A 55,350-nucleotide genomic window follows, 5' to 3' on the forward strand; every position below is an offset into this window, starting at 1 on the left:
CCGCCATTCCCTGGTTCGAATCCAGGTACCCCAGCCATATTTCAGGTTGGCTACGTAGCTCAGTTGGTTAGAGCACATCACTCATAATGATGGGGTCACAGGTTCGAATCCCGTCGTAGCCACCACTAATACTGAAAGTCTTGAGACTTTCGGCCAGATAAGAGACACTACCAAATCTCGGAAAGCGAAGGCTTTCAATCTGGGAAACAAAACAAATGCGATGGTGGCGGAATTGGTAGACGCGCTAGCTTCAGGTGTTAGTGTCCTTACGGACGTGAGAGTTCAAGTCTCTCCCTTCGCACCAAATACCTTGCTCGAAAGAGGGTCAGACAAGGCTAAAAACTGACGACAATTAGGATTGCGATGGTGGCGGAATTGGTAGACGCGCTAGCTTCAGGTGTTAGTGTCCTTACGGACGTGAGAGTTCAAGTCTCTCCCTTCGCACCAATCCTCCTTGCTCGAAAGAGAGTCAGACAAGGTTAAAAACTGGCAGACAATCAGGTTTGCGATGGTGGCGGAATTGGTAGACGCGCTAGCTTCAGGTGTTAGTGTCCTTACGGACGTGAGAGTTCAAGTCTCTCCCTTCGCACCAAACCTTCTTGCTCGAAAGAGAGTCAGACAAGATTAAAAACTGACAAACAATACGGTATGCGATGGTGGCGGAATTGGTAGACGCGCTAGCTTCAGGTGTTAGTGTCCTTACGGACGTGAGAGTTCAAGTCTCTCCCTTCGCACCAAATCTTTGCTGAATAAGCAGAGTACAATTGGGGTATCGCCAAGCGGTAAGGCAGCGGCTTTTGATGCCGCCATTCCCTGGTTCGAATCCAGGTACCCCAGCCATATTTGAAAGCTCGCTTTTTAGCGGGCTTTCCTCGTTTCTGAACCCCATAAATTTCCCACAACGGTTACGTGGTTGAAAGCCGCGCCAATCCCTGTACGCTTGAGTAAAGCCTCTAATGGATTGAGCAGTCATGGCAAACCTTACCTCGCCGATAAAACACCAGATTTATCTTTCTCTCCCCGAAGATATCTATACCCCGCTCGCACCACGTAGGGTCGAAGCCCCGGCAATGTTGGCACTCAATCATGATCTGCTAGATGAGTACGGCCTCAATTCGGATTGGTTTGAAAGCGCAGAAGGTATCCATGCGCTGGCAGGTAACAGTGACTATCCCGATGCCAATCCCATCGCCATGGCCTACGCTGGTCACCAGTTTGGATACTATTCACCGCTTTTAGGTGATGGACGCGCCCATATGCTGGGACAAATTCAAAAACCGGATGGCAAGTATGTCGATGTGCAGCTCAAAGGCTCAGGCAGAACCCCTTATTCTCGTGGCGGTGATGGACGTGCCACTGTGGGAGCCGTGATCCGCGAATACCTTATCAGTGAAGCCATGGCAGGTCTTGGTATTCCAACGACGAGAACGCTTGCGATCCTCGCTACTGGAGAATCAGTGATGCGCGAATACCAGATGGTGCCGGGTGGTATTCAGGTGAGAACTGCAAGCAGTCACATCCGCGTAGGCTCATTTCAGTATGCCTATGCTAAGCTGGGCGAGCATGGTGTCAAAGCCCTTGCCGATCACTTGATTGAACATCACTTCCAGAATCTCACAGCACGTGATGACAAATATCCCGCCCTGCTGGAAGCGATTGCTGTCCGGCAGGCAAACCTTATCGCCCAATGGATGCTGGTCGGCTTTATCCACGGCGTGATGAACACGGACAATATGTCGCTGGTTGGCGAAACCATCGATTTTGGCCCCTGTGCATTTATGGATGAGTTCAAGGCCGGGAAAGTGTTCAGCTCGATTGACCGCGACGGACGCTATGCCTGGGATCAGCAAGCTAATATCGGTTACTGGAACCTCTCACGCTTTGCAGAAACCTTGCTACCACTGTTTGATGCAGACTCAGACAAGGCAGTCGCGTTGGCAGAAGAGAAACTCGGCACTTACATATCAACCTTCCAAATTGCATTTCATCATGGCTTGATGCAAAAGCTGGGGATCATGGCGACCAACAAAGACGCTGACGATCTGGTCAACCAGACCTTGCCGCTTCTGGAATCGGAGAAAATCGACTTCACCCAGTTTTTCGATACGCTGACACGCGTGGCTCAAGGTGACAACGAAACAGAGCTACTTGCACTGTTCACCCATCAGCAAAATGGCGAGGCCTGGCTGGCTAACTGGAAATCAGTCAGGGATGAAAATGAAGAGACAGTGGCGGCGATGCAAAAAGCCAACCCTGCACTCATTGCCCGAAACCACCAGGTAGAAAAAGCGATCGAAGATGCAATGGAAAGGAACGACTTTTCGCTATTCCACCGACTGGCAGAAGCACTGAAAACGCCTTTTACCGTCAGCGCAGAAAACCGGGATTTGCAAACACCACCAGCAACGGAAGAACGTGTGCTAAGAACATTCTGCGGTACTTGACATGTCCCCCCCTTTCCAAGGGGAGGGCTAGGGTGGGGTTTGGCTCTTAGAAAAGCAATATCCCTCTCTCGCATACTTGAAAGAGAAGGAGAAATATCTCAAAGGCCCATGGCGTATTTCAGCACCTGGACTTTGATGGGCCCGCTGCTTTCCGCCAGCTTCAATCCGACATTCCGCAATAACTTAAGCGGCGCAATTTCATTGCTGAATCCACCATAGAACACATCCATCCCGGTTTGCATGATGAGATTATCCGGCTTGCGTTTACGCTCGTAGGCCGCCAGCACATCATCGCTCAGCCATTCAATGCCCGCATCGGCCACAACATCCAGCAATGCATCCACATCTTTAAAGCCGAGGTTTACGCCCTGCCCTGCCAATGGGTTGATGGTGTGGGCTGCGTCCCCCAACACCACGACGCCTTTGTTGAAATATCGCTGGGCATGACGGCGGGTCAGTGGGAATGCTCCCTGGCGGATGACTTCAATATCCCCTAACTCTTTCGGGAAATGCTGCAGGATTTCGCTACGCAGCGCTTGCGGTGACATTGCGCAAAGCTGTTTGATGCGGGACGGACTATCATACCAAACCAAAGATCCCTGGTGACCCGGAAGCGGCAGGAAGGAGCGCGGGCCATCCGGTGTAAACCACTGCCAAGTGATATCCTGCTGTGGCAACTCAGTTTTCACATTCACCAACATACAGTGCTGGCGGTAATCCCAGGCAGTCACACCAATCTTGGCGTAATCGCGCACACGGGAATTTGCGCCATCGGCACCAACCAGCCAGCGGCCGTGCAGTATGGTGCCATCATCAAGCTCCACGATGTGGCCTTGGCTATCAGGTAACATAGCCAGAATGTTGGCAGGGCAAGTTACTTCAAGGTTCTCCTGTGCCTCACAGGCTTGCCACAACGCGAGTTGGAGCACACGGTTTTCGACGATAAACCCTAGCTCAGACAAATCCATGCTGTCTGCGCTGAAGCGGATGCGGCACTCAGGATGCTCCCAGGTCTCCAGGCGACGATACGGGCAAAGGCGCATGCCAAGCACACTGTCCCATACTTTAAGGGATTTCAGCAGGGCGACAGATGCAGGCGAGATCGCGGATACACGCAAATCCATCGGCTGCTCAGGGTCAAAAGGTTTTGGTGCTGCACGCTCAACCATGGCAACACGCTTGCCCTGTTTCGCCAGCCCCAGCGCCGTGGCCGCGCCAACCATGCCTCCGCCGACGACAATAATATCGAATTGTTTCATAACACAATCTCTTACAATGCTGTGGTTATTCTACCGTTAACCCTCTCGATTGCGACTGCTGAAGCCGCGTCTTTCCTCAATTCCTACAAAAAATTTGGGGAGAAGGTGCACTGGTCACAGAATGACTTACGCAGTACAATACGCGGCTAATCGCTGGCCTGACCTAGCGCCGCATGGCGCAGCGCCAAAAAGATCATAGATTTTCGGCTGATTTTTCAATGGGTAACCTTTACATGGTTGCTCTTTTATTTTGCTCAGCCGAAACACGTAAAACGTTAATTATGAGCAATGAGTTACATGGCTAAGAAACTGCTGATCAAAACCTGGGGCTGCCAGATGAACGAATACGATTCATCAAAAATGGCAGATCTGCTCAACGTAGCCGGTGGCTACGAGCTGACCGAGGAGCCGGAAGAGGCGGACGTACTGCTTCTGAATACCTGTTCCATCCGTGAAAAGGCTCAGGAAAAAGTGTTCCACCAGCTGGGTCGCTGGAAAAACCTCAAGGATCAGAAGCCAGGCCTGGTGATTGGTGTTGGCGGCTGTGTTGCCACCCAAGAAGGTGATCACATCCGCGAGCGTGCACCTTACGTTGACGTTATCTTCGGCCCACAAACCCTGCACCGTCTGCCTGAGATGATCAAGCAATCCCAGCAGAACGAAGCACCGGTGATGGACATCTCTTTCCCTGAAATCGAGAAATTCGACAGCCTGCCTGAGCCACGTGCTGAAGGCCCAACGGCGTTCGTTTCTATCATGGAAGGCTGCTCAAAATACTGTACTTACTGCGTGGTACCTTACACCCGCGGTGAAGAAGTGAGCCGTCCGCTGGATGACGTGCTGTACGAAATCGCCCAACTGGCAGAGCAAGGCGTACGTGAAGTAAACCTGCTGGGACAGAACGTTAACGCATACCGTGGTGACACCCACGACGGTGAAATCTGCACATTCGCAGAGCTGCTGCGTTACGTCGCGGCAATCGACGGTATCGACCGTATCCGTTACACCACCAGTCACCCGATTGAATTCACTGACGACATCATCGAAGTGTACAAAGACACCCCAGAAGTGGTGAGCTTCCTACACCTGCCAGTTCAGAGCGGTTCAGATCGTATCCTGACCCTGATGAAGCGTCCACACACGGCGATCGAGTACAAATCGAAGATCCGTAAACTGCGTGAAGCACGTCCTGATATCGCGATCAGCTCTGACTTTATTGTTGGTTTCCCGGGTGAAACCGATGCCGATTTCGAAGCCACCATGAAGCTTATCCGTGACGTGAACTTCGACATGAGCTTCAGCTTTATCTTCTCACCTCGTCCGGGCACGCCAGCGGCAGATTACCCAGACGATACCCCTGAGCAGGTGAAGAAAGAGCGTCTGTACGAACTGCAACAGCAAATCAATGCGCAGGCGATGATTTACTCACGCCAGATGCTGGACAGCGAGCAACGTATTCTGGTTGAAGGCCCGTCGAAGAAAAACCTGATGGAGCTGCGTGGCCGTACCGAAAACAACCGTGTGGTGAACTTCGAAGGCTCTGCAGATTTGATCGGTCAGTTTGTTGATGTAAAAATCACAGAAGTACTGCCAAACTCCCTGCGTGGTAAACTGGTGCGTACCGAGAAGGATATGAATCTGCGTGTGGCGGTATCGCCGGCAGAGATGATGGCAAAAACACGCAAAGAAGATGATCTTGGCGTAGGCGTGTATACTCCGTAGTAGAGATCGGAGGCCATTTTGCCATCCTGAGCTCCGCAGTGGCGGAGGTTAACTCACGTTATCGGCGTCCTATACAGACGCCGATAACCATTGCGAGGAAGCATTGAACAAAGTCATTACTTTAGAAGTATCGCTGGAACCAGCGGATAATTCACGCCTGGCCAGTCTGTGCGGCCCTTTCGATGACAACATCAAACAACTCGAACGCCGTCTGGGTGTGGAAATCAACCACCGTAGCGGTCACTTTGCCGTCGTCGGCAAGCCTCACACAGCCACTGCTGCTGTCGATATTCTCAAACGCCTTTATGTTGAAACTGCCCCGGTAAAAGGCAATTTCATCGATCTCGAACCTGAGCAGGTTCACCTTGCCATTAAGGAAAGCGGTGTTCTGGAACAAAACACCGAGTCGTCGATTCCTTATGGCAAAGAGATCAACATCAAAACCAAAAAAGGTGTGATCAAGCCGCGTACTCCGAACCAGGCGCAATACATTACCAATATGGTGACTCACGACATCACCTTCGGTATTGGCCCTGCCGGTACAGGTAAAACTTACCTTGCAGTAGCCGCTGCGGTTGATGCGCTTGAGCGCCAGGAAATCCGCCGTATCTTGCTGACCCGTCCAGCGGTTGAAGCCGGTGAAAAGCTGGGCTTCCTGCCAGGCGACCTGAGCCAGAAAGTCGACCCTTACCTGCGCCCGCTCTACGATGCCCTGTTTGAAATGCTGGGCTTTGAGCGCGTTGAGAAGCTGATTGAACGCAACGTTATTGAAGTGGCACCGCTGGCTTATATGCGCGGCCGTACCTTAAATGATGCATTCATCATTCTTGATGAGAGCCAGAATACTACTGTGGAACAGATGAAAATGTTCCTCACCCGTATCGGCTTTAACAGCCGTGCGGTTATTACCGGTGACGTCACGCAAATCGACTTGCCACGCAACGCCAAATCCGGCCTTCGCCATGCGATTGAAGTGTTGGCTGACGTGAATGAGATCAGCTTTAACTTCTTCCAGGCAGACGATGTGGTACGTCACCCTGTGGTTGCACGTATCGTTCAGGCTTATGAGGTATGGGAAGCCGAAGACTCCCGAGCCCGTAAACAAGCGGAAGAGCGTCGCCGACAAGAACGTGAAGCGGCATTAAATGTGGCACCTACGCCAGAAGAGAAGCAATCTTAAATGCAATATTTCGTTGATCTTCAAATCGCAACACAAAACACCGATAATCTGCCTACTGAGGAGCAGTTTAATCAGTGGTTTGAACAAGCGGTGAAATCCTTCCGCGAACAGGCAGAAGCGACTATCCGTGTTGTGGACGAATTTGAAAGCCAGTCACTGAACCGTGACTACCGCGGCAAAGACAAGCCAACCAATGTGCTGTCTTTCCCGTTTGAAGCACCTCCGGGTGTGGAGTTAGATCTGCTGGGCGACCTGATTATTTGCCGTCAGGTTGTCGAAAAAGAAGCAGAAGAGCAGAATAAAGACCTCTTTGCCCACTGGGCACACATGGTTGTACACGGCAGTCTCCATCTGCTAGGTTATGACCATATCGATGATGAAGAAGCCGAGGAAATGGAGTCTCTTGAGATTTCAATTATGAACGCGCTGGGATTTGAAAACCCATACGCGGCGGACTTCATCTAAATATCAACGTTGTAAATATTGAGACAATGAACGAAGACAACTCACAAAGCTCTGAAGGTCCGAGTAGAAAGACCTTCTTCGAACGTTTAGGACAGCTCTTTCAGGGTGAGCCGAAAGACCGTCAGGAACTGGTAGATGTATTCCGTGATTCGGAACAGAACGATCTGATCGACCACGATACACGGGATATGCTTGAAGGCGTGATGCAGATTTCTGAAATGCGCATTCGAGACATCATGATTCCGCGTTCGCAGATGGTGACCATCGAACGCTCACAACCTCTGGAACAAATCATTGCCATCATTAATGACGCCCAGCACTCACGCTACCCGGTGATCAGTGATGACAAAGACCACGTAGAAGGCATTCTGCTGGCCAAAGATTTGCTTCGCTACCTGATCCCAGACAGTGAACCCTTCGACATCGACAAAGTGATCCGCCCTGCTGTGGTAGTGCCGGAAAGCAAGCGTGTTGACCGTCTGCTGAAAGAGTTTCAGGAAGAGCGCTACCATATGGCGATTGTTGTCGACGAGTTCGGCGGCGTATCTGGCGTGGTAACCATTGAAGATATTCTTGAGGAGATCGTCGGCGATATCGAAGACGAATACGACGACGAAGAAGAGCAGGAAATCCGCCAGCTCAGCAAACACACGTTCGCCGTGAAAGCGCTGACCACGCTGGAAGACTTCAACGAGAAATTCGGTTCTCAATTCAATGACGATGACATCGACACCATCGGTGGTTTGGTCATGACTAGCTTCGGTCACTTGCCAACCCGTGGCGAAGAAGTGGACATTCAAGCGTTTCATTTCAAGGTCACGGCAGCCGACAGTCGACGCATTATCCAGTTGCAGGTTACTATTCCGGATACGACTGCAGAGGAAACGGCATAAACGTCAAATGCTAACAAACATTACTTCTAAGCGGCCCCAAGCATTCATGCGGATCTTCGGGGCCGCTTTTTCTGGTGCCCTCGCCACGTTGGCTTTTGCACCCTACGGATTCTGGCCGGCGATGCCTGTGGCATTGGTGGCACTTCTTCTTCTTATTTATCAGCAAGCGCCGAAACGCGCTGCCTGGCTGGGTTTCTTCTGGGGGCTGGGACAATTTAGCACCGGTGTCGGCTGGGTTTACGTGGTTATCGACAAATTCGGTGGCATGCCTACCGCAGTCGGCCTTACGCTCATCGCCCTGCTGGTGATGTATCTGGCGTTTTATCCCGCACTCTTCGCCTATATCCTACAGAGAGTAAATCTGACTCCGGCACTGCGCTACCTGTTGCTTGCCCCTTCTCTTTGGCTGGTTATTGACTGGTTCCGTGGCTGGTTCCTGACAGGCTTCCCTTGGCTTTGGCCGGGCTACAGCCAGATTGACGGGCCGCTGGCTTCGTTTGCCCCCATGTTTGGCGTACAGGGTATTACCCTTGCGCTGTTGATAATTTCCGGTTCTATTGCCATCGCCCTGCTGCAACGCAACATCAAGGCGCTTGTGCCAGCTTTGGTCGTGACATTAGTTGCGACGGTTTCGTCCTTTATACCTTGGGTGCAGGAAACCGGCAAAAGCGTGGATGTGGCCATGGTGCAAGGCAATGTACCACAGGAGTTGAAATGGCTACCTAGCCAGCGTTGGCCTACCTTGCTGACCTATCAGGACATGACGCGCCAGAACTGGGATGCCGATATTGTTATCTGGCCGGAAGCTGCGATCCCCGCTTTGGAGCGCGACTTACCAGACTTTCTTTCACGTTTGGACAGTGCTGCCATCAACAATGACACTGCGGTGGTTGCCGGTGTATTGGATCAGAATGAGAAAGGCCAGTTCTACAACAACGTGATTACCCTGGGTGAAAACGGCGAGGCGGGCTACAGCTACCCGTCACCACAAAGCTATAGCAAACATCACCTGCTGGTCTTTGGTGAATTTGTGCCGTTTGAGGATCTGTTAAGACCTTTGGCACCGCTGTTCAACCTGCCAATGTCATCATTCAGCCGCGGTGAGTACACCCAGCCAAATATCGATGCCAAAGGCTACCAGCTGGCACCGGCCATCTGTTATGAAATCGCCTTTAGCGATCAGGTGCGCCAGAGCTTGACGCCGGATTCAGACTTTATCCTGACCTTGTCCAACGATACCTGGTTTGGCCGCTCAATTGGCCCGCACCAGCATCTGGAAATTGCCCGCATGCGCGCACTGGAAAACGGCAAGCCCGTGCTTCGTTCAACCAACACTGGGCTGACCGCAGCGATAGGATACAAAGGCGATATCATTGCTACCGTGCCGCAGTTTGAAACTGTGGTGCTTCGCGCTGATGTACCGACGACAGTAGGCCAAACCCCTTACACCCTGTTTGGCGACTGGCCATTATATGGATGGGTAGTACTGTCAGGGCTGGTATTGATTGTGTTAGGGCGCAGTCAAAAATTGTCGAGTTCGTCGAAGTCGCAATTATAAGAGCGAACAGTGGTGCAAACATTGTGTCTACTTAAGAGGCTGAATTCCCATTTCAGCCTTTTTTTCAAGGAGATTCCTATGCGCGCCTTAACCCGATTATTTGCTATCCCGCTAATCCTTTTTTCATCCGTATTCTCCACGACCGTCGCAGCCGAGCCTGATGCCGAACTGTTTGCTGATGCGCGGGCAGCGCTTGCCAACTTCCACCGCTTCGATCAGGTGAAGCCCTTTTTTGAAAAAGCGTATGGCTACGCCGTATTCCCATCTGTCGGCAAGGGGGGATTTTGGGTTGGCGGTGCTTACGGAAATGGGCTTGTCTACCAGGGCAGCCGGACTGTCGCTCAGGCAGAACTCATCCAGCTTTCAATTGGATTCACCTTCGGCGGCCAGGCATTCAGTGAAATCCTTTTCTTTGAAGACAAAGCAACATTCGACAGCTTTATGTCAGGCAGTTTCGAATTGGGCGCACAAGCTTCAGCCACTGCCCTGACAGAGGGTGCCGCGGCTTATGCGGGCACCACAGGCACGTCAGCCAATGCAGGCAATCACCAATCCAAGGCTTACTACATCAATGGTATCGCCATCTTCACCCAAGCCAAAGGCGGCTTAATGGTGGAAGCGGCTTTAGCCGGTCAGAAGTTCAATATCGAACCGTTAGGGAATTAGGGGAACTGGGTCCTGGGTCCTGGGTCCTGGGTCCCAAAATACCAGTCGCCCCTGGTAAATCTCGTTATGCTGGAAACGGTTTGCGGCTAAATCGCTTGTTTCCGCATTTCACGCAAGACCGGAGCACATCCACATGATTGTGTTCCGTCTGATTGCCGCATTTTTCGCAAATCAAGATTCCGAGCCCGACGACTTCACCGGCGTTGTATACGCCATGATGCTGAATATCCTGCAGTACCTCCCGCCATTCCAGTTGGGTTTTATCGGTAATTTCCGCGAGTTGCTCCCACAGGGAATTGGCAATTAAATCGCGGAACACACCGCCATCGTCAGCACTGCTTTGGGGCTCATCATAACGCTCTCCGAACTCCTGAACATCGCGTTTCAGATAAGCTTCTATCAACGCCAACTCATCTTTGGTCATATCTGACGCTGCTTTTACGTACCGTTCCGACAGGTCAACCCATCGTTGTAGCTCTTCGGGACTGTGCTTTAAGGCTTCGCTGATCCGCTCCACCAGCACTTTGTACTCCGGTTTTTGCTCTGACATAGGCCACCTCTGCATTCAAGTGTTGTTGCGCCTTCTACCTTTAGTTATTCTATGTCGATTATTTTGGTTCATTTTATACCTATCTCACAAATTCCCGGATGTCATCGATGCAAGAACAATACCGTCCACAGGACATTGAACCTAAGGTTCAGGCTGATTGGGACAAGAACAAAACTTTCGTAGTTCAAGAAGATCCAAACAAAGAAAAGTTTTACTGCCTCTCTATGTTCCCGTACCCAAGTGGTCGTCTGCACATGGGTCACGTGCGTAACTACACCATCGGTGACGTAATTTCCCGCTACCAGCGCCTGCAAGGCAAAAACGTGATGCAACCAATCGGTTGGGATGCGTTTGGCCTGCCAGCAGAAAACGCAGCGGTTAAGAACAAGACCGCGCCAGCACCTTGGACTTACGAGAACATTGAATACATGAAGAACCAGCTGAAACTGCTGGGCTTCGGCTACGACTGGGACCGTGAATTCGCGACCTGTACGCCAGAATACTACCGTTGGGAACAAGAGTTCTTTACCAAGCTTTATGAGAAAGGCCTGGTTTACAAGAAGACCTCTTCTGTTAACTGGTGTCCAAACGACCAGACTGTTCTGGCGAACGAGCAGGTTGAAGACGGCTGTTGCTGGCGTTGTGACACACCTGTTGAGCAAAAAGAGATCCCACAGTGGTTCATCAAGATCACCGCTTACGCGCAAGAGCTGCTGGACGACTTGGATAAACTGGATGGCTGGCCAGAAATGGTTAAGACCATGCAGCGTAACTGGATTGGCCGCTCTGAAGGCGTAGAGCTGAAATTCCAGGTGGCTGGCGAGAGCGATCTGGAAGTCTACACCACCCGTCCAGACACCCTGATGGGCGTGACATACGTAGGCATCGCCGCAGGTCACCCACTGGCGACCAAAGCTGCAGAGAACAACCCTGAACTGGCTGCGTTCATCGAAGAATGTAAAAACACCAAGGTTGCTGAAGCTGAGCTGGCGACCATGGAGAAGAAAGGCATGGATACCGGCCTGAAGGCGATCCATCCTCTGAACGGCCGTGAAGTGCCAATCTTCATCGCGAACTTTGTTCTGATGGACTACGGCACAGGCGCAGTGATGGCAGTACCAGGGCACGACCAACGTGACTTCGAGTTCGCGACCAAATACGGTCTGAACATCGAGCCAGTGATTCTGGCAGAAGACGGCAACGCACCTGACATTTCTGAAGCAGCACACACTGAGAAAGGTGTTCTGTTCAACTCGGGTGAGTTCGATGGTCTGAACTTCGAACAAGCATTCGACGCAATTGCAGCCAAACTGGAAGCTGAAGGTAAAGGTCACAAGACCGTGAACTTCCGTCTGCGCGACTGGGGTGTATCCCGTCAGCGTTACTGGGGCGCACCAATCCCGATGGTCACCACCGAAGACGGTGAAGTACATCCGGTACCGGCCAACCAACTGCCAGTGATCCTGCCAGAAGACGTGGTGATGGATGGCGTGACAAGCCCAATCAAAGCGGACAAGGCTTGGGCAGAGACCACCTACAACGGTCAGCCAGCGCTGCGCGAAACTGACACCTTTGATACCTTCATGGAATCAAGCTGGTACTACGCGCGTTACTGTTCACCAAAAGCTGATGAGATGCTGGACTCAGACGCAGCAAACTACTGGCTGCCAGTTGATCAGTACATCGGTGGTATCGAGCACGCATGTATGCACCTGCTCTACTCACGCTTCTTCCACAAACTGCTGCGTGACGCTGGCATGGTGAACAGTGACGAGCCATTCAAACGCCTGCTGTGCCAAGGCATGGTGCTGGCGGATGCGTACTACTACAACAACGACAAAGGCGCGAAGATTTGGGTTTCGCCAACGGAAGTGACCGTTGAGCGTGACGAAAAAGGCCGCATCACAAAAGCTGTCGACACCGAAGGTAACGACGTAGTTCACTCAGGCATGACTAAGATGTCTAAGTCGAAAAACAACGGTATCGACCCACAGGAGATGGTGGACAAATACGGTGCTGACACCGTTCGCCTGTTCATGATGTTTGCCTCACCGGCTGACATGACGCTGGAATGGCAAGAGTCTGGCGTTGAAGGTGCAAACCGCTTCCTGAAGCGTGTCTGGAAACTGGTATTCGAACACACTGCGAAAGGCGACGTTGCCGCATTGGATGCAGCGTCACTGAACGCTGACCAGAAGACACTGCGTCGTGAAGTGCACAAGACTATCGCCAAAGTAAGCGATGACATTGGCCGTCGTCAGACCTTCAACACCGCAATTGCGGCGATTATGGAACTGATGAACCGTCTGGCAAAAGCACCTCAGGACAGCGATGCTGACCGTGCGATTCTTGACGAAGCACTGAAAGCCATCGTTGCGATGCTGTACCCTATCACCCCGCACATCAGTACTGAACTGTGGGCTGCACTGGGTCAAGCTGACATCGACAATGCGCTGTGGCCTGTTGCCGATGCAGAGGCAATGGTTGAAGACGAGAAGCTGATCATCGTTCAGGTGAACGGTAAGCTTCGCGCCAAGATCACTGTTGCGGCTGACGCAGCAAAAGATGCAGTAGAGACGATGGCGCTGAACGACGAACACGTTGTGAAGCACACAGAAGGTAAAACCGTGCGCAAAGTGATTTATGTGCCGGGTAAACTGGTTAACATCGTTGCTAACTAATACAGGGAGAATTCGGTGAAAACGATGTATCGTACTCTCCGAACCCTGCTGGTAGTGGTGGCCGCCCTGGCCACCGCTTCTTGCGGATTCCACCTTCGCGGCAGCTACAACCTGCCGGAAGATATTCAAAAGCTGTCTGTCACCAGTTTTGACAAATACGGCAAACTCACCCGTGAAATGAAGACCCAACTGCGTCTTCACGATATCGATGTAATTTCACCCGCAAAGAGCATTTCCAACCTTCACCTGAAAGGCGAAAGCTATGGTGAAAGTACTCTGTCGCTTTACCAAAATGCGCGCGTGGCAGAAAAACAATTTTCTTACAGTGTCAGCTATTCAGTGACAGTGCCGGAAAAAGGTAGCTACAACTTCTCAACATCCCTAAGCCGCACCTACCTTGATAACCCGCTGACTGCACTTGCAAAATCAGTGGAAGAGGAAATGCTGGCACAGGAAATGCGCGTAGAGGCGACCAAACAGATCATGCGTCAACTGGCGCGTCTGAATGCCCATATTGAAGAGTTCGAACGTAAGCAGGCCGAAGAAAAGGCTCTGCGTGAACTTTATCAAGGCGTAGGTGACGATAAACCTGCTGTCACAATTGAAACCCGTTTCGAAGGCAAAGACGACGAAACGCGTGGAAAGCCATTGTCCAGCTACACCACCGGCAGTGACGCAGCGCAATGAGGATTTACCCAGAACAACTGACGCAGCGCCTGTCGCAGGGGTTGTGTCAGACTTACCTTCTTTTTGGTAATGAGCCTCTGCTTAAGCAAGAGGCTATCCAAAGTATCCTGGCAATATCCACGCAGCAGGGTTTTGATGAAAAGCACCGCTTCACAGTGGACAACCAGCTTAACTGGCAGGATGTGTATGACGCATGTCAGGCGCTAAGCCTGTTTTCCAGCCGTCAGGTGATTATTCTGACACTGCCGGAAAACCCGCTGAACACCACTCAGGCGAATGCCATCAAAGATCTGGACACCATGCTGCACGAGGATATTGTGTTGGTATTGGATGGTCCACGCCTCAACAAAAAGCAGGAAAGCGCCAAGTGGTTTATTTCCCTGCAGCACAAAGGGGTATATGTTCCCTGCAATACGCCGGATGCACGCCAACTGCCCCGTTTTGTTGAGAGCCGATGCCACAGCCTCGGGTTAAAACCTGACAGCGAATCGATTATGCTGCTGGCACAGTGGCATGAAGGCAACCTGCTGGCGTTGTCACAAAGCCTGATGAAACTGCAGTTGTTGTATCCAGACGGTGAATTGACCCTGCCACGGCTTCAGGAAGCACTGTCACGCCACAATCACTACACGCCATTTCAATTGACCGATGCGCTCATTGAAGGCAAAGCCAACCGCGCGGTACGCATTGTGCGACAGCTTGAGGCTGAAGGGGTTGAAATTACTATCTTGCTGCGGGTTATCCAAAAAGAGCTGATTCAACTCTACAAGATGCAGGAATACGGCGCATCTGGCATGGGACTGAGCAAGATTTTTGACCACTTCCGCGTCTGGCAGACCCGACGTCCTTTGCTCACGGCCGCATTGCACCGGCTACCTTTGACCAAGCTCATGCACCTGCTGCAAAGCCTTGCTGAAATAGAAGTGATGGTGAAAACCGACTTTGACAGCAAACCCTGGCCAGCGCTTGCCGCTTTTTGCCTCGACATGAGTGGACACCCAGTTCACCTAGAGCCTGTCAGCTGACGATCAAACCGCGACACCGCTGTGTTTTATTCACAATCGCCAGTGTTATAATTTTGTCTATATCGCCCAGCACCTTGGGTGATCCCGTTTTTAGCGGGAATAAGCACCAAATACCGATAAGGGGAAAACATTGCTTCCGGAACAACTTCAACATTTTGTTGTCGATAAAGCCGATGATATGAAAGCTGCGGATATCGTCACTCTCGACGTTCGCGACAAGAGCAGCATCACCGATTTTATGGTGCTTTGCACCGGCAATTCTAAACGCCATGTTTCATCTATCGCAGAGCACGTCGCCGATGAAGCACGCGCCGCCAATATTCACACTCTGGGTATGGAAGGCGAAAACGAAGGTGAATGGGTGGTGCTGGATCTCGGTGATGTGATGCTTCACATCATGCAAGAGGAACAGCGCCAGTTGTACCAGCTTGAAAAGCTGTGGAATTGAAGCAATGAAGTTACAACTGATCGCAGTCGGCACCAAGATGCCGAAATGGGTTGAGGAAGGCTACAAAGAATACAGTCGCCGCTTCCCGAAAGACATGCCGTTGGAGTTGGTTGAAATCCCTGCGGGTAAACGCGGCAAGAATGCCGACATCCCGCGTATCCTGCAAAAGGAAGGGGAAGCCATGCTGGCGGCCGTGCCGAAAGGAAACCGTATTGTGACCCTCGATATTCCGGGCAAGCGCTGGGATACCGAAGAGCTCGCGCAGCAACTCGAAAGCTGGAAGCTGGACGCACGTGATGTTTCCATCCTTATCGGCGGGCCTGAAGGTTTGTCGCCAGCTTGTAAAGCTGCAGCGGACCAAAGCTGGTCGCTTTCGCCGTTGACGCTTCCCCACCCACTGGTCCGTGTGGTGATGGCGGAGAGTCTGTATCGCGCCTGGAGTATTACTGCGAATCACCCTTATCACCGGGAATAATTCATGAAGCAAAAGCGTAGTCCAATACGCGATCATCAGGCTGAGTCTTCACTGTTTTTCCGCCGGGCTGTAGTGGCTTTCGGCGGAATTGTGCTTTTGGTTTTCGTCCTGCTACTAAACCTTTACCACATTCAGGTCGAAGACCACGACGACTATATCACCCGCTCCAACGATAACCGGATCAAAGTAGTACCTGTCGCCCCCAACCGTGGTCTGATTTACGATCGCAACGGTAAGCTTTTGGCCGAAAACCGCCCAGTCTACGGGCTGGAGATTATCCCGGAGCAGGTCAAAGATATCCCGGGTACTATCGCGCGCCTGCAGGCGTTACTGCCTATCTCGGAAAACGAAATCAAAGCATTCGAGCGTGACAAAAAGCGTACCCGACGCTTCAATGCCGTTACACTGAAAAACCAGCTGACCGAGGAAGAAGTGGCGATTTTCTCCGCCAACCAGCACAAGTTCCCCGGCGTTGAAATCAAAGGCTACCTAAAGCGTTATTACCCGTATGGCGACGCGCTGACCCATGTCATGGGCTACGTGGCAAAAATTAACGACAAGGATCTCAACCGACTCGACCGCGAAGGTGTGCTCAATAACTACAAAGCCACACGTGACATCGGTAAGCTGGGTATTGAGCGTTTCTACGAGAAGGAACTGCACGGCACCGCAGGCTATCAGGAAGTGGAAGTTAATAGCCGTGGAAGGGTGATCCGCACCCTGAAATACGTGCCACCGGAGCCGGGTAAAGATCTGGTTTTGAACCTTGATGTCGACTTACAGCTTTACATCCGCGACATCCTTGGCGATCGCCGCGGTGCAGTGGTAGTGCTGGATCCAAAAGATTCATCCGTGCTGGCGATGGTTTCCACGCCAAGCTATGACCCTAACCTGTTTGTCCACGGCATCTCCGGTAAGGAATACAGCGCACTGCTGAATGACAAGAACCGCCCTCTGGTTAACCGCGCTACGCTGGGTATCTATCCGCCAGCCTCGACAGTCAAACCATTCATTGCTGTCGCCGCATTGCAGGAAAAGATCATTACCACCAAAACCACGCGCAATGACCCGGGTTACTGGCGACTGCCTAATTCAACCTCCCGCCCTTTCCGTGACTGGCTGGCATGGGGTCATGGCCGCGTTAACATCGTGCAGTCGATTGAGGAGTCGGTGGATACTTTCTTCTATCAAATCGCCTATGACATGGGTATCGACACCCTGTCAGACTGGATGAGCCGTTTTGGTTTCGGTGATTACACTGGCATCGACATACACGAAGAAAGCAAAGCCAATATGCCAACCCGTGAATGGAAGATGGGGCGTTACCGCCAGCCTTGGTATAAGGGGGACACCATTCCTGTAGGAATTGGGCAGGGTTACTGGACCGCAACGCCGATGCAAATCGCCAAGGCGACCTCAGTGCTGGTTAACCACGGTCAGGTGAATCCACCTCATCTGTTGCAACGGATGGAACAAGAAGGTGTGCAGGAAACCGCAGATTTCTCACCATATCCACCCATAACCGGCGTAGATGACAAATACTGGAATGTAGCACTGGAAGGAATGCGATTAGTAAACCACGGTAAGAAAGGTACCGCCCGACGTGCGTTTGCTGATGCCAAATACCAGACCGGCGGTAAATCCGGTACAGCGCAGGTGTTTGGACTCGGTGAAGATGAAGAGTACAACGCCGACGAGCTGGCTGAACACCTTCGGGACCATGCACTGTATACCGGTTTTGCACCCTACGATGACCCGCAGATCGTAGTATCAATGGTTCTGGAAAATGCCGGTGGTGGTTCCAGTAACGGTGCCCCTATCGCAAGGCGTATTTTCGATCATATGTTGCTGGGAAAAACCGCCAAGGAGGAGCAGGTGCAATGAGTATTCTTGCCTCGACAGGACAAAAGAAAACCGTGTTTGAACGACTGCACCTTGATTTGCCGTTGTTGCTCGGGATTCTTGCCCTGATGGGGTTTGGCCTGATGGTGATGTGGAGTGCCAGTGGCCAAAGCATCGCCATGATGGAGAGGCAAGTAATACGAATTCTGCTCGCACTGGGCGTGATGTTTGTATTGGCGCAGGTGTCCCCTCGCCATTACGAATTCTGGGCGCCCTACCTTTACGTGACTGGCTTGATTATGCTGGTCGCTGTACTTCTTTTCGGTGAAACTGCCAAAGGCGCCCAACGCTGGCTTGATTTGGGCGTTGTCACCTTCCAACCGTCCGAGCTTATCAAGCTTGCAGTGCCCTTAATGGTGGCTCGGTTTATCGGTAAAGAGCCCCTGCCTCCGCGTTTTCGCAATCTTATCTTTGGGTTGGTGATGGTCTTTGTTCCCACCATACTCATCGCCAAACAACCAGATTTAGGGACTTCAATCCTGATTGCCGCTTCCGGCGTTTTTGTCCTTTTCCTCTCCGGCATCAGTTGGCGCATTATTTTTGCGGCAGGCACCCTTATCGCGGCTTTCATCCCCGTGCTGTGGTTTTTCCTGATGCGCGAATACCAACGCGTAAGGGTTCGAACCCTGTTTAACCCTGAATCTGATCCTTTGGGTGCGGGTTATCATATTATCCAGTCTAAGATTGCGATTGGCTCCGGTGGCCTTGCGGGTAAGGGGTGGCTACATGGCACCCAATCGCAACTTGAATTCCTTCCAGAGCGACATACTGACTTTATCTTTGCCGTCATTGCTGAAGAATGGGGTATTATCGGCGTCACCTGCTTGCTGGCACTCTATCTTTTCATCATCGGCCGGGGGCTGATGCTGGCAAGCCGGGCACAAACCGCATTTGGCCGCATGATGGCCGGCAGTATTGTACTCAGCTTCTTTGTTTATGTTTTCGTGAATATCGGCATGGTCAGCGGGATTTTGCCCGTTGTAGGTGTACCTTTGCCCCTTGTAAGCTATGGCGGCACCTCCATGGTGACTCTGATGGCGGGCTTTGGCATTCTGATGTCGATTCACACTCACAGAAAAATGCTTTCTAAGGCTCTGTAATGAAAAAACTCTTCGTTATCTCTGCAATCATCCTGTCTGGCTGTGCCACACAAGGCGATGACAGATACAGCATCGAGCAGGATAAAGCACCGGAAGCGGTGCCAACACTGGAACATGTTGAAGACGCCCAGCCCCGCTATGAGCCTTACAGCCGTGCAGGCAATAAAGACTATACCGTGCGCGGTCAAAGCTATCAGGTGATTAAAAATCCTGATACCTACGCCGAGGCAGGTATGGCATCCTGGTACGGTAAGAAATTCCATGGACACCAAACATCAAACGGTGAAATTTATGACATGTTTTCCATGTCCGCCGCCCACAAAACCCTGCCACTGCCAAGTTATGTGGAAGTGGAAAACACCGCCAACGGCAAAAAAGCCATTGTCCGGGTGAATGACCGTGGTCCGTTCCATGAAGGACGCATTATCGACTTGAGTTATGCCGCAGCTTCAAAGCTCGACATGCTCAAAACGGGTACAGCACCGGTTAAAGTGACATTGCTCAAGGTTGATAAACCAAAAGATGAAAACGAGTGGCAAGGTGCACGGTTAAACCGTTACTTTGTGCAGTTAGTAGCCATGTCCAGCCATGACAAAGCAAAACAAGCGGCAGATACCTTTAATAAACAGTTTGAGCTGCCTACTGATATCCACCAGTCCGGTGCGGTATACCGTGTCCGTTTGGGGCCGTTTTATGATTACGACCAGACCCAAAAGGCGGCCTTACTTGCACGTGAACAGCAAATAAATGAGGCTTTCGTCGTTGTAGAGCCAATCATTGATGAACCGACGCCTAAATAGAGTGTCATTATGTTAACCCTGTCTGACACAACGCCGGCTATCTGGTATAGTGTCGACAGTTTTTTTGACTGAAGAAATACCAAGTAAGTACCTATATCTATGAAAAAAACTCCCTCTTTGTTGCGCTCTTTAGTCTTGTCGACTGCCGTACTTTCATCAGCCGCAGCCATTGCTGCACCTTCCGTCGTACCAGACGCGCCACAGATTGCGGCAAAAGGGTACGTCCTGATGGACTACAATTCGGGCAAAATTCTGGCTGAAAACAACGCCAATGAAAAACTGAACCCAGCCAGCCTGACCAAAATGATGACCAGTTATGTGATTGGTCAGGAAGTGGCACGCGGCAACATCTCATTGGATGACGATGTCGTTGTCAGCAAAAACGCCTGGGCGAAAAACTTCCCTGGCAGCTCAAAAATGTTCATTGAAGTGGGCGACACCGTTAAGGTGGAAGAGCTGAACCGCGGCATCATCATCCAGTCGGGTAACGATGCCTGTGTGGCCATGGCTGAACACATCGCCGGTTCTGAAGATTCATTCGTTGATCTGATGAATGGCTGGGCAAAAACCCTGGGCATGAACAACACCCACTTTGCCAACTCGCACGGTCTGGATAACAAAGACCTGTACACCACACCATATGACATGGCGCTGCTAGGTCAGGCACTGATCCGCGATGTACCTGAAGAGTACCGTATCTACAGCGAAAAATCTTACACCTACAACGGCATCACCCAATACAATCGTAACGGCCTGCTGTGGGATAAAAGCATGAACGTGGACGGCATCAAAACCGGCCACACAGACAAAGCTGGCTACAGCCTGGTGAGCTCTGCCACCGAAGGTGACATGCGCCTTATTGCGGTTGTCATGGGCACCAACAGCGCTAACGCACGTAAAGCTGAAAGCAAAAAACTGCTGAACTACGGCTTCCGTTTCTTTGAAACCGTTAACCCACACAAAGCAAACGAAACGTTCGTGACCGAAAAAGTGTGGATGGGTGACACCGACCAAGTTGCTCTGGGCGTGTCTGAAGATACTTTCGTGACCCTGCCACGCGGCAAAGCGAAAGACATGGAAGCAAGCTTCGTTCTGGAGAAATCTCTGGAAGCACCTATCGCCAAAGGCGATGTGGTGGGTAAGCTGTACTACCAAGTTGACGGTGAAGACATTGCTGAATACCCACTGGTTGCATTGAATGATGTTCAACAAGGCGGTTTCTTCAGCCGACTGATGGACTACATCATCATGTTCTTCAAGAACTTGTTCTGATAGGCACCAGAATGCGTTTAGGGCAGCCACCGGCTGCCCTTTTTATTTACCCTCAGCGCCCCCATATAGTCAGCATCCGGAGTGAAATCACCTCATCTTGTTTTCTTTTAACAGGACGATTACTATTCCTCCCAATTAAATGCGTGATCATCTGCACATTAATATTGGTTAATGACCCAGGCGTCGTTAGCAATTCTGGAGTATCTAATGCAAGAACAACCAACACTCAGAGACCTGTTGGAATTTCCGTGTACGTTCACTTACAAAGTGATGGGCTACGCCAAACCTGAACTGCCGGATCTGGTACTGGAAGTGATCCAACGCCACGCACCGGGCGATTACAGCCCATCGGTAAAACCGAGCGGCAAAGGTACTTACCACGCGGTATCTGTCACCATTACAGCCACCTCTATTGAACAAGTTGAAACGCTGTACAAAGAACTGGGTGACATCGAAATCGTGCGCATGGTTCTGTAACCCAGCCACGATCTCACTCTAAATACCCCCACAGACAGACGGCTGTTAATTCAACCGTCTGTCTTTATAATGAGGTAGCTGAAAACATCAGTTACCATCATTCACGAAAAGCTCAACAATTCCGGCAGGTGTCCATTGCAGCAAAACCGCCTCATCATCAAACAACTGGGATTACGCCCGTACCAGCCAACATGGCAAGCCATGCACGACTTCACTGATAGCCGTGACGCTGAAACCACTGATGAGATCTGGCTGGTTGAGCACGAACCCGTGTTTACGCAAGGTCAGGCGGGAAAGGCCGAGCACCTTTTGGAAACCGGCGATATCCCGGTAGTACAGAGTGACCGCGGTGGTCAGGTGACTTATCACGGCCCCGGCCAACAGGTTGCCTACTTTCTGATTGACCTCAAACGCAAGAAGCTTGGTGTCCGCGAGCTGGTCACCGCTATCGAGAATATCGTGATAGATACCCTCGCCCACTTCGGTATTGAATCCCGCGCCCGTCCAGACGCGCCGGGGGTGTATGTGGGCGACAGCAAAATCTGCTCGTTGGGTCTGCGTATCCGACGAGGCTGTTCCTTCCATGGACTGGCGCTAAATATCAATATGGATCTGTCACCTTTCCTGCGTATCAACCCTTGTGGCTATGCAGGCATGGCAATGACACAAACCGTCGATTTAGGGGGCCCGGCATCATTGGCTGAGCTGTACCCTGTTTTGGTAGAAAAACTGACTTCGCATCTGAGCTATGATCAGGTCGAGTCCCTAACTGAAAGCAATCAATTATGAGCAAACCGATCCAGATGGAACGCGGCGTTAAGTACCGCGATGCTGACAAAATGGCGCTCATCCCGGTCAAGAACATGCCGGCCGAGCAACAAGAAGTGCTGCGCAAGCCAGAGTGGATGAAAATCAAGCTCCCGGCGGATACCAAACGCATTCAGGACATCAAATCTGCGATGCGCAAAAACAACCTGCACTCCGTGTGTGAGGAAGCTTCTTGCCCGAATCTTGCAGAGTGCTTTAACCATGGTACCGCCACGTTCATGATTCTGGGTGCAATCTGTACCCGCCGTTGCCCATTCTGTGACGTTGCCCATGGCCGCCCACTGACGCCAGATGCGGAAGAGCCGAAGAAACTGGCGCAAACCATCGCCGACATGAAGCTCAAATATGTTGTGGTAACGTCAGTAGACCGTGACGACCTGCGTGATGGCGGCGCCCAGCACTTTGCCGACTGTACCCGTGAAATCCGTGCCCTGAACCCGGAAATCCGCATTGAAACCCTGGTGCCTGACTTCCGTGGGCGTATGGAAGTGGCTCTCGATCTGCTGAAAGACAACCCACCAGATGTGTTCAACCACAACCTGGAAACGGCGCCACGCCTCTACCGTAAGGCGCGCCCGGGTGCGAATTACAAGTGGTCACTGGAACTTCTGAAGAAATTCGGTGAAATGCACCCGAACGTCCCGACCAAATCTGGCGTGATGATGGGGCTGGGCGAAACCAAAGAAGAGATCGTCGAAGTACTGAAAGATCTGCGTGCCCACGGCGTCACCATGCTGACCTTGGGTCAGTACCTGGCACCAAGCCGTCATCACCTTCCGGTAGAGCGTTACGTGCCGCCTGAAGAGTTTGACGAGCTGCGTGACATCGCATTGGAGCTGGGCTTCACACACGCTGCGTGTGGTCCGTTCGTGCGCTCTTCTTACCATGCAGACCTGCAAGCGCAGGGCGTCGAAATCAAATAAACGACCACATCTGTGTACAAAGCCGGGATTATCCCGGCTTTGTTGTTTCTCGCATCTCGATATACGGTTTTCCATTTTGGAAATATGCACTGCACTAATTCTCAATAGTGGCAATCCGAAGGCTGACGCATAATAAACCCAAATTTTTATAGAGTCTTTTGCATGAGCACCAATCTCACCGAACTTCAGCAACGCTTCTACCAGATCATCAACGATCCAAACCTGTCACCAAAACAAAAGAACACCTGGCTGGCACTGGAAGCGGAGGCAAGCCTGCCTTACATGGCCGTGTCTGATGAAATCACCGCCGCAATGAAAGCAGGTGTGATTTGTGACATGTTCGAAGGCCACGCCCCGTTCAAGCCTCGCTACGTTCTGCCCGATTACGCCAAGCTCCTGAAGCAGGGTTCAGAGTATCTGGAGCTGGCACCGGCAAAAGATCTGGATGATGCCCTGAATATGCTTAACATCATCTACCACCATGTGCCGTCAGTGACCAATATTCCTGTCTATGTAGGCCAGTTGGATGACATGCTGATGCCGTACATCGGCAATCTGAGCGATGAAGAGATCTACCAGAAACTGAAGCGCTTCTGGATCATGTTGGATCGCACTCTGCCGGACGCGTTTATGCACGCCAACATTGGTCCTGCTGACAACATCATCTGCCGCACTGTGCTGCGTGTGGATGCTGAACTCAAGCAAATCGCGCCAAACCTGACCTTTATGTACGACCCGGCGGTAACACCGGACTCCCTTTTGCGTCAGGCAGCGGCAAACATCTGTGAATGCAGCAAGCCACACATTGCCAACTACCCGATGCACGCGGAAGCCTACGGTGACAAACGCTTCGGTATCGTAAGCTGTTACAACTCCCTGCCTCTGGCTGGCGGCTCAAACACACTGGTGCGTATGAACCTGAAGGAAGCGGCGCGTCAGGCTGACAGCAGTGAAGATTTCATGAATCGCATCCTGCCAACTTACAGCAAACTGATGGTTGAGCTGATGGATGTCCGCAGTAGCTACCTGCACGAGTCCTCTAACTACTTCAAACACTTCCTGGCCACAGAAGGCCTGATTGAAGAGAGCCGTTTTGCACCAATGTTCGGTATTTACGGCATGGCAGAAGCAGTAAACATGCTGCTGGAAAAAGACGGCAATACCGGTCAGTACGGCCGCGACAGCCACGCCAACACACTGGGTCACACCATCTCGGCAAAACTGGCGCAGCTGGTTGACAGCATGCCGGTGAAATATGGCCTTGAAGGCAAAGCGGTACTGCACGCACAAGGCGGTATCAGTATCGACAAAGATGTTACCCCAGGTGTGCGTATCCCTTACGGTACGGAGCCGGACCCAATCACTTATGTACTGGCTACCGCGGGTCATCACAGCCACTACACGTCAGGGATCAGTGATATCCTGACGATTGATGAAACCGTGAAAGCCAACCCGGAAGCCATGTACAACCTGTGTAAGGGCGCTTTGAGCCTGGGTTACCGCGAGTTCACTGCCAATGTGGCATCGAACGATCTGGTGCGTGTCACCGGCTACATGATCAAACTGTCGGACATCGCTAAATACGACGACGAAGGTTCGCGTACCAACACCACCTGGCTGGGCGCTGAAGCGGCTTGCAATACAGGGATTCTTGACCGTGCACCGCGCGTAGTGAGCTTTGAAACCTCACCGGTTTATAAGTAATCTTGCAGGAGCGTCAGCAATGTCAGGACAACCAACTGCACTTGTCAGCCGCATTCTGACCTTCTCCTGTGTTGACGGGCCGGGTAACCGGCTCGTTATCTTCCTGCAAGGGTGCAATTTCGATTGCATCACCTGCCACAACCCCCACACCATCAACCATTGCTCCCATTGTGGTGACTGCGTCCCTGAATGCCCGTCCAATGCCCTTAGCCTGAAACATGGCAAGGCCGTCTGGCATCCAGAGCGTTGTACCCATTGCGATCGCTGTATTGATGTCTGTCCGCACAAATCCAACCCCAAAATCACCCGCTACACGCTGGATGAAATGCTGGGCGTGGTCAGAAAGCACCACCTGTTTTTGAGCGGCATAACCTTTTCCGGCGGCGAAGCGACACTGCAATTGCCCTTCATTGCGGAACTGTTTAAAGCGGTCAAAGCTGACCCGGTACTTTCCCACCTCACCTGTTTTATCGACAGCAATGGTTCGCTTTCTGAAGCGGGCTGGCAACGTGTGATGCCAGTTCTTGATGGTGCCATGATTGACCTGAAAGCGTGGCAAAATGACACTCACCGCTGGCTGGTTGGTCGTGACAAGCACAGGGTGATGGCAACCATCCGCCTTTTAGCTGAGCATGGGAAACTGCATGAAGTGCGTCTGCTGCACATACCGGGAAAGAGTGATTTGGATACGGAAGTTGAAGCGGTCGGGGAATTTATCAACACCCTGCCAGAATCAGTGAATATCCGCCTGAACGCCTTTCAGCACCATGGTGTTGTCGGTGAAGCGCTGGCGTGGAACAAATGCAGTGAAGCGGAAATGCTGCGCTTCCACGACACCTTGTTCGAGCAAACCCAGCGACCGATGCAACTGCCAACGATTTATACCTGAGAAGGGGCCGCTGTCAGTTGCTCATACAGCCATCGACACGCCGGATTGTTCAGGCTCACTGTATTCCACACCAAACTGTAAGCAACCTGACCATAGTCAAACGGCAGCGGTTTGCTCACCAATCCTTTTGCCTGAAGCGCGGTTTCTGCCCAGCGTTTGGAGCAGGTAAACAGATAGTCTGAATGATGGCAGGTCAAAGCGGCTGCGCCGAAGTCGGCCACCAGCATAGCGATCTGGCGCGCTCCATACCGCTGGGTCAGGGTCTGCTCGAAATAAGGTTCAGCCAAATCTTTATCAATCACACTGATATGCCGGCAAGCCAGGTAATTTTCGATATCTAACCTTGTGTCTGACAGCGGATGTCCAGCGCGCATCAGGCACACCATCTCATCTGCCAGTATGGTTTGCCATTCTAGGCTTTTGCTCAGGGTCGGCGGTTGGCTCACATCATGCGGCAGTACGAGGAAATCGAGCTTTCCGCTAAGGAGAGCCTCAAAGCTGAACTCGGCTTTGGTTCCAATGTTAAGCCTGGCATGCTCGCCGAGTTTGGCAGAGATAGCGCAAAGTGTTGACGCAAACAGCTCGAACGTACTTTCCCGCATTGCCAGGGAAAGACTTCCGGCAAAACGTGTTGGCACAAACTCGCCTTGCTCAAAAATCCCGTTGATGTTGGACAACACGTTGTGGATAGCAGGCCCGATACTGAGGGCGTACTGCGTCGGCGTCAGTTGGTTGCCCCTGCGGAAAAACAGTTCATCGTTAAGCTGCATCTTAAGCTGGCTGAGCGCCTTACTGACACTGGAGGGCGTGACACATAAAATGTCTGCCGTAGCCGTTACGCTGTGCGTCATCAAAAGCACATGCATGACAGTGAGGTTTTTCAGGCTCAGGCGTGAGAGTGTCGAGTAATCCATAGTACTGGCGGGTGATGGGCAATGGCGAGAGATTACCGTCAAAGCCAGGTTCGCGGAAGTAAAAAGAAAGGCGCCCAATGAGCGCCTTCCATCAATTCACTTTGTCGCTTATGAGCGACTCAGGTAATCGGCTTTCCCCACCCATTTGTAGGTAGTCAGCTCTTCAAGACCCATTGGACCGCGGGCGTGAAGTTTCTGGGTAGAAACCGCCACTTCTGCACCAAGGCCAAACTGGGCACCGTCAGTGAAACGGGTCGATGCATTCACATAGACCGCCGCTGAGCCAGCACCGTTGATGAAAGCTTCCGCTGACGCCAGGTCGTTGGTCATGATGGCATCAGAATGGCTCGCATTGTGGTCACGCATGTGCTTGAGCGCGGCATGAACGTCAGCCACGATTGCCACACCCAGCGTATAGCTCAGCCATTCAGTGTCAAAATCACCTTCACCGGCATGATTCAGATCAGACACGCCTGACAGCAGTGGGAAAGCGGTGTCATCGGCCATCACTTTCACTTTGTTGTCATTAATAAGCGGCGTCAGTTTTTGCAGCAATTCAGCAGCAACCGCTTCGTGAACCAGCAAGGTATCCAGAGCGTTACACGCCGATGGACGCTGCACTTTAGCATTGAGGATCACTGCCAATGAACGGTCCAGGTCAGCGGTTTTGTCCACAAACAGGTGGCTGATACCAAAGCCGCCAATAATCACAGGAATCGTGCTGTTTTCCTTACACATCTTGTGCAGACCCGCGCCACCGCGTGGGATGATCATGTCGACGTAGTCGTCCAGACGAAGCAACTCACCCACCAGTTCACGGTCAGGCTTTTCAATGTACTGAACAGAAGACGCAGGAAGATCGGCTTTTTCCAGCGCAGTCTGGATCACTTTCACCAGTTCAACGTTGGAATGGAACGTCTCGCGGCCACCGCGCAGGATGCTGGCATTGCCAGTTTTCAGGCACAGCGAGGCGATATCAATGGTCACGTTGGGGCGCGCTTCATAAATGACACCGATAACGCCAATCGGCTCACGGCGACGGCTCAGTGTCATGCCGTTTTCTAGCACTTTGCAGTCCATTTCACTGCCGACTGGGTCGGACAGTGAAATCACGTTGCGTACATCCGCTGCGATACCCGCCAAGCGCGCTTCATTCAGCAACAGGCGATCCAGCATGGCGTCTGTCAGGCCCGCTTCACGTCCCGCCTGGATGTCTTTCGCGTTGGCAGCCAGAATAGCGTCAGCATTGGCTTCCAGCTCATCAGCAATCACCGCCAGCGCTTTGTTCTTTTGTGCCGTTGGCGCGGTTGCCAGTAAATATGCAGCTTCTTTCGCTGCGCGTCCCATTTGTTGAAGACTCATTTCAGCCTCTATTGCTCTTCCTGATTGGCCGTGGTGAACCACCACTGCCCGATATTAATCAATAACGACCAGATCGTCGCAATGCACCGCAACGGCGCCGTGTGCGTAACCCAGAATATCTTGAATGTCCTGACTGTGTCGACCTGCGATCGCCCCCAGATCCTTGCTTGAATAGCGACAGATCCCACGTGCGAGCAACTTGCCTTTCTGATCGCAAATACGTGCAACTGCACCACGGTCAAAGTGCCCTTCCACGGTCACAATACCTTTGGACAGCAGGCTGCTGTGACGTTCTACCACCGCTTTCGCCGCACCTTCATCGATGATGATGTTACCCGCTGGCGGAGGGCCAGCAAGAATCCAGCGTTTACGGCTTTCCAGCGGTGATTCCAGCGGCAGGAAGCGTGTACCCGCAGGTTTGCCATCCACAAGGTTCTGGATCACTTCAGGGCGGCTACCCGCCGCGATTGTCACTTCAATACCCGCACGGCGAGCCACATCAGCTGCCTGCAGCTTGGTTGCCATGCCACCGGTACCCAAACCACTTACGCTGCCACCTGCAAGCTTGTGCAGAGTTTCGTCAATGGTATGGACTTCACGGATCAGCTCCGCATCCGGATTGGTGCGTGGATCGGCAGTAAACAGGCCAGGTTGATCTGTCAGCAAAAGCAGTTTGTCGGCTTCCGCTAAAATCGCAACCAACGCGGACAGGTTGTCGTTGTCACCCACTTTGATTTCTGCGGTCGCAACGGCGTCATTTTCATTCACTACAGGCACAATATTGTTTACCAACAGCGCCTGCAGCATATCGCGTGCATTCAGGTAGCGTTCGCGGTCATCGAGATCAGCGCGCGTCAGCAGCATCTGGCCGATGTTGATGCCATAAATGGCAAACATGCGCTCCCATTCCTGGATAAGGCGGCTTTGCCCTACCGCTGCCAGCATCTGTTTGTTGGCAATGGTAGCAGCCAGTTCGGGATAGTTAAGGTGTTCGCGACCTGCGGCAATAGCACCGGAAGTCACAACAATCACGCGGTGTCCCTGACGGATCAACATGGCACATTGACGTACCAGCTCAACCAGATGAGCGCGGTCGATTTTTTTGGTACCGCCAGTCAGCACACTGGTGCCGAGTTTGACAACAATAGTCTGACGACGTTGGGCGTCGCCAGCCGTAGAAATAGCAGATGAAGAGTTTTCTTGGCCTGACATCACATTGACAACATAAAAAGCAAATGAGCCTTTCTTTTATCAATCTCAGACCAAGATAACAAGCGAATAACGCGACAGGATGTGATTATTCGCCGTTTGCCGAAATTCAGGCAGCAGAACCCAGTTTAGGCTGCTTCAAAGAAGGCTGCGCCGTGATTTCCAAGGCCAGCTCGCCTTCCACCAATCCTGTGATTTTACTGTAGAAAGTATCCAGCGACGCTTTCACTTCATCGGCGTACTTATTAGGAATTGCATCCTCCAGCCATTCACCTTCTGTGTTGTATTTTCCAAAGGTATAGAGGTACTCAAAGCCGCCTTCCTTTGGCGTCAGCTGCATCCACCAGCCCCAGAACTCACGGCTTTCCGGGCTCTTTTTGGCATTGACACAGGCAGACAGACAATCAAAGAAATAGCTGTTTTCAGAGGATTTGTTTTGGCGCAAATACGGACCCACCTGCGCGAAGCGGGTCATGAGGCGGCCGTGGGACAGGGTTTTGGTTTCGTCGGTCATAGCAAGCTCCCTTAAGACGAGATTCAATACCGATGCATTCCTGCATCGCTTGCTGACACCGGTTCGCCGCGTTGAATGGTGGCGTCGGTTATTTCTTATTTTTATGGGTCAGCAGACATTACACCCAGACCTGCCGTAAAAAGCAGGCCTGAGTCTCAATGTATACCATGCAACCGATGGAATTTCGTCCACCCACTAGCGGTATTAGTGATTCTTTCTCTGAATCAAGACGTTAAAAAGACATCTATCACAAAGTTTCCGTAAACCAGGTGACGGCTTCCTGCATAATCCTGTGATAGCCATCATGAATTGGTTTGGAAGGCACGATTTTTGACTTCCCTCCCTGGCTGTATGTTGCTGCCAAGCAGTTATCTGACTCCGGACATACCGGGTCATCACTCAGGCTCATCGCCAAGATAGGCACTTTGGTTTTACGTCCCACCAAGAGGCCCTGGTTACGCAGGGACAAAGCACGAAGCTGGGTAAGCATAGATGCTGATGCCTCCATCCTGCCCATGCGTGAGGCAATGGTATCCAGATACATTGGAGGAATGTTGTTCAGTCGCTCCGACTCGCTCAGCATGGCATGTAATACGCCACCGATTGAGACACAGGACTTTATACGGTTTTGCTCCACAAACGCCATGCGTACCGCCGCATTGGCACCAAAACGTATCCCCATGCAGCCCACGCGATGGTGATCTACCCATGGCACGGAAGATAACTCTGACAACATGGCCTGGTGCAGGCGACTGGTATCTTCGCTCAATGACCAGTGGTGACTTCTGCCCACCGAAGGCATGTCGATGGTCAACATGGCAATATTGGCAGGCAGGAAATAGTCTTCAAACAAGCGCCACATATCGGTTTGCAGGCAATCAAGCCCACAACTGACAATAACTGTCGGCAACGGCGAATCTGTGTGCGGAAGGTACAGAAAGCCTTCCAGAGACTTACCGTCAACCTTGGTTACAACACTTTTAATTTTGTAGGACGATTTCTCCATCGCGGCGTGAAAGGCTTTGTTTGCCAGCACTTCTGCCTGCTGTGAGAGGGTGTCGCCTTTCAGGTGAGGGTACGCAGCGATGCTGAAATGGGTGGAGGCTTTCAGCCAGGCATCCGCCGCCGCCTTTTTGTCACCCTGCTCTTCTAAAGTTTTTGCCTGACGCTGAAAACGCATTCCCTCTTGCGTCCATTCATAAGACCAGTTTCCGGGGCGGTAACCTACCACGGTATCCAACAGTTTCTCGCTGGTTCTTTCGTTATCAGATACGGCAATACGCGCCAGCGTTGCTTCCATTTCGATGGGGTCGAGACCTTGCCATATCCACTGCGGGCGACGGAGAATGCGGTACCAACTGTTGTCGCTGTCACCGTCAATAGCGTTATGCAGACCGCCGGGATGATTGCTCGAAGAACCCACAAGCGTGGAGGTTTCCCTGGCATGGCGGTGGGGTTTGAAAAGTTTGATTGAAAGGTTTTCGGATTCGCTCACAGAACCTCTCCCTGATAGTGGAACTGAACTTCCCTAGTGTATACCTAAACGACCTGAAGATACTCTACGGACGCCAGAATCTCTGGGTTACAGGTACAAAAAAGCCCCTTTCGGGGCTTTCAGAATACTTAGCGCTTTGAAATAGGTGGAACAAACGTTACGCCCATATCCCAAGGCTGTTCAATCCAGCAATCTTGAGCAATATCTACCACGTAGTCATCAACCAGATGTTTACCCGCTGGCTTTGCACACACGGTCACAAACTTGGCTTTCGGGTACATTTCACGGATAACTTCCGCAGTGCCACCGGTGTCAACCAGATCATCAACAACCAGGAAACCCTCACCGTCACCTTCCGCTTTCTTCAGAACACGCATTTCACGCTGGTGATCGTGGTCGTAGCTAGAGATGCAAACAGTATCAACATGGCGGATACCCAGTTCACGCGCCAGAATTGCTGCCGGTACCAGACCACCGCGGCTTACCGCGATAATGCCAGTCCACTGATCAGCAGGTAGCAGTTTCTCTGCCAGTTGGCGGGTGTACATTTGCATGTTGTCCCAGGTGATAACAAACTTGTTGCTCATTTCAGAAAACCTCAGAGGCGATGGTCGCCCTTTCTAACTCACTCAAAAGATTGCGGCGTATTGTGTCTTACATAACGAATTTCAGCAAGAATAGACCCGCGAGAACCCAAATACTGATAGGTACGTCACGTCCTTTACCGCTGAATGCTTTGATCGCACAGTAAGAGATAAAGCCAAGGCCGATACCATGTGCAATGGAATAGGTCAGTGGCATCAGAAGACAGACAACCACTACTGGCGCAGCTTCAGTGAGGTCACGCCAATTTACGCCCACCAGACCTGACATCATCAGGATTGCCACGTAGAACAGTGCACCTGCTGTCGCATACGCAGGAACCATGCCCGCCAGTGGCGAGAAGAACAGCGCCAGCAAGAACAGAACACCCACAGTTACCGCGGTCAGACCGGTGCGGCCACCCTCTGCAACGCCCGCTACGCTTTCAATGTATGACGTGGTGTTTGATGTACCCAGAACTGCACCAACCGTGGTAGCAGTACTGTCGGCCAACAGCGCGCGGTTCAAGCGTGGCAGCTTACCGTCTTTGTCCAGCAGCTCAGCTTTTTGTGCCACACCAACCAGGGTGCCTGCAGTGTCAAACAGGTCAACAAACAGGAACGCAAACACAATTGAAATCATGCCCACTTCCAGTGCGCCAGCAAAATCCAGCTGCATGAAAGTCGGTGCAATGCTAGGTGGCGTAGACATGATACCTGCATACTGAACATCACCGAACATCACACCCAGTGCTGTCACAATCAGGATAGCAATCATCACCGCGCCTTTGATGCCGCGGTTAACCAGACCAATGGTCAGGAAGAAACCCAGCGCGGCCATAGCCGGACCGAATGAAGACAGGTCGCCCATTGCAACCAGAGTTGCAGGATGGTCAACAACAATACCGGAGTTTTGCAGGGCGATCAGCGCCAGGAACATACCGATACCGGCCGAAATACCGGTGCGCAGAGAAAGAGGAATTGAGTGAATGATCCATTCACGCACTTTAAAAAGGCTCAGCGCAATAAAACACAGACCGGAGAGGAATACCGCTGCCAGTGCCACCTGCCACGAATATCCCATCTGGAATACCACTGTGTAGGTGAAGAAAGCATTCAGACCCATACCCGGAGCCTGTGCAACCGGATAGTTGGCTACCAGACCCATAACGAAACAGCCAATCGCTGCCGCCAAACAGGTCGCCACAAACACCGCGCCACGATCCATACCGGTTTCGGACAGGATAGCTGGGTTGACGAAAATGATATAAGCCATGGTCAGGAATGTGGTTAATCCCGCGATGACTTCCGTTTTAACATCTGTACCTTGCGCTTTAAGGTTAAAAAGACGCTCAAGCATGGCTTTTCGGTTCCTTGGAAAGTGGATTCATGTCAGTCAACATAAACGCAAACGTTTGTCGTAAACGTTTGCGCAAAAAATTTGACGCGAATATTAACTGCCAACTCACTAAATTTCCAGCGTGAATTGCATCACGTTCTTGTCTGTTTGCTGGTGTTTTATGCGACTGAGTGGGTTTAACGCAAAATCCCGCGTTAACCGTCCAATAGTAATAGGAATAACTGACTATTTAATGAGCAAATTGGAAATATGAGAGCAATGTGGTGAGAAAGGTTTTTTGGATAAAAAAAACGCCACTATCAAATAGTGGCGCCAGATATAAAGTGCGTTTCCAAACTGCGGAAACAAAGTATCTGTTAGAGCGGGGTATTACATTTGGAGGCCTGACCTCCAAGGGGAACAAACTGTCTTACTTGCGTTGATATCCGAACGCATTCGGATAACGGAAATTGGTGGTGTAAATCGAACCGCGGTTCCAATAGTTACACGCTGAGTCACCTTTCATAAGTTCACCTCAAATATTCGAAAGAAAGTCGCTTTAACAAAAAGCTCGGTTCCGTGGAGACGAATGATTTCGGGCTTATCCATAAACAAATGAAAGCGAGACGCTTTGTCCCGAGCCGACTGCTCTTACCTTGGGACGGTGAGATAATAGCCTTTTCGTTATTTTATTACAAGCATAAAGACGATCTAGATCACAAATATCATCACTAAAAACTCTTTTATGTAATTTATTTACATACAAACAATCCGGTCATTGATGAAAATTCCATGAATACCAACAGGTTAACCAAAGATGCTTGAACGCTGACCATGTTGGTGGAAAAGTGGACGCCACAATGCCTTTACATAACACAATTTGGACGGTATCAAGCAACACCGCGCCCAACCACTTAATAGAAAGCTGAAAGTAACGCTACAACTGTCAGCGGCCGGTGTTCAACTCAAACGCAGCATGGGTCAGTTCAAGATGTAGTCATTCAACGTAGATGCAGATAAATGCTTTTAACAAAGCATACTTTTGCGTTACAAATTCTGATAAGTTATCGGCATGCAGAATTGCATGCCTTTTTATTTCTAGTTTTCTGGAGAAAGCCTGTGTCAGAAATCAGCCAACTGTCACCACAAGCTGTGTGGCAATTTTTCGATAAGATCTGTTCTATCCCTCACCCATCCAAGCACGAGGAGCAACTGGCGCAGTACATTGTCGACTGGGCAACCAGTGAAGGTCTGTCTGTCCGTCGTGATGACGTAGGAAACGTCTTTATCAAAAAACCAGCCACTCCAGGTATGGAAAACCGCAAGGGTGTGGTGCTTCAGGCGCATATCGACATGGTGCCGCAGAAAAACGAAGACACCGCACACGATTTCACGGTTGACCCTATCCGTCCTTATATCGACGGTGAATGGGTAACTGCTGAAGGCACCACACTGGGTGCTGACAACGGTATGGGCATGGCGGCATGTCTTGCAGTGCTGGCCTCCAAAGACATCGAACACGGCCCCCTGGAAGTGCTGCTGACCATCGATGAAGAAGCAGGTATGACCGGCGCATTTGGCCTCAAAGAAGGCTGGCTGGAAGGCGAGATTCTGCTTAACACCGATTCTGAGCAGGAAGGCGAAATTTACATGGGCTGCGCCGGTGGTGTTGATGCGTCACTGACGTTCAATCTGGATCGTCAGGAGCTGGGCGGCGGTTATGTGGGTAAAACCCTGCAGATAAAAGGTCTGAAAGGAGGCCACTCTGGCTGTGACATCCACACAGGCCGTGCAAATGCCAACAAACTGCTGGGCCGTTTCCTGGCGGGACACGCGAACGAACTTGGCCTGCGCCTTCTTTCTGTACGTGGCGGCACTCTTCGCAATGCCATCCCGCGCGAAGCTGCAGCAGACATTGCGGTTCCTGCAGCAAACGTGGAGAAACTTACCAGCCTGTTCAACTACTTCGAATCCTTGCTGACCGAAGAGCTGGGTGCAGTAGAAACATCAATTGCACTGTCTGTACTGGATCATGACATCAGCGAGCAGCCACTAACCCCAGCGGTACAAAGCCGTATTATTGCCGCTATCAACGCTTGCCCGAACGGCGTTGTGCGCATGAGTGATGACATCGCCGGTGTGGTTGAAACCTCTCTGAACCTTGGTGTTATCACCACTGAAAGTGACAAATTGACCCTGCTGTGTCTGATCCGTTCACTGGCAGACAGTGGCCGCAGCTATGTTGAAAGCATGCTGAAATCCATGGGTGAGCTGGCAGGTGCCAAAGTGGCATTTTCCGGCGCATACCCAGGCTGGAAACCGGATCCGGACTCAGAAGTCATGCATGTGTTCAGAAAGACCTATGAAGAGATCTATGGCCGCGTGCCGAATATCATGGTGATCCACGCCGGCTTGGAATGTGGCCTGTTTAAAGAACCGTATCCAAACATGGATATGATCTCTTTTGGCCCAACCATCAAGTTCCCGCACTCACCGGATGAGAAAGTGAATATCGCCACCGTTGGCCTTTTCTGGGAACAGATGATTGCGATTTTGAAAGCCATTCCGGTAAAAGCCTGATCCCTTTCATTTCGTTGAAAAAGAGCGCTCAGGCGCTCTTTTTTATGACCAGTCAAAAGCCAGTTGGGAGGGTTGGGTGCTGTCTTCCGCTTTAAGCCCGACATTGAGTCCGATAAGGCGAACTCCCCTTCCCTGCTGGCGTCCCAACGCTTCTCGCAACAGTGCCGGGAACTGGGATTCATCATACATCCACTGTCTGTGCTCGACCGTGGTTTGCTGAAAATCGGAGAATTTCAGTTTCACCCCCTGACGGGCAATTTCAAATGAAGGGCATACCCGCTCTAGCCTCGTTTTCATCTCTTCATACAAAGACAACATCACCGCCAAACACTCTTCTTCGGTTTGGATATCCTGTGGCAAAGTGCGCTCCACTCCAACAGATTTGCGAACCCTCGAGGTTTCGACATTGCGGTCATCAATGCCGTGGCAGCGGTTCCAGAGTGATTGCCCAAATTTCCCAAACCGCTGCAACAAGGCCGTGCGGTCATAGGCTTACACATCTTCACCGGTGAACAGCCCCAGCTCATGCAGTTTGGCGAGTGTTACTTTTCCGACACCGGGTATTTTCTCCAATGGCAGAGTCTTTACAAAACCGTCAATTTCGTCCGGGGTAATAATGAACATGCCGTCGGGTTTGTTCATATCCGAAGCAACTTTGGCGATAAACTTCACCGGCGCCACACCGGCTGAGGCTGTCAGACCCAACTCTTCACGGATAGCACGTCTGATATCTTCGGCGATAAGGGTGGCAGAGCCACGAAAAAGTAAGCAGTCACTTACATCCAGGTACGCTTCATCAAGTGAAAGGGGTTCGATTTTGTCGGTGTAGCGGGAAAAGATCGCGCGGATCTGTGACGACACAGCTTTGTATTTCGCCATATCACCACGGATAACGGTAAGGTTGGGACATAATTTCAGGGCATGTCCAGTAGCCATAGCTGAACGGACGCCAAATTTACGCGCCAGATAATTGCAGGTAGAAATCACCCCACGGCGTTTTTCAGAGCCGCCGATAGCCAAAGGAATATCACGCAGCGCCGGGTTATCCCGCATTTCTACCGCTGCATAAAAACAGTCCATGTCTACGTGGATTATCTTTCTCATAGTAACGTTGCCACTGACAATTAGCTGTATATATAAACAGTATCTTGTTAATTGTCAATCCAGCCTCAAGTCTCACCTAAAAGACTATATTGTTAGTAAGCACTTCTGCACGTTACTCTCAGGCGGTACATCGGTATGACGGAGTCAAAACACGTCCTTGTCGTGGAAGACAGCCCTGTTTTTCAACAATATATCAAAGACCTTCTGGCTGATGCTGGCTACAGGACGACCATCCTCAGCTCTTATGCCGATACCGAGCTTTTCCTGCAAGACTCACCTGACCTTCTTTGTGCCGTCTTGGATTACAACCTGCCTGATGCTCCGCGCGGTGAAGTGATCGATCATGTACTGGATAAAAATTACCGCACTATCGTACTGACAGGAAACAGCAACAAACACGACAGGGAGTTGATGCTGAATAAAGGCATCCTCGATTACCTGCTCAAAGACAGCGTGGTGTCGCTTAGCTTTATCGTGCCCCTGTTAAACAGGCTGGTGCGCAACAAAAATAAAAAGGCTCTGGTTGTCGATGACTCGCTGTCGATGCGTGAATACCTTTCCGATTTGCTTGAACGGCAAAACCTGACTGTCATCAGTGCCGTTGATGGGCTGGATGCGCTGGAAAAATATGACCAAGAACCCGAGATTTGTCTGGTTATCACTGATCATGCTATGCCCAATATGGATGGTGTCGCCCTGACCCATGAGCTGCGTCAGATAAAAACGCGGGATGATTTAGCTATTGTTGGGTTATCCGCCTCTAAATCCAAAGATCTGGTTTCCCAGTTTTTAAAGGCAGGGGCGAATGACTACCTCGACAAGCCGTTCACGAAAGAAGAGCTGTATTGTCGCCTGCATTCGGTGCTCGAAATCCAGGACGCCAACGCACAGCTTTTCAACCTTGCCAACCGGGATGAGCTTACCCAGCTATGGAACCGTCGATACTTCTTCCACCGCGCAGCACAATCCCCTTCCCCACTAAAATCTGTCGCCATGATAGATGTAGACAACTTCAAAACCATCAATGACAAATATGGCCACGATGGAGGGGACATGATTTTACAGGCGCTGGGATCACTGTTGGGCTCATTTTTCTCCACCGCCCTGCCCGCCCGGTTCGGAGGCGAAGAGTTTGTGGTACTGGATACCGAGGATGTGAATACATTTGTCGATGAGCTGGCAAAGCTGAAAGCGGTTATCGAAGATCACGAAGTGTTGGTGGGCGAGGCGAAAGTGCGGTTTACTGTCAGTATCGGCATGGCTAGCGGTGTCCAGCCGGTCAATATTTTACTCAGGCAAGCCGATGATAACCTCTACGAGGCCAAACGGCGCGGCCGGAATGTATTGGTCTATTAAACAGCGTTGCAGTAAGTCACCGTTAAAGAAAAAGACCAGCTTGCGCTGGTCTTTCTGGCTTAGATGATTTGGTTTTTCTTCCACTCTTCAGCTTTCGCTGCACGAGCTTCACGCTTCTTACGTGCGTCACAAGGCTCAGGGCAATCACACTCTTTCTCAATGCCGATTGAGCCCAAGCCACCACAGCTGCCGCTAATGGTCTTACGCTGGACAATAAAGCCAATCGCCATTCCCGCAATCACCAGCACAAACACAGCAAATGTGATCAGATAAACAGACATCTTGTTACCCTTTACTCTTTAAATATGGTTTGAACGCATTCGATGCAATCTCTTCGAATCCATTATCGGTTTTTACGATGAAAAATGCAGGAATATTTTCACGGTTCGCCAACGTCAGGGCCTTTTCTGGTCCCATCACCATAAACGCGGTCGACAGGCCATCTGCCGTCATGCAGGATTTATCCAGCACAGTCACAGATACCAGGCGGTGACTAATCGGCTTCGCGGTTTCCGGGTTAATGGTGTGCGAGTATCTCACGCCCTTTTCTTCAAAGTAGTTACGGTAGTCACCAGATGTCGCGATTCCCATATCACCCGGCGCTATGATTTCCTGCACAGTTTGTTGCTCTGCAGTCGGCTTTTCAATGGCGATACGCCATGGCTGACCTTCACCATTTACGCCTTTCAGCTGTAGCTCACCGCCAATCTCTACCAGAAAGTTGTGAATACCCAGCGACGCCAGATAGTCGGCAACCACATCCACGCCAAACCCTTTAGCGATTGAAGACAAATCCACATACAAGCTTGGGTTGGTTTTGATCAATGCATTGCCATCAACACTGAGGTGCTCTATACCTGTCATCGCGCGGCGCTCAGCAATCTGTTCGTCGGTCGGTACACGATCCGGACGGCCTTCCGGACCAAAGCCCCACAGATTGACCAAAGGGCCTACCGTCACATCCAATGCGCCACCAGACAGATGATTCAGACGAATTGCCTCCGAAACCACTTTGGCAGTGTCCGCTGATACCACAAAGGGTTCACCGGATGTCTGCTGGTTAAACTGACTTAGCTCAGAGGTTTTACGGTAGGTAGACATCTGGTCATTCACCAACTCCAGACGCGCATCGATTTCTGCCTGAATGGCTTTCTCATCAGGCAACTCACCTTCAGCAAGATACTTTACTGAATAGTACGTCCCCATGGTTGAACCCGTGAGGTGAAACTGCTTAGGCGCTTGCTCACACCCTGCCAACACCAACAAACTGCTGATACAAAGACCGGCTAACAACAGGAGTTTTTTCATTACATCTTCCAGTTGATTAATTAAAAGATCAGAAAGAATCACTTTCGACTGTAGTAGCGAAAATAAGCCATTGAGAAAACAATGATTCTGTCTGATTGAAGCGAAGAACTGACGGCTGGAAACATGTCAGTTACAACAAAAGACAAAATGGCTGACCCTAAGGCCAGCCATTTATCACTCAGATGCTGCGGTGATTAACCACCGAAGTCATCCAGCAGGATGTTTTCATCTTCAACACCCAGGTCTTTCAGCATACCAATCACGGCCGCATTCATCATTGGAGGACCACACATGTAGAACTCACAATCTTCAGGCGCTTCGTGATCTTTCAGGTAGTTTTCGTACAGCACGTTATGGATAAAGCCTGTGTAGCCATCCCAGTTGTCCTCTGGCAGAGGATCAGACAGCGCACAATGCCAAACGAAGTTTTCGTTTTCTGCAGCCAAACCATCGAAATCTTCTACGTAGAACATTTCACGCTTAGAACGCGCACCGTACCAGAAAGACATCTTACGCTTAGACTTCAGACGCTTCAGTTGGTCGAAGATGTGAGAACGCATTGGTGCCATACCTGCACCACCGCCCACAAATACCATCTCTGCATCTGTATCTTTCGCGAAGAACTCACCGAACGGACCAGAAATAGTACACTTGTCACCCTCTTTCAGAGACCAGATGTACGAAGACATGATGCCTGGTGGTACGTCTGGATTGTTAGGTGGCGGCGTAGCGATACGCACGTTCAGCATGATGATGCCGAACTCTTCTGGGTAGTTCGCCATTGAGTATGCACGGATAGTTTCTTCGTTAACCTTGGACTCGTAACGGAACAGGTTAAACTTCTCCCAGTCCTCACGGTATTCTTGTGGAATATCGTAGTCTGCATACTTAACGTGGTGAGCAGGCGCTTCGATTTGGATGTAACCACCCGCACGGAACGGTACTGACTCGCCGTCTGGAATTTGAAGCTTCAGCTCTTTGATGAAGGTTGCTTTGTTATCGTTAGAGATAACAGTACATTCCCACTTCTTCACACCGAAGATTTCTTCTGGCAGCTCGATTTCCATGTCAGTTTTCATTGCAACCTGACATGCAAGACGCTCGCCTTCACGTGCTTCACCTTTGCTGATGTGATCCAGTTCGGTTGGCAGAATGTCGCCACCACCTGATTTCACTTTTACGCGACACTGACCACAAGAGCCACCGCCACCACAAGCTGATGAAACAAATACACCGGCACCTGCCAGTGCACCCAGCAGTTTACCGCCCGGTTGGGTAGTAATTGCCAGATTTGGATCGCCGTTTACGGCGATGGTGATGTCACCTGAAGGTACCAGCTTGGATTTGGCGAACAAAATCACCAGTACCAGAGCCAGTACAATTAGAGTAAACATCACTACACCAAGAATAATGTCCATTGACTATTCCTTAATTCGCGGTTTACCCGACTTACAGTTGAACACCGGAGAAAGACATGAAGCCTAACGCCATCAGACCTACAGTGATGAAGGTAATACCCAGACCACGCAGCGCAGGCGGCACGTCAGAGTACTTCATCTTCTCACGGATACCTGCCAGTGCAACAATCGCCAGCATCCAACCAATACCAGAACCAAAGCCGTAAACGACTGATTCCGCAAAGTTGTAATCACGCTGTACCATGAAGGACACACCACCGAAGATCGCACAGTTAACTGTGATCAGCGGCAGGAAGATACCCAGTGCGTTGTATAGCGGCGGGAAGAAGCGGTCCAGAATCATTTCCAGAATCTGTACCAGTGCCGCGATAACACCGATGAAGGTAATGAAGTTCAGGAAGCTCAGGTCAACACCCTGAACCAATGCACCGTCTTTCAGGATCAAGTTGTAAACCAGGTTGTTCACCGGCACTGCAATAGTCAGTACAACAGTAACAGCCACACCCAAACCAAACGAAGTTTTAACCTTCTTTGAAACGGCCAGGAAGGTACACATACCCAGGAAAAACGCGAGTGCCATGTTCTCGATGAAGATCGAGCGCACCATCAGGCTAATGTAATGTTCCATTGCGTTCTTACTCCTTCGCTTCGATTTGTTCAGGTTTGAACGTACGTACAATCCAAATCAGGAAACCGATCAGGAAGAACGCTGATGGCGCCAGCAGCATCAGACCGTTAGGCTGGTACCAGCCACCTTCTGACGTCAGCGGCAGGATAGACACGCCAAACAGCTTGCCTGAGCCCAACAGTTCACGGAAGAAACCAACAGTGATCAGTACAAAGCCGTAGCCCAAACCGTTTCCGATACCATCGATGAACGATGGCAATGGCGCAGACTTCATCGCGTACGCTTCAGCACGACCCATTACGATACAGTTAGTAATGATCAGACCAACGAATACAGAAAGCTGTTTAGAAATGTCATAAACGTATGCTTTCAGGATTTGGTCAACCACGATTACCAGAGATGCAATGATCGCCATCTGTACGATGATACGTACAGAGTTAGGGATGTGCTTACGGATCAGGGAAACGAACAGGTTAGAAAACGCTGTTACGAACGTTACCGCAAGGGTCATTACAAACGCTGTTTCCAGCTTGGTCGTTACCGCCAGAGCAGAACATACACCCAGTACCTGAAGGGCAATCGGGTTGTTGTCCAGCAATGGGGACCAAAGGTTCTTTTTCAGTTCTTTAGTATCAGCCATTGATCAGCTCTCCCTTCTGAACCTTCTTCAGGAATGGGCCAAAGCCGTTGTCACCCAGCCAGAAGTCGAAGGTATGTTGCACACCGTTAGAGGTCAGGGTTGCACCTGACAGGCCGTCGATGCCGTGGATATCTCCAGGCTGTGCACCGCCTTTCACGATACGGATTGCCGGTTGACCTTTGTCATCAAACAGCAGTTTGCCTTCAAACTGAGATTTCCAGCGTGGGTTTTCAACCTCACCACCCAGTCCTGGGGTTTCACCCTGCTGGTAGTAAGTCAGACCGCCCACGGTGTTGCCATCAGTTTCAACTGCAACAAACGCGTACATCATTGACCACAGACCGTTACCGTGCATTGGCAGAATCACTTCACTAATGCCACCTTGTGCATCTTTCACAAGGAACACTTTCGCCAGATTCGCACGACGGCCGATCTTCGCCAAGTCTTCTTCAGCAGCTAGTTTTACTGACTTTGAAGGGTCACTTGCAGCAACACGTTGGTCGTAAGCTTCTGCTTCTTCAACGGTACCTACAAAGTCACCTGTTTTCAGGTCAACCAGGCGCGGCTCGATGAACTCAGCAAACGTCTTTTGGATGTCGCCTTTTGCATCAATGCCGGCAACCGAGAGGATGTTGCGCTGTACGTCCAGCACGGCGTTCTTCTCTTGCAGAGGGCGCAGAGAGACTGCCGCGAAAGATACCACCACTGAACACACCAGGCTCAGGGCGACAACTACGGCCAGCGTTTTTTTAATGCTATCGTTATTGCTTGACACGAGCCAGTCTCCGTTTGATGTTGCCCTGGATTACCAGGTTGTCGAACAGCGGTGCAAACAGGTTCGCGAACAGAATCGCCAGCATCATACCCTCTGGGTATGCTGGGTTAACGACACGAATCATCACTGCCATCGCACCAATCAGGATGCCGTACCACCACTTCGCTTTGTTGGTGAACGACGCCGATACTGGGTCAGTTGCCATGAACATCATACCGAACGCAAAACCACCCAGAACCAGGTGCCAGTGCCAAGGCATGCTGAACATTGGGTTAGTGGTTGAGCCGATGATGTTGAACAGTGTTGCAGTTGCAACCAGACCAATCATGGTACCCACAACGATACGCCACGATGCAATACGCATCGCGATGATCATCGCACCACCTATGAAGATTGCCAGTGTAGACACTTCACCGATAGAACCAGGGATGTTACCAATGAATGCATCCATCCAGCTGATGGTTTGACCGGTTACGTTGTTTACCAGCGCACCTTGACCGCCTTGAGCCCACTGACTCAGAGCCGTTGCACCAGAGAAACCGTCAGCCGCAGTCCAAACCAGGTCACCAGAGATCTGTGCAGGGTATGCAAAGAACAGGAATGCACGACCAGCCAACGCAGGGTTCAGGAAGTTACGGCCCGTACCACCAAAGATTTCTTTCGCAACAACAACACCGAAGGTAATACCCAGTGCAGCTTGCCACAGAGGAAGCGTTGGAGGAACGATCAAAGCAAACAGAATAGAGGTAACAAAGAAGCCTTCGTTAACTTCGTGTTTGCGTACCATACAGAACAGCACTTCCCAGAAGCCACCTACAAGGAACACAGTCGCGTAGATTGGCAGGAAGTATGTCGCGCCCAGCAGCATTTTGCTGCCCCAGCCCGCATCAGACGACAGGGTGCCGCCCAGCATTTCTGTCAGCCAGTAGTGCCAGTTACCGCCAATGATAGCTGCAAACTGGTCGCCGCTGTACATGGCATTCAGCGCCATGACCGCTTGGTTACCGGCGTTGTACATACCGAAAAACATGGCAGGGAAAACAGCCAGCCAAACCATGATCATGATACGTTTCAGGTCGATACTGTCACGAACATGTGCACCACGCTTGGTCACAAGACCTGGGGTGTACAGTACCGTCGCCACTGCTTCGTACAGGGCAAACCACTTCTCGTGCTTACCACCCGGTTCGAAGTGGTGTTCAATATCTTCAAGGTATTTTTTCAGGCTCATCGATTACCCTTCCTTCTCAATTTGATCCAGGCACTCGCGGAGCATAGGGCCAAAATCGTACTTGCCAGGGCAAACAAATGTACACAGAGCCAGATCTTCAGGATCCAGTTCCAACGCACCCAGTTGAGACATGCTGTCCAGGTCACCTGCACAGATATCACGAAGCAGCAGTGTTGGCTCGATGTCCAGAGGCATCACACGCTCATAGCTGCCAATTGGCACCATAGAACGCTCACTACCATTAGTAGTGGTTGTCATATTGAACAGCTGGCCTTTAAAGAACTGGCTCAGGAATGCACGGGTAACCGAGAACTTGTTTTTGCCCGGAACAATCCAGCCAAACAGTTCTTTTTCACGGCCTTCACGCAGTGCGCTCACCTGCAGGTGGAAGCGACCCAAGTAACCGTGAACACCACCAGCTTGCGTACCGCTTAGTACGGAGCCAGAGATGAGACGGATTTCACCCGGCATCAATTCGTTGTTAGTGATATCGGCGATAGATGCACCCATTTGCGTGCGGATCAGTCGTGGATTATTCACAACTGGACCAGCCAGGGAGATAACGCGGTCAGTGAACAGCTCACCCGTAAGGAAAAGCTTACCGAATGCGATAACATCTTGATAGTTCAGGTGCCATACCTGCACATCAACACCAACAGGACGCAGGAAGTGGATGTGAGTACCAACCAGACCCGATGGGTGTGGACCGGTAAACACCTGCTCTTCTACGTTAGATTGCTTACTGCGTGGCAGGCTTGATTCACCTTTACACACGTAAACTTTGCCGTCGGTCAGGCGGGAAACAACATCCAGACCTGCAACAAACGCTTCTTGCTGCTCATTAATGATCAGCTCAGGGTTTGCTGCCAGCGGATTGGTATCCATCGCAGTAACGAATACTGCAGACGGTGTTGCATCAATAGCCGGAGACTTGCTGAATGGGCGGGTACGAAGCGCCGTCCACAGACCTGATTCAACCAGTTGATCTACGATAACCTGGCGATCCAGTCCTGCGATTTCAGCAGCTTCATGTTTATTGAAAGTGACTTGCTCGTTGCCTTCTACTTCGATGACAACAGACTGAAGAACACGTTTCGCGCCACGGTTGATTTCAACCACAGTACCTGCTGCAGGAGCAGTGAACTTAACGCCAGAATTCTTCTTGTCTTCGAAAAGAATCTGACCTTTTTTCACTACATCCCCAACACGAACATGCATCGTTGGGCGCATGCCAACGTACTCTTCGCCAAGCAAGGCGACTTTTTTGATGGCTGGGCCATCATTTATCACCTGAGCTGGAGTCCCTGCAATTGGGATATCCAAACCCTTTTTTATTGTAATCATACGCACTTGCACTACATTAACGGGAAAAAATTCTGTTATTGCGCAGTTTAATACACGACTTTCCACTGTCTAGTTGAGCGATTCATTCGCTCACCTTCGCAACTTCCTCATCACCAACCCGCAACATTTGAAGGCGCGGGGTCAGTTTTCAAGCGGTGGATTCTACCATCAACCAAAGATGCTATTCCACGGCAAACACCGTGATACACCTTGAAAATTCAGCAACTGAGCAAAGTATCGCCAATTCTGGTTGATAAGTATGAGCCGGAGCACAATTTGAACTGGTGAGGTTTTGTGTGATTTTTGTTAAAAACAAAACAAACTTCCACCGTTTTTATCTCAATTTTGATGCGTTGCCTTTACCGACTTTTTTAACATTTCAAATGGCCGCATTTTTCAGCCTTTTCTTCGGGACAGTTGTTACATTGTCCCGCTATTTTGCTCGCTCAGCCGGAGTGAGACACATCAAAAAGGCTGTTTTAAACAGCCTTTTTTCAATATGTTAGTGGTCAGACAGGGTTCCACCATGACATGGTGGTGAGACTGGCGCCTGTCCATTTAGTGCACGCCACTCTTGTTCAGTATAAGTATGAATCGCGAGTGCATGAATATCATTTTTTAATTCTTCTGCTAACGTCTGGTTTACCGAACGGTGCCTTGCGATGAGTCGCTGGCCATCAAAGTCATTACTGACGATAGTGACTTTAAAGTGACTTTCTGAACCTTCCGGCACACTGTGCATATAACTTTCGTTTTTTACATCAAGATGCACAGGTGAAAATCCAGCCTCTAGCTTTTTCCTGATGCGTTGTTCAATGATCATAAAACCTCATTAAATGGCTTTCTGCCGCCTTAGCCCAAAAAAACACGACGTTTGAAACAGATTAGGGAGATGCCGTCACTACGTAGCGGATAAAACAATAAATCACGATGTGATCTGCATCCGGCGACCATTTCAGTATATTATCAACGCCAATATACCCGATTATCCTGAGCGCTACGCTGATACATCCATGAAAACCATGTTACAACTCACAGGCTGTGCATTTTCCCTGCACCGATATCCCATCCAGAAAAATGAAACTTTGCAGGCGTGGGATGCAGCTGATGAATATTTGATTGAACAACTGGAGCGGGAAGAACTGCCAGCAAACAGCCGTATTCTTATTCTGAATGATGGATTTGGTGCGCTCAGTTGCTGGGCTGCGATGCAGGGCTTTCGTGCAACAACAATGAGCGACTCGCATCTGTCACAGATTAGCATTACAGCCAATCTTAAGCAGAATAACCTCAGCGGTGTGACCCTGCTTTCTCCGCTAGAAGACCTTCCTTCCGATACTGATATCGTCGTGATGAAGCTGCCGAAAAACAACCGTCTTTTAGTGTGGCAGCTTCAGCAGATCGCCCATTTTGCAAAGGCGGGCATCCGCGTGATTACCGGTGCGAAAGCCAAAGATATTCATACATCGACACTGAAGCTGTTTGAAAAACACCTGGGCGCGACCCATACCTCGCTGGCAAAGAAAAAAGCACGGTTGATTTTCTGCCTGAAAGAAAAACAACTCGCGGCCATGCCTGCAGCGACAACATCTTTTGATGTGCCAGATTTTAAAATGACACTGCAAAACCATGCGAATGTCTTTTCTTCAGAAAGCCTGGATATTGCCGCTTACCTGATGCTGAAACACATTCCTGCCGACCCAGAAATTAAACACATTATCGATTTGGGATGCGGCAATGGTGTGCTTTCCATTCAAGCGGCGCGCCTGAACCCTCAGGCCCAAATCACAGCGGTCGACGAAAGCAATATGGCGGTAGCTTCTGCCGCATTAAACCTTCAACAACACGGTATTGAAGCATCACGGACGCATTGTCTGGTGAATAACTGCCTTGATGGTTTTACACCGGACAGTGCAGATGTCGTGCTTTGCAATCCGCCGTTCCATCAATTGTCCGCGGTCACGGATCACATTGCATGGCAAATGTTTTGTGACGCCAAACGGGTTCTTGAGCCCAAAGGGCGGATTGTGGTGATTGGCAACCGACACCTCGGCTATCATGCTAAATTGAAACGTCTTTTTGGCAATGCGCAAGTCATTGCTTCTAATCGTAAGTTTGTTATTGTCGAAGCTTATAAATAGTCAGACTGTTAAGGGACGCGTTAACTCATGAAAAAACTTTTGCTTGTTTCCGGACTCGTGCTTGGCCTTAGTGCTTGCTCAACGCCGCGTGAACCCCAATTGACCATCGCTCCACAGCCTGCAGTTGCCGCAGTTGCAACCGGCCAAGGAAAAGCGGTGACGGTCGACAGCCGCGACTTGCGTACTGCGCAATTTGTCGCAGTGGTGGATAACGGACGCAAAAACGTTCAACCAATCCAAGCGACATCGAACGTCAGAATTGCCCTGGAAGAAGCACTGACTCGCCAACTGACCTCTCAGGGCTACAAAATTGTCGCTGACAGCAAAGGCAAACTACGCATGGATCTGCTGGATGCGCTAGTCAAAGTAGAACACAGCGTATTCTCACACAGCATGGACACCAACGTGCAAATTCAGCTGGTTGCAGAAACTACTGACAAAAAATTTGTTAAGCGCTACACCGGGAAGGCAACGTCTGAAGGCGCGAGCAGTGTGTCAGTGGAAGACATGGAAATTGCACTGAACAGTTTGCTGGAAGCCGTGTTGCAAGACATTGCCCGTGACCAGCAACTGACCACCTTTATGAACGAGAACTTCTGATGAAACGCAGTGCTCAATTTATCACGCTGGCAGCAGCGCTTTTTTCTACAGCAACTTTGGCTGCAAATCCTGTCGTAGAAGTGGAAACCAATCTTGGTGACTTCAAACTCGAACTGTATGAGGACAAAGCTCCGAAAACAGTAGAGAACTTTCTGAAGTACGTGGAAGACGGCAGCTATGTCGGCACTCAGTTTCACCGGGTGATCCCAGGTTTTGTTGCACAGGGTGGTGGTTACGATGCCTCGTTCAACGAACGTCCTATTTATGGCGAAGTGGAAAACGAATCGAAAAATGGTTTGAGCAACAGCCGTGGCACCATCGCCATGGCCAGAAAGCAAGATCCTGATTCAGCCACACGCCAGTTCTACATCAACCTGCAGAACAACAGCAACCTGGATGGCTCCAGCTATAAATACGGTTACACGGTATTTGGCAAAGTGATTGAAGGGTTTAACACTGTCGAGAAGATGGCAGGCGTTAAAACGGTCACAGTACCTGAAACCCGCATGCGTGATGTCCCACAGCAACCTATACTTATTGAGAAGATTGTAATCACCAATAAGTAAACAGCCTTATGGGAACACTGAAGCTCGTCGTCAACAACACTGTCACGAATGAAGCTGAAATTGCCGGGGAGTTTGTTAAAGACAACGCCCCGGCTCTCGCTGAAGACGTGTTCCTTTTTATCCTCGGTCGTATCTCTTACGATGCCCTTAAAGCCGCCTGCCAAACCCAACTGGCAAACTGGTGGGAGCTTGGGATATCCGGTGGCACACCGGACAATCAATACGAATCCATTTACTGGTATTTGTTGTTTCTGGTCGAATCCCGACGTGAAGATGAACTCCTTGGTAACCGCTATATCAACCAGCGCGTCAAAGAATGCGCTTGTTATTTGATCAACAAAGGAAAACTCCCCCGCTTCGCGCGTGGTATTCGTCCTTGAAGCACGGTAGCATGGAGTAATATCTGCTATCTACAAGGATGTTAATCCATGTCCCAAGTCCCCAACGTCGGTTGGCGCGAAACATTTAACAGCTATCTCGATCGTCGCTTGCTATGGGTTTTCCTGCTGGGTTGTGCCAGCGGTTTTCCTTTTATGCTGATCGGTTCCAACATGTCTGGCTGGCTGAAAGATGCCGGGCTGACCCGCACCGCCATCGGTTTATTTGGCTCTATTTTTGCGGTTTACGCCATAAACTGGATGTGGGCTCCTCTGGTAGACAGAATAAAGCTGCCTTTTTTGCACCGCTGGTTTGGCCAACGCAGAAGCTGGATACTGCTGACGCAGAGCATCATGCTGGTCTGTACCCTGCTCATCGCCAACACTGACCCTTCTTTCAACCTGTGGTTGACCTCCCTGCTTGCCTTTACTATTGCACTCGCTTCTGCCACGCAGGATATTGCGATCGACGCATTCCGGATCGACAGCTTTGGTGAAGAAGAAAAATCGAAATTGCCTCAGGCAGCTGCCATGGCGGTGATCGGTTGGTGGACGGGTTACAGCCTGCCGGGCTACTTCGCCTTTATTAACGCTGACACCATTGGCTGGAACGGGGTTTATTACGGTATGGCGGCATTTGTCGGCCTATTGATTCTCTTCACCCTGTTTGTTGGCGAACCGGCATCGCAACGCGACGCCCTTCAGGCCCAAGCAGAGTCCCGCTATGCAAAACGGCTGAACAAAGGCGAAAGCAGCATTCTGGTGTGGTTTACCGTTACCATCGTTGAACCCTTTGCCGAATTTTTCCGTCGTAACGGCGTAAAGGTCGCGCTTACGTTGCTGTTGTTTGTCTTCCTGTTCAAAGTGGGCGAGGCTTTCCTTGGTCGCATGTCCATCGTCTTTTACAAAGAAGTCGGTTTTAGCAACGAGCAAATTGGCACTTACTCCAAACTGATAGGCTGGGGAGCGACGGTTGTCTTCACCCTGATAGGCAGCGCTATTAATGTCCGGTTTGGCGTAGTAAAAGGCCTGTTAATCGGCGGAATAGCCATGGCCGCCAGTAACCTGATGTTTGCTGTCATGGCGCAAGTGGGGCCAAATGAACATCTCTTCCTGGCAACCATCATCGTCGATAACTTTACCAGTGCGTTTGCGACCATTGCTTTTGTCTCCTTCCTGACTTTCCTGACAGGTAGAGCATTCTCTGCAACCCAATATGCGCTGCTGGCATCGCTCGGCAACCTCAGCCGGACAACGCTCTCTTCGTTCAGCGGATCGTTGGTTGACTGGATTGAGCAGTTTGAGTGGATGCACCAGATCAACTGGCTCAATCCCTGGTCGTTTTTCTTCATCCTCACCACGATAATGGTCATCCCAAGCTTGCTGATGATCATTGGCCTTAAAGGGCACTTCCGTAAGCTCGAAGAAGCACAAAAACAGCAGTGATTCGCATCAAAACCGCGACATTCGTCGCGGTTTATTTTTACCAATCCTGTTTAAACCTCTATCTCCTTCATATTTTGAAACACTTATCCCAATTGCAATCCATTACAACGAGATCAAAATCACATAAAGCAAACGTTTGCGGTTTCATTGCATTTTATTTTTTGATCTTTTGCATAGAATGGCGCTCGCAACGGCGGAGGTCCTACCATTCGGAGTCTTTGCCGCCCCATTCTGACGATGTAAAGAGAACAAAAGATGCGTAAATCAGTAGTAGCACTCAGCGTTCTGGCGGCAGCAGCAGCTGTTCCAGCTCAAGCGGAATACCTGTACGGTTTCGGTAACGTATATGCAGATTACCTGAAATGGACCAACGGCGATGACAAGTTCGGTGGCGTTGAAAACAACCGTGACGAACACGTAACTATCGGTGCGGAAGCTGGCGCAGGTTTCGATTGGGGTCAGGTTTACGGTTTCTATGAGTACGAAAAGCTTGATCAAGCTTCAGACAGCCGTAGCCAAGCAGCAAAATTCACTGCTCACTACAAACTAATTGATGACGTAACCCTTTACGGCCAAGTTTACGATCTGAAAGACAACAAATTTACCAACGAACAAAGCCGTGTATTGGGCTTTGGTTACTTAGGTCTGAACGGCCAAGGTTGGTCTTTCAACCCATTCATCGGTGTCCATGATCTTTCTATCGACAACACCAATGAAAAGTTCGATGCTGAAGACAAACTGGAGAGCTACACAAACGCTTCCGGATTCAATGGTTACATGGCTGGTTGGACTGCAATGTACAACTTTGACATCGCTGGTCAGCCACTGATGATCACCAACTGGCACGAAATCGAATTTGATCGCAATGACGATTACGCAGCAATGCAATACGGCAAAATCGGCCACAACGGTGGTGTAAGTCTGTGGTATGACATCACTGAGACCGTCTACACGGGCCTGACTTACCGCTACTTCTACAATAAGCTGGGCGTTGACGGCTACGGCGACGCAGTAATCTTCCGCGTTGGTATCCACCTGTAATCGCGACAGATTCTAAAAAGGCAACCTCCGGGTTGCCTTTTTTCGTTTTCAGGTTCGGCGCATTGATCAACAGTGGTATCCTTCTCCCGGAAAAGCATTAAGGAGCAGGTATGCGTTTTACGCTCGTCGGCGCGGGAGCTGTCGGTACATTGTGGGGGCTTTCACTTGCCAACGCGGGTCATCAGGTTCACTGGATAACCCGCCAGAATGAAACTGCTGTCTTTCGGGGTTATGAAGCTGATACGGCGATAGCGTTTCCCGCCAACCAAAGAGAGCTACTTGCAGACTCAGACTGCGTTCTGGTTTGTGTAAAGGCTTTCCATGTTCAAACAGCGCTGGAAACGCTGCTTCCTGACCTTCATCCGGATACGCCGGTTGTCCTAATGCACAACGGCATGGGTACGGCGGAGAAGGCACTCAAGCTACTGCCACACAATCCCCTGCTACTGGCCACCACTTCCCACGGCAGTCTGGTGGTGACAGAAACTGAAGTGCGCCACACTGGATTAGGGGAAACGCATATTGGCGGCATAAACCCTTCAGGCAAACAGTGTGACTTTTTAAAAGACGTACTTGAGCATGCCCTGCCTCCGGTAAGCTGGCACCCTGAAATTACTTCAGCGCTGTGGCGAAAACTGGCGGTGAACTGCATGATCAATCCACTGACAGCACTTGAACAATGCCAGAATGGAGACTTGCTCTCACCTGTCTATCAGGCACAACTTCAGACACTCAGCCAGGAAATAGCCTCTGTAATGCATGCAGAAGGCCAGGAGGTGAGTGCGAAAGAAGTCTTTGCTTTCAGCCTTGCCGTCGCGTCAGCAACCGCCCAAAATTACTCATCCATGAACCGCGACGTTTATTTCAAACGCCGCTCAGAAATAGACTACATCACCGGTTATCTTATCAACCGGGCAGAATCCCATGGTATCGCGACACCGGCAAACCGGGCGCTGTATCTGGCAATAAAGGAACGGGAGTTATCCTATGACATCACCTAGCGTTTTAGTTTGTTTGGCACCTGGCACAGAGGAAATGGAAGCGGTCACCGCTATCGATATTTTTGTCCGTGCCGGGTTCCAAGTGACGACGGCGAGTGCCGAAGAAAACGGAGAGCTTACCCTTACCTGTTCTCGCGGTGTAAAACTGACAGCTGACGTACCGCTGGTAAAAGTAGCCGATGAAGAGTTTGACTGTATTGTACTGCCCGGTGGCGTAGATGGCGCAACCTGCTTAGGTGACAGCGCTTTGGTGATCGAGATGATCCGCCAGCAACAGTGCGATCAAAAATGGGTTGCGGCGATCTGTGCAGCACCTGCACTGGTACTGGAGAAAAATGGCCTGTTTCCAACCGCATATAAAACCTGTCATCCCGCATTTATCGACCATATTCCGGCAGACAAGCAAAACAGCCGCCGTGTCTTTACTGACCACGACCATAAGCTCATTACCAGTCAGGGACCGGGTACTGCATTGGAGTTCGCGGTTGAGATTGTCTACCTGCTGGCAGGCAAAGAAAAAGCGCTTGAAGTGGTGGGCCCGATGGTATGTGTACCAAGCCTTCACTACGATAAGAAATTCGCTTGAAGAGATTAGAGATTAGAGATTAGAGATTAGAGATTAGAGATTAGAGATTAGAGATTAGAGATTAGAGATTAGAATATCTTCTATTTTCAGTGCTATAGAAAAAATAAAACCGACCTTAAAGGTCGGTTTTTGGTATCTCAAGTCTCGTAACGGCGCCTTCTCGCTTGGCCTTACGGACGATATACCTTCACGTTGTTGTAGCCATTTTCCTGCAGGTACAGTGCCTGCAGACGGCTCATCACGCCGCGTTCACAGTAAAGCAGGTAAGTTTTGCTCTGATCCAGATCGCCGAATTTGGTCGCGAGACGGAAGAATGGGATATGCACCACTTCTGCACCGTCAATTTCCAGCGGACGCTCATCTTCCTCTTCTGGGCTACGGATATCCAGCACCACTGCGTCCTGAGCAATATCATCCACCAGTTCAACGTCAGGCGCTTTTTCTTTGCTCATTTTACCGATTTCACGGATATCAATGATGCGTGCGTCATAAACCACTTTGTCCAGAATGCCGAAATCAAACTTAGCTTCTTCAGCTTCCAGTTTGGCTTTCTCTGCCTTAATGGTCGGTTTACGTGAAATCACACCGCAGTATTCTGGCATGGTTTTCGCGAAATCTTCGGTACCAATTTCACGAGCCAGATTGATAATGTCTTCTTTATCCCAGTTGATAAGTGGGCGTAGGATCAGCGAATCGGTCACGTTGTCGATCATGCGAAGGTTCGTCAGGGTCTGGCTCGAAACCTGTCCCAGCGCTTCACCGGTTACCAGTGCCTGAATGTTGAACTTGTCAGCAACCATGGATGCAGCACGCATAAACATACGCTTGAGTACGACGCCCATCTGGCCATCGTCAATGTTTTCCAGGATCTCAGCGACAACAGGCTCGAAGTCTACAGAAATAAATTTCACTTTGGCCGATGAACCGTACTTTTCCCACAAGTAGTGCGCCGTTTGCTGCACGCCGATTTCGTGTGCTGCACCACCCAGGTTAAAGAAGCAGTAATGCACTTTACTGCCGCGCTTGATGTGCAGGTAGCTTGAAACACCTGAATCGAAGCCGCCGGAAATCAGGCTCAGCACATCTTCCTGGGTACCCAGAGGGAAACCGCCCAGACCTTTGAATCGCTCACGAACCACGTTCACGTTTTCTTTGTCCACTTCCAGGTGAACAACCGTGTCCGGATTTTTGAGTTGGACTCGTGCAGTCGCAACATCCTGGTTCAAGCCACCACCGACATAACGCTCAACGTCGATTGACGTAAACTCATGGTTACCACGACGCTTGGCGCGCACACAGAAAGACTTACCTTCCAGCTGGTGCGCAACCGTCGCAGACACGATCTCATAGATGTTGTGCAGATCGGTAAACGGCGTTTGCTCAACTTCCAAAACGTGGTGAATACCCGGCGTATTGGTCAGGACACTGAGTGCGATATCACGCTCAGCTGCGTCTTTCAGCGAAACCTCGATATGATCGCGACGGTTGAAAACCGACATGGAGTCTGACTTTCGCTTAAGAATATTTCGGATGTTAGTTTCCAGAATTTTCGTGAAGCGCTTCCGTACAGATTCACTTTTAACCATCACCTCAGGGTGAATTTTTACGATAAATTTCATAACAGGTTTCGCTACAGCTTGGGTAAAGGCGCGGATTATACCTCAAGCCTAGCGGAGACGAAATAACCTCACTTTGAATGCAAAAAAGGCAGCGGGAATCGCTTAATGCCAGTCAGTTAAGCTGACTGGCTTTCTTTTTATTGGGGTATTTCTTTGCCTTAGGCTTCACGGCTCTCGGGTATATTCGCTCTTCTCGCTTAATGGGCAACACATGATGTATCGCCTCC

The 55,350-nt window shown here is 50.7% G+C and carries 50 protein-coding genes, 6 tRNA genes and 1 pseudogene; 37 read left to right on the forward strand and 20 right to left on the reverse strand.

Translation table 11 applies throughout. The features are described 5' to 3' along the window. Window positions 1–48: 48 nt before the first annotated feature. From KU854_RS21820 to KU854_RS21850, 7 genes are all read left to right on the forward strand, one after another. Window positions 49–125, forward strand: a tRNA-Met gene (locus KU854_RS21820). A 92-nt stretch (window positions 126–217) separates the two neighbouring features. Continuing rightward, a tRNA-Leu gene (locus KU854_RS21825) sits at window positions 218–304 on the forward strand. A gap of 56 nt (window positions 305–360) precedes the next feature. Further along, a tRNA-Leu gene (locus KU854_RS21830) sits at window positions 361–447 on the forward strand. Between the two features lie 58 nt (window positions 448–505). Beyond that, window positions 506–592 (forward strand) — tRNA-Leu (locus KU854_RS21835). A gap of 58 nt (window positions 593–650) precedes the next feature. Continuing rightward, window positions 651–737: transfer RNA gene (locus KU854_RS21840), tRNA-Leu, on the forward strand. A gap of 28 nt (window positions 738–765) precedes the next feature. Continuing rightward, window positions 766–840, forward strand: a tRNA-Gln gene (locus KU854_RS21845). A gap of 131 nt (window positions 841–971) precedes the next feature. Further along, window positions 972–2,444, forward strand: coding sequence for a protein adenylyltransferase SelO (locus KU854_RS21850; protein ID WP_218360435.1), 1,473 nt, complete (start codon window positions 972–974; stop codon window positions 2,442–2,444). A gap of 98 nt (window positions 2,445–2,542) precedes the next feature. Here the strand turns inward: KU854_RS21850 and KU854_RS21855 are convergent, their stop codons facing one another. Continuing rightward, a complete protein-coding gene (locus KU854_RS21855) occupies window positions 2,543–3,703 on the reverse strand; it encodes a 2-octaprenyl-3-methyl-6-methoxy-1,4-benzoquinol hydroxylase (protein WP_218360436.1) in 1,161 nt (386 codons plus the stop codon). 297 nt (window positions 3,704–4,000) lie between these two features. Here KU854_RS21855 and miaB point away from each other — a divergent pair, with 297 nt between their 5' ends. The 6 genes from miaB to KU854_RS21885 all read left to right on the forward strand — a co-directional run bounded on the left by miaB (window position 4,001) and on the right by KU854_RS21885 (window position 10,187). Next, entirely contained in the window at window positions 4,001–5,425 is a 1,425-nt protein-coding gene (gene miaB, locus KU854_RS21860) for a tRNA (N6-isopentenyl adenosine(37)-C2)-methylthiotransferase MiaB (RefSeq protein WP_218360437.1), read from the forward strand. A gap of 103 nt (window positions 5,426–5,528) precedes the next feature. Beyond that, complete coding sequence (locus KU854_RS21865) at window positions 5,529–6,605, forward strand: PhoH family protein (protein ID WP_218360438.1); 1,077 nt, start codon at window positions 5,529–5,531, stop codon at window positions 6,603–6,605. Continuing rightward, a complete protein-coding gene (ybeY, locus tag KU854_RS21870) occupies window positions 6,606–7,070 on the forward strand; it encodes an rRNA maturation RNase YbeY (RefSeq protein ID WP_218360439.1) in 465 nt (154 codons plus the stop codon). A gap of 26 nt (window positions 7,071–7,096) precedes the next feature. Then, complete coding sequence (gene corC / locus KU854_RS21875) at window positions 7,097–7,963, forward strand: CNNM family magnesium/cobalt transport protein CorC (RefSeq protein ID WP_054778458.1); 867 nt, start codon at window positions 7,097–7,099, stop codon at window positions 7,961–7,963. 19 nt (window positions 7,964–7,982) lie between these two features. After that, window positions 7,983–9,521 (forward strand): apolipoprotein N-acyltransferase, encoded by a 1,539-nt coding sequence (lnt, locus tag KU854_RS21880; RefSeq protein ID WP_418885872.1) that lies wholly within the window; start codon window positions 7,983–7,985, stop codon window positions 9,519–9,521. 78 nt (window positions 9,522–9,599) lie between these two features. Next, window positions 9,600–10,187, forward strand: coding sequence for a lipid-binding SYLF domain-containing protein (locus KU854_RS21885; protein WP_218360441.1), 588 nt, complete (start codon window positions 9,600–9,602; stop codon window positions 10,185–10,187). A gap of 64 nt (window positions 10,188–10,251) precedes the next feature. Here KU854_RS21885 and KU854_RS21890 read toward each other — a convergent pair whose 3' ends face one another. After that, the gene (locus KU854_RS21890) at window positions 10,252–10,737 is read right to left on the reverse strand and encodes a zinc ribbon-containing protein (protein WP_218360442.1); all 486 of its coding nucleotides are present in this window, start codon (window positions 10,735–10,737) and stop codon (window positions 10,252–10,254) included. A 107-nt stretch (window positions 10,738–10,844) separates the two neighbouring features. Here KU854_RS21890 and leuS point away from each other — a divergent pair, with 107 nt between their 5' ends. The 14 genes from leuS to KU854_RS21960 all read left to right on the forward strand — a co-directional run bounded on the left by leuS (window position 10,845) and on the right by KU854_RS21960 (window position 25,948). Continuing rightward, on the forward strand, window positions 10,845–13,418 hold the full coding sequence (gene leuS / locus KU854_RS21895; RefSeq protein ID WP_218360443.1) for a leucine--tRNA ligase: 2,574 nt from the start codon (window positions 10,845–10,847) through the stop codon (window positions 13,416–13,418). 24 nt (window positions 13,419–13,442) lie between these two features. Further along, window positions 13,443–14,105, forward strand: a complete 663-nt coding sequence (locus KU854_RS21900; protein WP_255555688.1) for an LPS-assembly lipoprotein LptE — start codon at window positions 13,443–13,445, stop codon at window positions 14,103–14,105. After that, entirely contained in the window at window positions 14,102–15,130 is a 1,029-nt protein-coding gene (gene holA / locus KU854_RS21905; RefSeq protein ID WP_218360445.1) for a DNA polymerase III subunit delta, read from the forward strand. Before KU854_RS21900 ends, holA begins: the two co-directional genes overlap by 4 nt. A 130-nt stretch (window positions 15,131–15,260) precedes the next feature. Continuing rightward, window positions 15,261–15,578, forward strand: coding sequence for a ribosome silencing factor (rsfS, locus tag KU854_RS21910; protein WP_054778455.1), 318 nt, complete (start codon window positions 15,261–15,263; stop codon window positions 15,576–15,578). Window positions 15,579–15,582: 4 nt separating this feature from the next. Further along, complete coding sequence (rlmH, locus tag KU854_RS21915; RefSeq protein WP_054778454.1) at window positions 15,583–16,053, forward strand: 23S rRNA (pseudouridine(1915)-N(3))-methyltransferase RlmH; 471 nt, start codon at window positions 15,583–15,585, stop codon at window positions 16,051–16,053. Window positions 16,054–16,056: 3 nt separating this feature from the next. Further along, window positions 16,057–17,937, forward strand: coding sequence for a penicillin-binding protein 2 (gene mrdA / locus KU854_RS21920; RefSeq protein WP_218360446.1), 1,881 nt, complete (start codon window positions 16,057–16,059; stop codon window positions 17,935–17,937). Further along, a complete protein-coding gene (gene mrdB, locus KU854_RS21925) occupies window positions 17,934–19,055 on the forward strand; it encodes a peptidoglycan glycosyltransferase MrdB (protein WP_054778453.1) in 1,122 nt (373 codons plus the stop codon). The genes mrdA and mrdB overlap by 4 nt, the downstream gene beginning before the upstream one ends. Next, entirely contained in the window at window positions 19,055–19,855 is an 801-nt protein-coding gene (locus KU854_RS21930; protein ID WP_218360447.1) for a septal ring lytic transglycosylase RlpA family protein, read from the forward strand. The genes mrdB and KU854_RS21930 overlap by 1 nt, the downstream gene beginning before the upstream one ends. A gap of 99 nt (window positions 19,856–19,954) precedes the next feature. Beyond that, window positions 19,955–21,127 (forward strand): serine hydrolase, encoded by a 1,173-nt coding sequence (locus KU854_RS21935; RefSeq protein WP_054778451.1) that lies wholly within the window; start codon window positions 19,955–19,957, stop codon window positions 21,125–21,127. A 207-nt stretch (window positions 21,128–21,334) separates the two neighbouring features. Then, the gene (gene ybeD, locus KU854_RS21940; RefSeq protein WP_218360448.1) at window positions 21,335–21,604 is read left to right on the forward strand and encodes a DUF493 family protein YbeD; all 270 of its coding nucleotides are present in this window, start codon (window positions 21,335–21,337) and stop codon (window positions 21,602–21,604) included. Window positions 21,605–21,739: 135 nt separating this feature from the next. Continuing rightward, on the forward strand, window positions 21,740–22,393 hold the full coding sequence (lipB, locus tag KU854_RS21945) for a lipoyl(octanoyl) transferase LipB (protein ID WP_218360449.1): 654 nt from the start codon (window positions 21,740–21,742) through the stop codon (window positions 22,391–22,393). Then, window positions 22,390–23,355, forward strand: a complete 966-nt coding sequence (lipA, locus tag KU854_RS21950) for a lipoyl synthase (RefSeq protein ID WP_218360450.1) — start codon at window positions 22,390–22,392, stop codon at window positions 23,353–23,355. Before lipB ends, lipA begins: the two co-directional genes overlap by 4 nt. Window positions 23,356–23,517: 162 nt before the next feature. Next, window positions 23,518–25,059, forward strand: coding sequence for a YjjI family glycine radical enzyme (locus KU854_RS21955; RefSeq protein WP_218360451.1), 1,542 nt, complete (start codon window positions 23,518–23,520; stop codon window positions 25,057–25,059). Between the two features lie 19 nt (window positions 25,060–25,078). Beyond that, window positions 25,079–25,948: a YjjW family glycine radical enzyme activase gene (locus KU854_RS21960; RefSeq protein WP_218360452.1), complete on the forward strand. Its 870-nt coding sequence runs from the start codon at window positions 25,079–25,081 to the stop codon at window positions 25,946–25,948. Here the strand turns inward: KU854_RS21960 and KU854_RS21965 are convergent. The 7 genes from KU854_RS21965 to KU854_RS21995 form a co-directional block, all read right to left on the reverse strand. Then, window positions 25,939–26,862 carry a LysR family transcriptional regulator gene (locus tag KU854_RS21965; protein ID WP_218360473.1) on the reverse strand — a complete coding sequence of 308 codons (924 nt, stop codon included), beginning with the start codon at window positions 26,860–26,862 and terminating at the stop codon, window positions 25,939–25,941. The genes KU854_RS21960 and KU854_RS21965 overlap by 10 nt on opposite strands. Window positions 26,863–26,970: 108 nt before the next feature. Then, entirely contained in the window at window positions 26,971–28,224 is a 1,254-nt protein-coding gene (locus KU854_RS21970) for a glutamate-5-semialdehyde dehydrogenase (protein WP_218360453.1), read from the reverse strand. 54 nt (window positions 28,225–28,278) lie between these two features. Next, window positions 28,279–29,436 (reverse strand): glutamate 5-kinase, encoded by a 1,158-nt coding sequence (gene proB / locus KU854_RS21975; RefSeq protein WP_218360454.1) that lies wholly within the window; start codon window positions 29,434–29,436, stop codon window positions 28,279–28,281. 106 nt (window positions 29,437–29,542) lie between these two features. After that, window positions 29,543–29,947 carry a sigma factor-binding protein Crl gene (crl, locus tag KU854_RS21980; RefSeq protein WP_218360455.1) on the reverse strand — a complete coding sequence of 135 codons (405 nt, stop codon included), beginning with the start codon at window positions 29,945–29,947 and terminating at the stop codon, window positions 29,543–29,545. Window positions 29,948–30,194: 247 nt separating this feature from the next. Next, complete coding sequence (frsA, locus tag KU854_RS21985; RefSeq protein WP_218360456.1) at window positions 30,195–31,442, reverse strand: esterase FrsA; 1,248 nt, start codon at window positions 31,440–31,442, stop codon at window positions 30,195–30,197. A gap of 128 nt (window positions 31,443–31,570) precedes the next feature. Continuing rightward, on the reverse strand, window positions 31,571–32,029 hold the full coding sequence (gene gpt, locus KU854_RS21990; RefSeq protein ID WP_054778444.1) for a xanthine phosphoribosyltransferase: 459 nt from the start codon (window positions 32,027–32,029) through the stop codon (window positions 31,571–31,573). Window positions 32,030–32,096: 67 nt separating this feature from the next. Further along, window positions 32,097–33,383: an NCS2 family permease gene (locus KU854_RS21995; protein WP_054778443.1), complete on the reverse strand. Its 1,287-nt coding sequence runs from the start codon at window positions 33,381–33,383 to the stop codon at window positions 32,097–32,099. A 1,098-nt stretch (window positions 33,384–34,481) separates the two neighbouring features. Here KU854_RS21995 and KU854_RS22000 point away from each other — a divergent pair. Then, window positions 34,482–35,942, forward strand: a complete 1,461-nt coding sequence (locus tag KU854_RS22000) for an aminoacyl-histidine dipeptidase (protein ID WP_218360457.1) — start codon at window positions 34,482–34,484, stop codon at window positions 35,940–35,942. A gap of 42 nt (window positions 35,943–35,984) precedes the next feature. On the opposite strand, the pseudogene dinB reads toward KU854_RS22000, so the two are convergent. Continuing rightward, window positions 35,985–37,046: pseudogene (gene dinB / locus KU854_RS22005) on the reverse strand (DNA polymerase IV). Between the two features lie 135 nt (window positions 37,047–37,181). Here dinB and KU854_RS22010 point away from each other — a divergent pair. Further along, window positions 37,182–38,402: a GGDEF domain-containing response regulator gene (locus KU854_RS22010; protein ID WP_218360458.1), complete on the forward strand. Its 1,221-nt coding sequence runs from the start codon at window positions 37,182–37,184 to the stop codon at window positions 38,400–38,402. 59 nt (window positions 38,403–38,461) lie between these two features. Here the strand turns inward: KU854_RS22010 and nqrM are convergent, their stop codons facing one another. The 9 genes from nqrM to bolA form a co-directional block, all read right to left on the reverse strand. Continuing rightward, on the reverse strand, window positions 38,462–38,683 hold the full coding sequence (gene nqrM, locus KU854_RS22015; RefSeq protein WP_054778441.1) for a (Na+)-NQR maturation NqrM: 222 nt from the start codon (window positions 38,681–38,683) through the stop codon (window positions 38,462–38,464). 4 nt (window positions 38,684–38,687) lie between these two features. After that, window positions 38,688–39,710 (reverse strand): FAD:protein FMN transferase, encoded by a 1,023-nt coding sequence (locus KU854_RS22020; RefSeq protein WP_218360459.1) that lies wholly within the window; start codon window positions 39,708–39,710, stop codon window positions 38,688–38,690. Between the two features lie 194 nt (window positions 39,711–39,904). Further along, window positions 39,905–41,128: an NADH:ubiquinone reductase (Na(+)-transporting) subunit F gene (gene nqrF / locus KU854_RS22025; protein ID WP_218360460.1), complete on the reverse strand. Its 1,224-nt coding sequence runs from the start codon at window positions 41,126–41,128 to the stop codon at window positions 39,905–39,907. Window positions 41,129–41,159: 31 nt separating this feature from the next. After that, on the reverse strand, window positions 41,160–41,756 hold the full coding sequence (gene nqrE, locus KU854_RS22030; RefSeq protein ID WP_054778439.1) for an NADH:ubiquinone reductase (Na(+)-transporting) subunit E: 597 nt from the start codon (window positions 41,754–41,756) through the stop codon (window positions 41,160–41,162). A gap of 7 nt (window positions 41,757–41,763) precedes the next feature. Next, complete coding sequence (locus KU854_RS22035) at window positions 41,764–42,396, reverse strand: NADH:ubiquinone reductase (Na(+)-transporting) subunit D (protein WP_054778438.1); 633 nt, start codon at window positions 42,394–42,396, stop codon at window positions 41,764–41,766. Then, window positions 42,389–43,171: a Na(+)-translocating NADH-quinone reductase subunit C gene (locus KU854_RS22040; protein WP_218360461.1), complete on the reverse strand. Its 783-nt coding sequence runs from the start codon at window positions 43,169–43,171 to the stop codon at window positions 42,389–42,391. The genes KU854_RS22035 and KU854_RS22040 overlap by 8 nt, the downstream gene beginning before the upstream one ends. Beyond that, a complete protein-coding gene (locus tag KU854_RS22045) occupies window positions 43,158–44,402 on the reverse strand; it encodes an NADH:ubiquinone reductase (Na(+)-transporting) subunit B (protein WP_218360462.1) in 1,245 nt (414 codons plus the stop codon). Before KU854_RS22045 ends, KU854_RS22040 begins: the two co-directional genes overlap by 14 nt. A 3-nt stretch (window positions 44,403–44,405) precedes the next feature. Further along, the gene (locus KU854_RS22050) at window positions 44,406–45,746 is read right to left on the reverse strand and encodes a Na(+)-translocating NADH-quinone reductase subunit A (protein ID WP_218360463.1); all 1,341 of its coding nucleotides are present in this window, start codon (window positions 45,744–45,746) and stop codon (window positions 44,406–44,408) included. A 502-nt stretch (window positions 45,747–46,248) separates the two neighbouring features. Then, window positions 46,249–46,569 (reverse strand): transcriptional regulator BolA, encoded by a 321-nt coding sequence (gene bolA / locus KU854_RS22055; RefSeq protein WP_218360464.1) that lies wholly within the window; start codon window positions 46,567–46,569, stop codon window positions 46,249–46,251. 190 nt (window positions 46,570–46,759) lie between these two features. Between bolA and KU854_RS22060 the strand changes: the two genes are divergently transcribed. The 8 genes from KU854_RS22060 (at window position 46,760) to KU854_RS22095 (ending at window position 53,504) form a co-directional block, all read left to right on the forward strand. Beyond that, the gene (locus tag KU854_RS22060; protein WP_218360465.1) at window positions 46,760–47,887 is read left to right on the forward strand and encodes a methyltransferase; all 1,128 of its coding nucleotides are present in this window, start codon (window positions 46,760–46,762) and stop codon (window positions 47,885–47,887) included. A gap of 27 nt (window positions 47,888–47,914) precedes the next feature. Continuing rightward, complete coding sequence (locus KU854_RS22065) at window positions 47,915–48,487, forward strand: YajG family lipoprotein (protein WP_218360466.1); 573 nt, start codon at window positions 47,915–47,917, stop codon at window positions 48,485–48,487. After that, window positions 48,487–49,053 carry a peptidylprolyl isomerase gene (locus KU854_RS22070; protein ID WP_218360467.1) on the forward strand — a complete coding sequence of 189 codons (567 nt, stop codon included), beginning with the start codon at window positions 48,487–48,489 and terminating at the stop codon, window positions 49,051–49,053. The genes KU854_RS22065 and KU854_RS22070 overlap by 1 nt, the downstream gene beginning before the upstream one ends. Window positions 49,054–49,061: 8 nt before the next feature. After that, window positions 49,062–49,433, forward strand: a complete 372-nt coding sequence (locus tag KU854_RS22075; RefSeq protein ID WP_054778434.1) for a hypothetical protein — start codon at window positions 49,062–49,064, stop codon at window positions 49,431–49,433. A 48-nt stretch (window positions 49,434–49,481) separates the two neighbouring features. After that, window positions 49,482–50,876 (forward strand): AmpG family muropeptide MFS transporter, encoded by a 1,395-nt coding sequence (locus KU854_RS22080; protein ID WP_218360468.1) that lies wholly within the window; start codon window positions 49,482–49,484, stop codon window positions 50,874–50,876. 255 nt (window positions 50,877–51,131) lie between these two features. Then, entirely contained in the window at window positions 51,132–51,917 is a 786-nt protein-coding gene (locus KU854_RS22085; RefSeq protein ID WP_218360469.1) for an outer membrane protein OmpK, read from the forward strand. 110 nt (window positions 51,918–52,027) lie between these two features. Continuing rightward, window positions 52,028–52,918: a 2-dehydropantoate 2-reductase gene (locus KU854_RS22090; protein WP_218360470.1), complete on the forward strand. Its 891-nt coding sequence runs from the start codon at window positions 52,028–52,030 to the stop codon at window positions 52,916–52,918. Further along, on the forward strand, window positions 52,905–53,504 hold the full coding sequence (locus KU854_RS22095) for a DJ-1 family glyoxalase III (RefSeq protein WP_218360471.1): 600 nt from the start codon (window positions 52,905–52,907) through the stop codon (window positions 53,502–53,504). Before KU854_RS22090 ends, KU854_RS22095 begins: the two co-directional genes overlap by 14 nt. A 170-nt stretch (window positions 53,505–53,674) precedes the next feature. Here KU854_RS22095 and thiI read toward each other — a convergent pair whose 3' ends face one another. Then, entirely contained in the window at window positions 53,675–55,123 is a 1,449-nt protein-coding gene (gene thiI, locus KU854_RS22100; protein ID WP_218360472.1) for a tRNA uracil 4-sulfurtransferase ThiI, read from the reverse strand. Window positions 55,124–55,350 lie beyond the last annotated feature (227 nt).

The organism is Enterovibrio paralichthyis (assembly GCF_019209835.1).
Classification (GTDB): Bacteria; Pseudomonadota; Gammaproteobacteria; order Enterobacterales; family Vibrionaceae; genus Enterovibrio; species Enterovibrio paralichthyis.

Excerpts from the sequence above, each read along its gene's own strand:
- KU854_RS21995 (WP_054778443.1), bottom strand. The coding sequence starts at position 33,383 with ATGCTTGAGCGTCTTTTTAACCTTAAAGCGCAAGGTACAGATGTTAAA.
- ybeD (WP_218360448.1), top strand. The coding sequence starts at position 21,335 with ATGCAAGAACAACCAACACTCAGAGACCTGTTGGAATTTCCGTGTACG.
- crl (WP_218360455.1), bottom strand. The coding sequence starts at position 29,947 with ATGACCGACGAAACCAAAACCCTGTCCCACGGCCGCCTCATGACCCGC.
- KU854_RS21900 (WP_255555688.1), top strand. The coding sequence starts at position 13,443 with ATGTATCGTACTCTCCGAACCCTGCTGGTAGTGGTGGCCGCCCTGGCC.
- KU854_RS21850 (WP_218360435.1), top strand. The coding sequence starts at position 972 with ATGGCAAACCTTACCTCGCCGATAAAACACCAGATTTATCTTTCTCTC.
- leuS (WP_218360443.1), top strand. The coding sequence starts at position 10,845 with ATGCAAGAACAATACCGTCCACAGGACATTGAACCTAAGGTTCAGGCT.
- KU854_RS22080 (WP_218360468.1), top strand. The coding sequence starts at position 49,482 with ATGTCCCAAGTCCCCAACGTCGGTTGGCGCGAAACATTTAACAGCTAT.
- KU854_RS21885 (WP_218360441.1), top strand. The coding sequence starts at position 9,600 with ATGCGCGCCTTAACCCGATTATTTGCTATCCCGCTAATCCTTTTTTCA.
- nqrF (WP_218360460.1), bottom strand. The coding sequence starts at position 41,128 with ATGGACATTATTCTTGGTGTAGTGATGTTTACTCTAATTGTACTGGCT.
- rlmH (WP_054778454.1), top strand. The coding sequence starts at position 15,583 with ATGAAGTTACAACTGATCGCAGTCGGCACCAAGATGCCGAAATGGGTT.
- KU854_RS22070 (WP_218360467.1), top strand. The coding sequence starts at position 48,487 with ATGAAACGCAGTGCTCAATTTATCACGCTGGCAGCAGCGCTTTTTTCT.
- KU854_RS21960 (WP_218360452.1), top strand. The coding sequence starts at position 25,079 with ATGTCAGGACAACCAACTGCACTTGTCAGCCGCATTCTGACCTTCTCC.
- KU854_RS22090 (WP_218360470.1), top strand. The coding sequence starts at position 52,028 with ATGCGTTTTACGCTCGTCGGCGCGGGAGCTGTCGGTACATTGTGGGGG.
- KU854_RS22010 (WP_218360458.1), top strand. The coding sequence starts at position 37,182 with ATGACGGAGTCAAAACACGTCCTTGTCGTGGAAGACAGCCCTGTTTTT.
- KU854_RS21955 (WP_218360451.1), top strand. The coding sequence starts at position 23,518 with ATGAGCACCAATCTCACCGAACTTCAGCAACGCTTCTACCAGATCATC.
- mrdB (WP_054778453.1), top strand. The coding sequence starts at position 17,934 with ATGAGTATTCTTGCCTCGACAGGACAAAAGAAAACCGTGTTTGAACGA.
- nqrE (WP_054778439.1), bottom strand. The coding sequence starts at position 41,756 with ATGGAACATTACATTAGCCTGATGGTGCGCTCGATCTTCATCGAGAAC.
- KU854_RS22095 (WP_218360471.1), top strand. The coding sequence starts at position 52,905 with ATGACATCACCTAGCGTTTTAGTTTGTTTGGCACCTGGCACAGAGGAA.
- KU854_RS22060 (WP_218360465.1), top strand. The coding sequence starts at position 46,760 with ATGAAAACCATGTTACAACTCACAGGCTGTGCATTTTCCCTGCACCGA.
- KU854_RS22020 (WP_218360459.1), bottom strand. The coding sequence starts at position 39,710 with ATGAAAAAACTCCTGTTGTTAGCCGGTCTTTGTATCAGCAGTTTGTTG.
- mrdA (WP_218360446.1), top strand. The coding sequence starts at position 16,057 with ATGAAGCAAAAGCGTAGTCCAATACGCGATCATCAGGCTGAGTCTTCA.
- KU854_RS22050 (WP_218360463.1), bottom strand. The coding sequence starts at position 45,746 with ATGATTACAATAAAAAAGGGTTTGGATATCCCAATTGCAGGGACTCCA.
- bolA (WP_218360464.1), bottom strand. The coding sequence starts at position 46,569 with ATGATCATTGAACAACGCATCAGGAAAAAGCTAGAGGCTGGATTTTCA.
- nqrM (WP_054778441.1), bottom strand. The coding sequence starts at position 38,683 with ATGTCTGTTTATCTGATCACATTTGCTGTGTTTGTGCTGGTGATTGCG.
- KU854_RS21930 (WP_218360447.1), top strand. The coding sequence starts at position 19,055 with ATGAAAAAACTCTTCGTTATCTCTGCAATCATCCTGTCTGGCTGTGCC.
- holA (WP_218360445.1), top strand. The coding sequence starts at position 14,102 with ATGAGGATTTACCCAGAACAACTGACGCAGCGCCTGTCGCAGGGGTTG.
- KU854_RS22085 (WP_218360469.1), top strand. The coding sequence starts at position 51,132 with ATGCGTAAATCAGTAGTAGCACTCAGCGTTCTGGCGGCAGCAGCAGCT.
- KU854_RS21935 (WP_054778451.1), top strand. The coding sequence starts at position 19,955 with ATGAAAAAAACTCCCTCTTTGTTGCGCTCTTTAGTCTTGTCGACTGCC.
- KU854_RS22045 (WP_218360462.1), bottom strand. The coding sequence starts at position 44,402 with ATGAGCCTGAAAAAATACCTTGAAGATATTGAACACCACTTCGAACCG.
- KU854_RS21970 (WP_218360453.1), bottom strand. The coding sequence starts at position 28,224 with ATGAGTCTTCAACAAATGGGACGCGCAGCGAAAGAAGCTGCATATTTA.
- proB (WP_218360454.1), bottom strand. The coding sequence starts at position 29,436 with ATGTCAGGCCAAGAAAACTCTTCATCTGCTATTTCTACGGCTGGCGAC.
- KU854_RS22035 (WP_054778438.1), bottom strand. The coding sequence starts at position 42,396 with ATGGCTGATACTAAAGAACTGAAAAAGAACCTTTGGTCCCCATTGCTG.
- ybeY (WP_218360439.1), top strand. The coding sequence starts at position 6,606 with ATGCAATATTTCGTTGATCTTCAAATCGCAACACAAAACACCGATAAT.
- KU854_RS21965 (WP_218360473.1), bottom strand. The coding sequence starts at position 26,862 with ATGGATTACTCGACACTCTCACGCCTGAGCCTGAAAAACCTCACTGTC.
- corC (WP_054778458.1), top strand. The coding sequence starts at position 7,097 with ATGAACGAAGACAACTCACAAAGCTCTGAAGGTCCGAGTAGAAAGACC.
- KU854_RS22075 (WP_054778434.1), top strand. The coding sequence starts at position 49,062 with ATGGGAACACTGAAGCTCGTCGTCAACAACACTGTCACGAATGAAGCT.
- gpt (WP_054778444.1), bottom strand. The coding sequence starts at position 32,029 with ATGAGCAACAAGTTTGTTATCACCTGGGACAACATGCAAATGTACACC.
- miaB (WP_218360437.1), top strand. The coding sequence starts at position 4,001 with ATGGCTAAGAAACTGCTGATCAAAACCTGGGGCTGCCAGATGAACGAA.
- thiI (WP_218360472.1), bottom strand. The coding sequence starts at position 55,123 with ATGAAATTTATCGTAAAAATTCACCCTGAGGTGATGGTTAAAAGTGAA.
- KU854_RS21890 (WP_218360442.1), bottom strand. The coding sequence starts at position 10,737 with ATGTCAGAGCAAAAACCGGAGTACAAAGTGCTGGTGGAGCGGATCAGC.
- KU854_RS21855 (WP_218360436.1), bottom strand. The coding sequence starts at position 3,703 with ATGAAACAATTCGATATTATTGTCGTCGGCGGAGGCATGGTTGGCGCG.
- lipA (WP_218360450.1), top strand. The coding sequence starts at position 22,390 with ATGAGCAAACCGATCCAGATGGAACGCGGCGTTAAGTACCGCGATGCT.
- KU854_RS22065 (WP_218360466.1), top strand. The coding sequence starts at position 47,915 with ATGAAAAAACTTTTGCTTGTTTCCGGACTCGTGCTTGGCCTTAGTGCT.